The organism is Streptomyces sp. NPDC057445 (genome assembly GCF_042802855.1).
Classification (GTDB): Bacteria; Actinomycetota; Actinomycetes; order Streptomycetales; family Streptomycetaceae; genus Streptomyces.
Window position 1 is genome coordinate 228808 of sequence record NZ_JBHVDH010000008.1, and the last position, 56908, is coordinate 285715.

At 71.2% G+C, this 56908-nt stretch carries 51 protein-coding genes and 1 pseudogene; 18 read left to right on the plus strand and 34 right to left on the minus strand.

Annotated elements, in window-relative coordinates; genetic code table 11:
- Positions 1-2: 2 nt before the first annotated feature.
- The 9 genes and pseudogenes from ACFU5O_RS19865 to ACFU5O_RS19905 form a co-directional block, all read right to left on the minus strand.
- A complete protein-coding gene (locus ACFU5O_RS19865) occupies positions 3-1205 on the minus strand; it encodes an acetylornithine transaminase (protein WP_384242272.1) in 1203 nt (400 codons plus the stop codon).
- 8 nt (positions 1206-1213) lie between these two features.
- The gene (argB, locus tag ACFU5O_RS19870) at positions 1214-2119 is read right to left on the minus strand and encodes an acetylglutamate kinase (RefSeq protein WP_384242114.1); all 906 of its coding nucleotides are present in this window, start codon (positions 2117-2119) and stop codon (positions 1214-1216) included.
- Between the two features lie 21 nt (positions 2120-2140).
- Complete coding sequence (gene argJ, locus ACFU5O_RS19875; RefSeq protein ID WP_384242115.1) at positions 2141-3295, minus strand: bifunctional glutamate N-acetyltransferase/amino-acid acetyltransferase ArgJ; 1155 nt, start codon at positions 3293-3295, stop codon at positions 2141-2143.
- The gene (gene argC, locus ACFU5O_RS19880; protein ID WP_384242117.1) at positions 3292-4320 is read right to left on the minus strand and encodes an N-acetyl-gamma-glutamyl-phosphate reductase; all 1029 of its coding nucleotides are present in this window, start codon (positions 4318-4320) and stop codon (positions 3292-3294) included. Before argC ends, argJ begins: the two co-directional genes overlap by 4 nt.
- A gap of 208 nt (positions 4321-4528) precedes the next feature.
- Positions 4529-5485, minus strand: coding sequence for a hypothetical protein (locus ACFU5O_RS19885; RefSeq protein ID WP_384242119.1), 957 nt, complete (start codon positions 5483-5485; stop codon positions 4529-4531).
- 738 nt (positions 5486-6223) lie between these two features.
- Complete coding sequence (locus tag ACFU5O_RS19890; RefSeq protein WP_384242121.1) at positions 6224-6595, minus strand: hypothetical protein; 372 nt, start codon at positions 6593-6595, stop codon at positions 6224-6226.
- 78 nt (positions 6596-6673) lie between these two features.
- Complete coding sequence (locus tag ACFU5O_RS19895; protein WP_384242274.1) at positions 6674-7390, minus strand: SDR family NAD(P)-dependent oxidoreductase; 717 nt, start codon at positions 7388-7390, stop codon at positions 6674-6676.
- A gap of 613 nt (positions 7391-8003) precedes the next feature.
- Positions 8004-9449 carry a glyceraldehyde-3-phosphate dehydrogenase gene (locus tag ACFU5O_RS19900; protein ID WP_384242124.1) on the minus strand — a complete coding sequence of 482 codons (1446 nt, stop codon included), beginning with the start codon at positions 9447-9449 and terminating at the stop codon, positions 8004-8006.
- Between the two features lie 183 nt (positions 9450-9632).
- Positions 9633-10470 (minus strand): annotated as a pseudogene (locus tag ACFU5O_RS19905) (helix-turn-helix transcriptional regulator).
- Between the two features lie 102 nt (positions 10471-10572).
- Between ACFU5O_RS19905 and ACFU5O_RS19910 the strand changes: the two are divergent.
- The 3 genes from ACFU5O_RS19910 to ACFU5O_RS19920 all read left to right on the plus strand — a co-directional run bounded on the left by ACFU5O_RS19910 (position 10573) and on the right by ACFU5O_RS19920 (position 12956).
- The gene (locus tag ACFU5O_RS19910) at positions 10573-11280 is read left to right on the plus strand and encodes an SDR family NAD(P)-dependent oxidoreductase (RefSeq protein WP_384242126.1); all 708 of its coding nucleotides are present in this window, start codon (positions 10573-10575) and stop codon (positions 11278-11280) included.
- A gap of 124 nt (positions 11281-11404) precedes the next feature.
- A complete protein-coding gene (locus tag ACFU5O_RS19915; RefSeq protein ID WP_384242128.1) occupies positions 11405-11746 on the plus strand; it encodes a DUF5713 family protein in 342 nt (113 codons plus the stop codon).
- Positions 11747-11957: 211 nt separating this feature from the next.
- The gene (locus tag ACFU5O_RS19920) at positions 11958-12956 is read left to right on the plus strand and encodes a pyridoxal-phosphate dependent enzyme (protein ID WP_384242131.1); all 999 of its coding nucleotides are present in this window, start codon (positions 11958-11960) and stop codon (positions 12954-12956) included.
- On the opposite strand, the gene ACFU5O_RS19925 is transcribed toward ACFU5O_RS19920, so the two are convergent.
- The 3 genes from ACFU5O_RS19925 to ACFU5O_RS19935 form a co-directional block, all read right to left on the minus strand.
- Positions 12933-13508 (minus strand): histidine phosphatase family protein, encoded by a 576-nt coding sequence (locus tag ACFU5O_RS19925; protein ID WP_384242132.1) that lies wholly within the window; start codon positions 13506-13508, stop codon positions 12933-12935. The two genes, ACFU5O_RS19920 and ACFU5O_RS19925, sit on opposite strands and share 24 nt — an antisense overlap.
- A gap of 61 nt (positions 13509-13569) precedes the next feature.
- Positions 13570-14010, minus strand: a complete 441-nt coding sequence (locus ACFU5O_RS19930) for a GNAT family N-acetyltransferase (protein WP_384242134.1) — start codon at positions 14008-14010, stop codon at positions 13570-13572.
- Between the two features lie 55 nt (positions 14011-14065).
- Positions 14066-15502, minus strand: coding sequence for a PLP-dependent aminotransferase family protein (locus ACFU5O_RS19935; RefSeq protein WP_384242137.1), 1437 nt, complete (start codon positions 15500-15502; stop codon positions 14066-14068).
- Between ACFU5O_RS19935 and ACFU5O_RS19940 the strand changes: the two genes are divergently transcribed.
- Positions 15501-16592, plus strand: coding sequence for a DMT family transporter (locus ACFU5O_RS19940; RefSeq protein WP_384242139.1), 1092 nt, complete (start codon positions 15501-15503; stop codon positions 16590-16592). The two genes, ACFU5O_RS19935 and ACFU5O_RS19940, sit on opposite strands and share 2 nt — an antisense overlap.
- Before the next feature lie 133 nt (positions 16593-16725).
- Entirely contained in the window at positions 16726-16920 is a 195-nt protein-coding gene (locus ACFU5O_RS19945) for a DUF1918 domain-containing protein (protein ID WP_384242141.1), read from the plus strand.
- Here the strand turns inward: ACFU5O_RS19945 and ACFU5O_RS19950 are convergent.
- The gene (locus ACFU5O_RS19950) at positions 16857-18215 is read right to left on the minus strand and encodes a glycoside hydrolase family 10 protein (RefSeq protein ID WP_384242143.1); all 1359 of its coding nucleotides are present in this window, start codon (positions 18213-18215) and stop codon (positions 16857-16859) included. The two genes, ACFU5O_RS19945 and ACFU5O_RS19950, sit on opposite strands and share 64 nt — an antisense overlap.
- A 190-nt stretch (positions 18216-18405) precedes the next feature.
- Between ACFU5O_RS19950 and ACFU5O_RS19955 the strand changes: the two genes are divergently transcribed.
- Both ACFU5O_RS19955 and ACFU5O_RS19960 read left to right on the plus strand, forming a co-directional pair.
- Positions 18406-19266 carry a 3-hydroxybutyryl-CoA dehydrogenase gene (locus tag ACFU5O_RS19955; protein ID WP_384242276.1) on the plus strand — a complete coding sequence of 287 codons (861 nt, stop codon included), beginning with the start codon at positions 18406-18408 and terminating at the stop codon, positions 19264-19266.
- Positions 19267-19416: 150 nt separating this feature from the next.
- The gene (locus ACFU5O_RS19960) at positions 19417-19674 is read left to right on the plus strand and encodes a hypothetical protein (protein WP_384242146.1); all 258 of its coding nucleotides are present in this window, start codon (positions 19417-19419) and stop codon (positions 19672-19674) included.
- A 193-nt stretch (positions 19675-19867) separates the two neighbouring features.
- Here ACFU5O_RS19960 and ACFU5O_RS19965 read toward each other — a convergent pair whose 3' ends face one another.
- The 11 genes from ACFU5O_RS19965 to ACFU5O_RS20015 form a co-directional block, all read right to left on the minus strand.
- Complete coding sequence (locus ACFU5O_RS19965) at positions 19868-20398, minus strand: NUDIX hydrolase (protein ID WP_384242278.1); 531 nt, start codon at positions 20396-20398, stop codon at positions 19868-19870.
- Between the two features lie 51 nt (positions 20399-20449).
- Positions 20450-21790, minus strand: coding sequence for a transcriptional regulator (locus ACFU5O_RS19970; protein WP_384242148.1), 1341 nt, complete (start codon positions 21788-21790; stop codon positions 20450-20452).
- Between the two features lie 460 nt (positions 21791-22250).
- Positions 22251-24782 carry a phenylalanine--tRNA ligase subunit beta gene (gene pheT / locus ACFU5O_RS19975; RefSeq protein ID WP_384242150.1) on the minus strand — a complete coding sequence of 844 codons (2532 nt, stop codon included), beginning with the start codon at positions 24780-24782 and terminating at the stop codon, positions 22251-22253.
- Positions 24782-25906, minus strand: a complete 1125-nt coding sequence (pheS, locus tag ACFU5O_RS19980; RefSeq protein ID WP_384242153.1) for a phenylalanine--tRNA ligase subunit alpha — start codon at positions 25904-25906, stop codon at positions 24782-24784. Before pheS ends, pheT begins: the two co-directional genes overlap by 1 nt.
- A 135-nt stretch (positions 25907-26041) precedes the next feature.
- Positions 26042-27175 (minus strand): ATP-binding protein, encoded by a 1134-nt coding sequence (locus tag ACFU5O_RS19985; RefSeq protein WP_384242156.1) that lies wholly within the window; start codon positions 27173-27175, stop codon positions 26042-26044.
- Positions 27176-27276: 101 nt separating this feature from the next.
- The gene (locus ACFU5O_RS19990; protein ID WP_384242159.1) at positions 27277-28125 is read right to left on the minus strand and encodes a TrmH family RNA methyltransferase; all 849 of its coding nucleotides are present in this window, start codon (positions 28123-28125) and stop codon (positions 27277-27279) included.
- 651 nt (positions 28126-28776) lie between these two features.
- Positions 28777-29163 carry a 50S ribosomal protein L20 gene (gene rplT / locus ACFU5O_RS19995; RefSeq protein ID WP_066950970.1) on the minus strand — a complete coding sequence of 129 codons (387 nt, stop codon included), beginning with the start codon at positions 29161-29163 and terminating at the stop codon, positions 28777-28779.
- Between the two features lie 105 nt (positions 29164-29268).
- Positions 29269-29463, minus strand: a complete 195-nt coding sequence (rpmI, locus tag ACFU5O_RS20000) for a 50S ribosomal protein L35 (protein ID WP_019884943.1) — start codon at positions 29461-29463, stop codon at positions 29269-29271.
- A 104-nt stretch (positions 29464-29567) separates the two neighbouring features.
- Positions 29568-30269, minus strand: coding sequence for a translation initiation factor IF-3 (gene infC / locus ACFU5O_RS20005; RefSeq protein WP_384242163.1), 702 nt, complete (start codon positions 30267-30269; stop codon positions 29568-29570).
- Positions 30270-30635: 366 nt separating this feature from the next.
- Positions 30636-31013, minus strand: a complete 378-nt coding sequence (locus ACFU5O_RS20010) for a DUF1844 domain-containing protein (protein WP_384242166.1) — start codon at positions 31011-31013, stop codon at positions 30636-30638.
- 24 nt (positions 31014-31037) lie between these two features.
- Positions 31038-31769 (minus strand): SseB family protein, encoded by a 732-nt coding sequence (locus ACFU5O_RS20015; protein WP_384242169.1) that lies wholly within the window; start codon positions 31767-31769, stop codon positions 31038-31040.
- Between the two features lie 325 nt (positions 31770-32094).
- Between ACFU5O_RS20015 and ACFU5O_RS20020 the strand changes: the two genes are divergently transcribed.
- A complete protein-coding gene (locus tag ACFU5O_RS20020) occupies positions 32095-32619 on the plus strand; it encodes an ATP-binding protein (RefSeq protein ID WP_384242280.1) in 525 nt (174 codons plus the stop codon).
- Between the two features lie 169 nt (positions 32620-32788).
- Here ACFU5O_RS20020 and mycP read toward each other — a convergent pair whose 3' ends face one another.
- Both mycP and ACFU5O_RS20030 read right to left on the minus strand, forming a co-directional pair.
- Positions 32789-34051 carry a type VII secretion-associated serine protease mycosin gene (gene mycP / locus ACFU5O_RS20025; protein WP_384242172.1) on the minus strand — a complete coding sequence of 421 codons (1263 nt, stop codon included), beginning with the start codon at positions 34049-34051 and terminating at the stop codon, positions 32789-32791.
- Positions 34048-34968, minus strand: coding sequence for a hypothetical protein (locus tag ACFU5O_RS20030; protein ID WP_384242173.1), 921 nt, complete (start codon positions 34966-34968; stop codon positions 34048-34050). Before ACFU5O_RS20030 ends, mycP begins: the two co-directional genes overlap by 4 nt.
- Before the next feature lie 531 nt (positions 34969-35499).
- Here ACFU5O_RS20030 and ACFU5O_RS20035 point away from each other — a divergent pair.
- Positions 35500-36702, plus strand: a complete 1203-nt coding sequence (locus ACFU5O_RS20035) for an amino acid deaminase/aldolase (protein ID WP_384242176.1) — start codon at positions 35500-35502, stop codon at positions 36700-36702.
- A 189-nt stretch (positions 36703-36891) separates the two neighbouring features.
- On the opposite strand, the gene ACFU5O_RS20040 is transcribed toward ACFU5O_RS20035, so the two are convergent.
- From ACFU5O_RS20040 to ACFU5O_RS20050, 3 genes are read right to left on the minus strand one after another with little or no spacing between them, the layout of a single operon-like run.
- Positions 36892-37677 carry a 3-oxoacyl-ACP reductase gene (locus ACFU5O_RS20040; protein WP_384242179.1) on the minus strand — a complete coding sequence of 262 codons (786 nt, stop codon included), beginning with the start codon at positions 37675-37677 and terminating at the stop codon, positions 36892-36894.
- 5 nt (positions 37678-37682) lie between these two features.
- Complete coding sequence (locus ACFU5O_RS20045) at positions 37683-39053, minus strand: aldehyde dehydrogenase family protein (RefSeq protein WP_384242182.1); 1371 nt, start codon at positions 39051-39053, stop codon at positions 37683-37685.
- Positions 39054-39061: 8 nt separating this feature from the next.
- The gene (locus tag ACFU5O_RS20050; RefSeq protein WP_384242184.1) at positions 39062-40426 is read right to left on the minus strand and encodes a glutamine synthetase family protein; all 1365 of its coding nucleotides are present in this window, start codon (positions 40424-40426) and stop codon (positions 39062-39064) included.
- Positions 40427-40503: 77 nt separating this feature from the next.
- Between ACFU5O_RS20050 and ACFU5O_RS20055 the strand changes: the two genes are divergently transcribed.
- The 3 genes from ACFU5O_RS20055 to ACFU5O_RS20065 all read left to right on the plus strand — a co-directional run bounded on the left by ACFU5O_RS20055 (position 40504) and on the right by ACFU5O_RS20065 (position 43468).
- A complete protein-coding gene (locus ACFU5O_RS20055) occupies positions 40504-41232 on the plus strand; it encodes a FadR/GntR family transcriptional regulator (protein WP_384242187.1) in 729 nt (242 codons plus the stop codon).
- Between the two features lie 101 nt (positions 41233-41333).
- Positions 41334-42773, plus strand: a complete 1440-nt coding sequence (gene eat, locus ACFU5O_RS20060; RefSeq protein ID WP_384242190.1) for an ethanolamine permease — start codon at positions 41334-41336, stop codon at positions 42771-42773.
- Between the two features lie 14 nt (positions 42774-42787).
- Positions 42788-43468 carry a gamma-glutamyl-gamma-aminobutyrate hydrolase family protein gene (locus tag ACFU5O_RS20065; RefSeq protein WP_384242193.1) on the plus strand — a complete coding sequence of 227 codons (681 nt, stop codon included), beginning with the start codon at positions 42788-42790 and terminating at the stop codon, positions 43466-43468.
- A 677-nt stretch (positions 43469-44145) separates the two neighbouring features.
- Here the strand turns inward: ACFU5O_RS20065 and ACFU5O_RS20070 are convergent.
- Positions 44146-45063, minus strand: coding sequence for a LysR family transcriptional regulator (locus ACFU5O_RS20070; protein ID WP_384242196.1), 918 nt, complete (start codon positions 45061-45063; stop codon positions 44146-44148).
- Between the two features lie 70 nt (positions 45064-45133).
- On the opposite strand from ACFU5O_RS20070, the gene ACFU5O_RS20075 reads away from it, so the two are divergent.
- Complete coding sequence (locus ACFU5O_RS20075; RefSeq protein ID WP_384242199.1) at positions 45134-46234, plus strand: TDT family transporter; 1101 nt, start codon at positions 45134-45136, stop codon at positions 46232-46234.
- Here ACFU5O_RS20075 and ACFU5O_RS20080 read toward each other — a convergent pair.
- The 4 genes from ACFU5O_RS20080 to ACFU5O_RS20095 form a co-directional block, all read right to left on the minus strand.
- Positions 46173-46877, minus strand: coding sequence for a helical backbone metal receptor (locus tag ACFU5O_RS20080; RefSeq protein ID WP_384242201.1), 705 nt, complete (start codon positions 46875-46877; stop codon positions 46173-46175). The genes ACFU5O_RS20075 and ACFU5O_RS20080 overlap by 62 nt on opposite strands.
- Positions 46878-46914: 37 nt before the next feature.
- On the minus strand, positions 46915-47457 hold the full coding sequence (locus ACFU5O_RS20085; protein ID WP_384242203.1) for a helix-turn-helix domain-containing protein: 543 nt from the start codon (positions 47455-47457) through the stop codon (positions 46915-46917).
- A 133-nt stretch (positions 47458-47590) separates the two neighbouring features.
- On the minus strand, positions 47591-49387 hold the full coding sequence (locus tag ACFU5O_RS20090) for an ABC transporter permease/substrate binding protein (RefSeq protein WP_384242204.1): 1797 nt from the start codon (positions 49385-49387) through the stop codon (positions 47591-47593).
- Positions 49380-50519 (minus strand): glycine betaine/L-proline ABC transporter ATP-binding protein, encoded by a 1140-nt coding sequence (locus ACFU5O_RS20095; RefSeq protein ID WP_384242207.1) that lies wholly within the window; start codon positions 50517-50519, stop codon positions 49380-49382. Before ACFU5O_RS20095 ends, ACFU5O_RS20090 begins: the two co-directional genes overlap by 8 nt.
- 536 nt (positions 50520-51055) lie before the next feature.
- Between ACFU5O_RS20095 and ACFU5O_RS20100 the strand changes: the two genes are divergently transcribed.
- From ACFU5O_RS20100 to ACFU5O_RS20120, 5 genes are all read left to right on the plus strand, one after another.
- A complete protein-coding gene (locus ACFU5O_RS20100; protein WP_384242282.1) occupies positions 51056-51961 on the plus strand; it encodes a 5'-3' exonuclease H3TH domain-containing protein in 906 nt (301 codons plus the stop codon).
- A 92-nt stretch (positions 51962-52053) separates the two neighbouring features.
- Complete coding sequence (locus ACFU5O_RS20105) at positions 52054-52902, plus strand: siderophore-interacting protein (protein ID WP_384242209.1); 849 nt, start codon at positions 52054-52056, stop codon at positions 52900-52902.
- A 407-nt stretch (positions 52903-53309) separates the two neighbouring features.
- Positions 53310-53894: a sigma-70 family RNA polymerase sigma factor gene (locus ACFU5O_RS20110; RefSeq protein ID WP_384242212.1), complete on the plus strand. Its 585-nt coding sequence runs from the start codon at positions 53310-53312 to the stop codon at positions 53892-53894.
- Positions 53891-54715, plus strand: a complete 825-nt coding sequence (locus tag ACFU5O_RS20115) for an anti-sigma factor domain-containing protein (RefSeq protein WP_384242214.1) — start codon at positions 53891-53893, stop codon at positions 54713-54715. Before ACFU5O_RS20110 ends, ACFU5O_RS20115 begins: the two co-directional genes overlap by 4 nt.
- 135 nt (positions 54716-54850) lie before the next feature.
- Positions 54851-56365, plus strand: a complete 1515-nt coding sequence (locus ACFU5O_RS20120) for an amino acid permease (protein ID WP_384242215.1) — start codon at positions 54851-54853, stop codon at positions 56363-56365.
- The last annotated feature ends 543 nt before the right edge of the window (positions 56366-56908 follow it).

The window sequence follows — 56908 nt, forward strand, 5'->3', positions numbered from 1 at the left end:
TCTCATTCTCCGGATCGTCCGTCCCCGTGCTGCGCCCCGTCGAGGATGCCGGGAAGCGCCTGGAGGAATTCGTCCACCTCCGCGTCGCCGATGATCAGCGGCGGCATGATCCTTACGACGTCGGGGGCGGGCGCGTTGACCAGGAGGCCGGCATCCTGAGCTGCTTGCTGCGCCTGGGGCGCGAGGGGCTCGTTGAGCACGATACCCAGCAGCAGCCCCGCGCCGCGGACATGGGAGACGAGAGGGTGCCTTTGACTCCCGACAGGATTCTCGATTCCGTCCCTGAGGCGCTCGCCGAGCCGCTTCACCTCGTCGAGCGTTCCTTCGAGGGTCTTCAGTACGGCGAGTCCCGCCGCGCAGGCGACGGGGTTGCCCCCGAACGTCGTGCCGTGCTGCCCGGGCCGGAAGAGGTCGGCCGCGGCTCCGAACGCCACGGCCGCGCCGAGGGGCAGGCCGCCGCCGAGGCCCTTGGCCAGGGTGACGATGTCCGGCTCCACACCGTGGGCCTGGTGCTCGAACCAGTGGCCGGTCCGTCCGATGCCGGTCTGCACCTCGTCGAGGACGAGCAGGGTGCCGGTGGCCCGGGTGATCTCACGTGCGGCTTTGAGATATCCGGCGGGCGGGACGACCACGCCGTTCTCGCCCTGGACCGGCTCGATGATCACCAGCGCGGTGTCGGTCGTGACGGCCGCCCGCAGTGCGTCGGCGTCACCGTACGGGACATGTGTGACATCGCCGGGCAGCGGGAGGAACGGCTGCTGCTTGTTCGGCTGGCCGGTGAGCGCGAGCGCGCCCATGGTCCGCCCGTGGAAGCCGCCGTCCGTGGCGACCATGTGCGAACGGCCGGTCAGCCGGCCCAGCTTGAAGGCGGCTTCGTTCGCCTCGGCGCCGGAGTTGCAGAACAGGACCCGGCCGGGGCGCCCGAACAGCTGGAGCAGCCGCTCGGCGAGGGCCACCGGCGGCTCGGCGACGTACAGATTGGAGACATGGCCGAGGGAGGCGATCTGCCGGGACACGGCCTCGACGACCGCCGGGTGGGCGTGGCCGAGCGCGTTCACGGCGATGCCGCCGACGAAGTCGAGGTACGGGGTGCCGTCGGCGTCCCAGACCCTCGCGCCCTCACCGCGGACCAACGACAGCCGCGGCGTGCCGTAGTTGTCCATCATCGAGCCCTGCCAGCGCTGCGACAGTGCCTGGTTGCTCACGTCCTTGGTCACTTGGCTCCCCCTTCGGTCCCGTCGGGCACGACCATCGTGCCGATGCCCTCGTCGGTGAAGATCTCCAGCAGGATGGAGTGCTGCACCCGCCCGTCGATGACCCGGGCCGTGTTGACGCCGTTGCGCACGGCGTACAGACAGCCCTCCATCTTGGGGACCATGCCGCTGGAGAGCTCGGGCAGGAGCTTCTCCAGTTCACGCGCGGTGAGGCGGCTGATCACCTCGTCGCTGCTGGGCCAGTCCTCGTAGAGGCCCTCGACGTCCGTGAGCACCATCAGGGTCTCGGCGCCGAGTGCCGCGGCGAGCGCGGCCGCCGCGGTGTCGGCGTTGACGTTGTAGACGTGGCCGTCGTCGGCGGAGCGTGCGATGGAGGAGACGACCGGGATACGGCCGTCGTCCAGCAGCGCCTTGATGGCGCCGGTGTCGATCGCGGTGATCTCGCCGACCCTGCCGATGTCGACGAGCTCTCCGTCGATGGTGGGCCGGTGCTTGGTCGCGGTGATGGTGTGGGCGTCCTCGCCGGTGAGCCCGACGGCCAGCGGACCGTGCTGGTTGAGCAGGCCGACCAGCTCGCGCTGGACCTGTCCGGCGAGCACCATCCGCACGACGTCCATCGCTTCGGGGGTCGTCACGCGCAGGCCGGCCTTGAACTCGCTGACCAGTCCGTGCCTGTCGAGCTGGGCGCTGATCTGCGGGCCGCCGCCGTGCACGACGACGGGCTTGATGCCGGCCTGCCGAAGGAAGACGACGTCCTGGGCGAAGGCGGCCTTCAGGTCCTCGTCGACCATGGCGTTTCCGCCGAACTTGATCACGACCGTCTTGCCGTGGTGGCGGGTGAGCCACGGCAGCGCCTCGATCAAGATCTGCGCCTTGGGAAGTGCAGTGTGCTTTCGAGTGCTCATCTGTCCCTTGTCCCTGGATTCTCAGGAGGAGTAGGCGCTGTTCTCGTGGACGTAGTCGGCGGTGAGGTCGTTGGCCCAGATGACGGCCGATTCGCCGCCGGCCGCGAGGTCCGCGGTGATCCTCACCTCGCGGTAGCGCATGTCGACGAGGTCGCGGTCCTCGCCCACGGAACCGTTCCTGCACACCCAGACGCCGTTGATGGCGACGTTCAGCCGGTCGGGTTCGAAGGCGGCGCCCGTCGTGCCGATCGCGGACAGTACCCGGCCCCAGTTGGGGTCCTCGCCGTGGATGGCGCACTTGAGGAGGTTGTTGCGGGCGATGGAGCGGCCGACCTCGACGGCGTCGTCCTCGCTCCCGGCGTTGATCACCTCGATACGGATGTCCTTGGAAGCGCCCTCGGCGTCACCGATCAGCTGGCGGGCGAGGTTGTCGCAGACTGCGCGGACAGCCTCGGCGAAGTCGTCGTACTCCGGGGTCACCCCGGCGGCGCCGGACGCGAGCAGCAGCACGGTGTCGTTGGTGGACATGCAGCCGTCGGAGTCGACCCGGTCGAAGGTGAGGCGCGTGGCGTCGCGCAACGCCCTGTCGAGGGTCGCGCTGTCCAGGTCGGCGTCGGTGGTGAGGACGACGAGCATGGTGGCGAGGCCGGGGGCGAGCATGCCCGCGCCCTTGGCCATGCCGCCGACGGTCCAGCCGTCGCCCTGGTGGACCGCCGTCTTGTGCACGGTGTCCGTGGTCTTGATGGCTATGGCTGCCTTCTCGCCCCCGTGCGGGCTCAGCTCGGTGGCCGCCTTCTCGATGCCCGGCAGCAGCCTGTCCATCGGCAGCAGCACGCCGATCAGCCCGGTGGACGCGACCGCGATCTCCCCCGCGCTGTGGCCCTCCAGGACCTGGGCGGCCTTCTCGGCGGTGGCGTGGGTGTCCTGGAAGCCCTTGGGGCCGGTGCACGCGTTGGCGCCGCCGGAGTTGAGGACGACCGCGGAGACTGCGCCGCCCTTGAGGACCTGCTCCGACCAGAGGACGGGAGCGGCCTTGACCCGGTTGGAGGTGAAGACGCCCGCCGCGGCGTGACGCGGCCCGTTGTTGACGACGAGGGCGAGGTCCGGGTTCCCGTTCCCCTTGATCCCGGCGGCGATGCCGGCTGCCGTGAATCCCTGTGCTGCCGTCACCGTCATGGCGCCACTCCGATCGTGGAAAGTCCTGTGGTCTGGTCGATGCCCAGAGCGATGTTCATGCTCTGGACCGCGCCGCCCGCCGTGCCCTTGGTGAGGTTGTCGATGGCGCTGATCGCGATGATCCGGCCGGCGGCTTCGTCATGCGCGACCTGGATCTGAACGGCGTTGGAACCGTGGACGGACGCTGTGGCGGGCCACTGTCCCTCGGGGAGGACGTGGACGAACGGCTCGTCCGCGTAGGCCTTCTCATAGGCCGTCCGTACGGCGTCGGCCGTCGTGCCCGGCCTGGCCTTGGCACTGCAGGTGGCGAGGATGCCGCGGGACATCGGCGCGAGGGTGGGCGTGAACGACACGGTGACCGGCTCCCCCGCCACCGCGCTGAGGTTCTGGATCATTTCCGGCGTGTGCCGGTGGCCGCCGCCGACGCCGTACGGGCTCATGGAGCCCATGACCTCGGACCCCAGCAGATGCGGCTTGAGGGCCCTGCCCGCGCCGGACGTGCCGCTGGCGGCGGTGATCACGGCCTCCGGTTCGGCGAGCCCGTCCGCGTACGCCGGGAAGAGCGCGAGCGAGACCGCGGTCGGATAGCAGCCGGGCACCGCGATGCGCCTGGACCCAGCCAGCGCGGCGCGGGCACCCGGCAGTTCGGGGAGACCGTAGGGCCAGGTGCCGGCGTGCTCCGAACCGTAGAACCTCTCCCAGTCGGCGGAGTCCTTCAGCCGGAAGTCGGCGCCCATGTCGATGACGAGGACGTCGGCACCGAGTTGTTCCGCGACGGCCGCGGACTGCCCGTGCGGCAGGGCGAGGAAGACGACGTCGTGACCGGCGAGGGCCTCGGCCGTGGTGGGCTCGAGGACACGGTCGGCGAGCGGCAGCAGATGCGGCTGCAGGGCTCCGAGCTTCTGCCCGGCGCTGGAGTGACCGGTGAGCGTGCCGATGTCGACCCCGGGGTGCGCGAGGAGCAGACGGAGCAGCTCTCCGCCCGCATAACCACTCGCTCCCGCCACTGCTGCACGTACCGCCATCGGACCTCCTTGGTGATGGCATGACTATACGCACTCCCGCAGATCTATGCAACGAAGGGAGAAGGCCCTGGCATCCAGCTCGGGAATGGAGTGGCCTCCGTGCCCCACCCCCCACCTCCGCCGAAGCGCTCGTATGGAGCGGAATGAACACGAAGAAGCCCGGCCATGCCCGCGCGACTACGCAGAGAGGGCCGGGCCGCAGCGCTACTTACCCGGCGAGGTCGCTCTTGTAGAAGACGGTCGACTGGAACTCGTCAGGACTGACGGCGATCTTGCTGGAGAAGCCGAACGCGAGCCGCGGGCCGCTGGACGACCGCCAGATCGCCATTCCCTGAGGTTCGCGACCGGGCAGCGAGTTACCCGCGGTCGTCGCGAACTTCTCGTTGTACTGCCCCCCGGTCTGGTTCATATCGAGACGAACCAGATAGGACGGCTTGGCCGGATCCGAGGGCTTCGCGGGCGGTCCACCGTAGGAGAGGTATGCGTACTGGCCGTACGAGGTCACGCCCTGGAAGTGGTCGGAGTCACTGAGTCCGAGTTGGGCGTTGGTCGGCAGGGCGCGCTTGGCGAGGGGGCGAGTGTCGTCGTTGATGCCCCGGGCGATGACATCGGAGAGGTTGAACAGCGCGAGGCGCCACGGACTCGTCGTCCCCATGTACCGGACGAGCAACCGGTTCGTGTAGGGATCGATCGAAGGTCTCGGACAGTCCCGGAAATCGGAGAGACCGATCTTGAATTCCGCGACGCCGGGGCTGGTGGGGTAGTCGATCAGACCCCCGTCCTTGTACCTGATGCGGCAGATCGTGTGGCTGTTGGGGGGCGTATCGGGCTTCAGGCTCCGGTAGTCGCCCGCGAGCCAGATGAACGGAGATCCGGACGTGACCGGCTGGATCCCCATCGAAGAGCCGTGGTCGAACTTGTGGAGCGCCATGGCGCCCAGCACGTTGCCGCTCAGGTCGGTCCTGGTCACCCAGAGGTCGCCGGTCTTGCTCCCGACCTTGGTCTGCACGAAGTAGATGTGCCCGTGGACGTGGTCGAAGGCGAAGGACTGCATCGCCCAGTAGGGCTGGTGGAGCGTTCTCCGTACGACGGGATTGCCGCCGTCCCCCTTGAGAACGAAGTACTGCGACGGGTTGACGTCCGCGTGCGCCGTTTCAGCCGTCAACAAGGAAAAGCCGCCGCTCGCGGCGGCGGCGGCCATCCCTGTGCCGGTCCGGAGGAGCGTGCGGCGACTTAAGGCATTCTCTCTACCGCTTTGGGTGGACCCACTCAAGTGCATCACCTTATCTGCTGGTTCGACTGTTTTCGTTGATCACGATCAACCTAGCAACCGGACCCCTGGGTGTCGATATGCCGAACTGAAGGCGAACTGAAGGCGAGATGTGCTCACTTCACCTGCCAGAAGCCATATTCGTACCGGGCGCCGGGGTGTTGTCGGACCGGGCCCGAACGGGGCCCGGCCATGTGTGTGGTGGCGTCCAGCGCGACGTGCAGGCTCCCGGCCCTGCCCGGACCGCGTCAGCCGCCGTCGTCATCGCGCTGGACACGCGGGCGCGGGAGATGGACCGCTGGATGGCCCGCTGAACTGGTGCGGCCAAGACCCCCCGTTGCCGGCCCAGGCCCTCCCCGCCCTCTTCCGCACTGCGTCCCCGGCCCCGTAGCCGGCCGACTGGATGAGCAGGTCGCGCAGCCCTCGGGGCGTCAGCTTCCCAAGCACCACCCCAGGTCAGAGGCTTCCGCAGGCCGATGAACTCGGTTCGGTAGCCGGGCACGTGGGTGATCGGTATGACATCAGGGACTGGCATGGCGGAACCATGAACGCGGGTGCGTGTGCGCAAGCAGCCGGGTCTTGCGCACATGCCTGCCGCACCGGTGGATGCCGATGCCGATGCCGTAGGAAGGATCAGTCGAGGCGAGAGACCTGGTAGTGGCTGATGTACCAGCCGTCGGCCGCGCGCTCCACCAGCGTGCTGAGATGGACGCTGAGCATGGGCCGGTCGGTGAACGAGAAGTCGACGGCCAGGTAGCCGAGCACGAGGTCGTCGGCGAGCCGTCTCGTCTCGAGAATCCGATACGCGGCCGTCATCCCGAGAGGTTGGGAATCGTAGTAGTCGGCGACGCCCTGCCGTCCGACGCTGTAAGGATGCAGTCCCTGGAAGATCGCCTCCTCGGTGAAGAGGGAGGCGACGCGCCGGGGTTCGTGAGCGTCAACGGCTGTTTTCCACCGGTCGAGGACGCCACGCAGAATTGCTTCACTGTCCGTCGTGCTGTTCATCAGGGTTCCCTAGGAAACGGAATCGGGGGCCATCGGTCTCGCGCCGGAAGCCGGTGTCGGCCCCATCGCATGCTCAGCTCAGTGCCCTGCGCTCTGGCCGCCGTCGACGTGCAGGATCTCTCCGGTGACGAACGAGGCGTTCTCGAGGTAGACGATCGCTTCGACGACATCGTCGATCTCTCCCACCCGGCCGATCGGCTGCCGCGCGGCGAGGGCCTCGTACGTCGCGGCCGGGTGCATCGGGGTGCGGACGGTGCCGAGCGCGACGGTGTTGACGCGGATGCCGCGGGCCGCGTACTCGATCGCCAGTGCTTTGGTGACCCCGTTCAGTCCGCCTTTGGTCAACGACGCGAGGGCTGAGGGCTGCTGCGAGTCGGCGTGGTCGACCAGGCTGGTGGAGATGTTCACCAGGTGCCCCCCGCCGTCCCGGGAGAGCATGGCGGCGACGGCGCTGCGCGAGAACTCGAAGAAGCCGCGCAGGTTCACCCCGGCCACGGCGTCGTAGTCTTCGTCGGTGTACTCGGTGAACGGCTTGGCGATGAAGATCCCGGCGTTGTTGACGAGCGTGTCGATCCGGCCGAACCGCTCCAGGGCCGCGTCGACGACACGTGCGCCGACGCCCGGCTCGGCCACGTCGCCCCGCACGGTCAGTACCTCGGGATCGCCGGACTCGCCGATGGAGCGGGAGCTCGCAGCCACCCCGTAGCCGAGCTCGCGGTAGGCGGTGACCAGGGCGGCGCCGATGCCTTGGGACGCGCCGGTGATGACGGCGACCTTCTGCACGGTATTCACCATTAGAGGATCACTTACTTCTGCCTCAGCAGCATGTGCGACCTGGATCGCGGCGCGCGACGGGGCGGTGCGTCGCGCATGTCGCGGCCGGCGCTCGCCGTCGTGGTGGCCGACCACCCGGAGCGGCTGGCACGCCTGCTCGCCTCCGGTGGCCGTACCGCGCTCGCCGAGCGGCTGGTGGTGCGGCTGCGCGGGGAGTGGGGCGACGCCGATGCCGCGCGACTGCTGCCGGCCTGCGCCACCCCCTTCGTCCGCGAGAACGTAGGTGCCGACCCGGAAATCAGGATCCTGCTCCCGGTCGGGACCATCGCTCCGGCCACCCTGGCGCACGGTCGGCAGGTGGGCATCCGCTCCGGCTGTGTGCCCGGGGTCCTGCTGCGCGCCCCGCAGCAGGAGGCCGCAGACCCCGGCACACCCGACAAACGGCCGGGGCCGAAGCCGGCTGTTCCGGCTTCGGCCCCAACGCGTCGAAGCAGGCGGCCTGCTCGGGAAGCATCAGTGCATCCCTACGAGCCGCACCGCTTGGCTGCGGCCACAACGAGCTCCACAGCTTCCTCGGCGCCCGGCCCGGCCGCGGTCTCCCACCCGGACACCGGTTCAGGCAGTCCGCCCGAGGTCAGACCACCGGAACCGGGTAGGTCGGGTACTCCACCCCGGAGACGTGCTGGACGACGCGGATGACCTGGCAGGAGTAGCCGAACTCGTTGTCGTACCACAGGTAGAGGATCGCGTTGTCGCCGTCGACCTTGGTGGCGCCGGCGTCGACGATCGAGGCGTGACGCGAGCCGATGAAGTCGCTGGAGACCGCGTCGGGGGCGCTGATGAAGTCGATCTGGCGCTTGAGCGGCGAGGTCAGCGAGACGTTGCGGAGGTGGTCGAGGACCTCCTCGCGGGTGGTCTCGCGCCCGAGCCGCAGGCTGAGGATCGCGATCGACACGTCCGGCACCGGGACGCGGATCGAGCTGCCGGTGATGGGCGCCTTGAGATCGGGCAGCGCCTTGGCGACGGCGGAGGCGGCACCGGTCTCGGTGATGACCATGTTGAGCGGCGCCGAGCGGCCGCGGCGGTCGGAGCTGTGGTAGTTGTCCAGCAGGTTCTGGTCGTTGGTGAACGAGTGGACGGTCTCCACGTGGCCGCGCAGCACGCCGTACTCGTCCGCCATCGCCTTCAGCGGCGGGACGATCGCGTTGGTGGTGCAGGACGCGCAGGACAGGATCTGCTCGTCCGGCTTGATCATGTCGTGGTTGACGCCATGGACGACGTTGGGGACGTCTCCCTTGCCCGGGGCGGTCAGGACGACCTTGGCGACGCCGGGCCTGAGGTGCTTGGACAGTCCCTCGCGGTCGCGCCACTTGCCCGTGTTGTCGATGAGGATGGCGTCCTTGATGCCGTACGCCGTGTAGTCGACCTCCGACGGGTCGCCGGCGTAGATCACCTTGATCTCGTTGCCGTTGGCGATGATCGTGCTGTTCGCCTCGTCGACGGTGATCGTGCCCTGGAACTGGCCGTGGATGGAGTCGCGCCGCAGCAGCGAGGCGCGCTTGACGATGTCCTGTTCGCCGCCCTGGCGGACGACGATGGCGCGCAGCCGCAGGCCGTTGCCGGAGCCGGCCTTCTCGATGAGCAGGCGGGCGACAAGGCGGCCGATGCGGCCGAACCCGTAGAGGACGACGTCACGCGACTCGCGGCGCTCGATCTTGTTGGCGCCCGTGGCGCCGACGACGGCCTCGGCGGTGAACTCCTCCACCGAGAGACCGCGGTCGTCGGTCCTGTACGTCGCGGCGAGCATGCCGATGTCGATCTGGGAAGGGCCGAGGTCGAGCGCGGTGAGGGCCTGAAGGAACGGCAGCGTCTCGGTGACCGAGAGTTCCTCACCGGCGATCTGCCGGGCGAATCGGTGGGTCTTGAGGATGCTGACCACCGACTTGTTCACCAAGGAGCGGCTGTGAAGCAGGATCGTTACGTCCTGCTCCCGGTGCAGCTTCCCGATGATCGGGATCATCGACTCCGCGGTCTCTTCGCGGTTCTTCCAGTTGGTGAACGAGTCGTCATTGACAGTCACAGGTTTATCTTTCGAGCTAGGCGGCGCTCATATGCTAACCCCCTGCCACTTTGATCGTTCAAACGGTGCCCCCTGAAGGAACCGGGTGGCCCTCAGCGACGCGGCGTTCCCGTACACCTGGCACGGCGACAGAGCCACCGAGGCACGGAGAGCCACCGAGCCACGAGCCACCGAGCGGAACGGCTACCCGACGAGTGTCTGGGTGCCGAGCACGGCGAGCAGTGCGAGCCGTTCGGCGTCCTCGGTGCCGGGCTCGGCCGTGTAGATCATGAGGCGCAGGTACCTGCCCGCCACGGTGAGCACGTCGCAGTCCAGCGTCAGGAGGCCCGCCTGCGGGTGGTCGATGGTCTTGCGCGCGGCCTCGTGGTGGCCGCCGGCACCGGACTCCCACAGCTCGGCGATCCGGTCACTGTTCACGCGCAGTTCCGCGACGAGGCTTCGTAGCCCCGGGTCGGCCGGATAGCGGCCGGCGGCCGCGCGCAGGTCGGCGACCAGCGCAGTCTCGAATCTGCGCAGGGACTGCGGCGTATGCCGGGCCCGGATGCCCGGACCGAGAAAGTGCCGCCACACGGCGTTGCGCCGGCTGCCGCGCCATCCGGACGGATCACCCATCAGTGCCGCGTACGGCGGGTTGGCCACGAGGAGCGTCCAGGACGTCGTAGACCGCGACGGGAGTCCCGGTCAGCCTGTCCAGCAGCCGCTGCACGCTCGGGGTGATGCAGGCGGGTACCGTTTCCGGGCCCGGCGGGGCCAGTCCGGCCAGCCGGAACAGGTGCTCCCGCTCCGTTCCCGACAACCGCAGGGCCCTGGCCAGGGCCTCGACGACCTGCGCCGACGGGTGGGAAGCACGTCCCTGTTCGAGACGGGTGACATGGTCGACGGAGATCCCGGCCAGCAGGGCCAGCTCCTCACGGCGCAGTCCGGCCGCGCGCCGGTGGCCGCCGGCCGGCACCCCGGCGGCGTCCGGCGAGACCCGGTCGCGCCACCGGCGCACCGCCTTGCCGAACTCCGCAGTCGCCACGCCCACCGGTGTGCATCGCCGGCCGCGGACCAGCCTGGTACCGGCAGTCCCAGGAAGACGGGACGTCTGGCCGACCACGCCGGCCGGCCGGATCCTGGCGGTATGACGACAACACTGATCACCGGAGCGAACAAGGGACTCGGCTTCGAGACCGCCCGCCGACTCGTCGCGGCAGGCCACACCGTCTACGTCGGCAGCCGGGACGCCGGACGCGGGCGCCGCGCCGCCGAGCAGCTGGGAGCGCGCATGGTCCTCGTCGATGTCACCGACGACGTGTCCGTCGCCGCCGCGGCGAAAGTCGTCGAGACCGAGGGCGGGCTGGACGTGCTGGTCAACAACGCCGGCGTCGAAGAGCGAGCGCGGGACGGAGGCGTGGTCGGCGCCGCGGAGGTGACCGCAGAGATGATGCGGTCGCTGTTCGAGACGAACGTCTTCGGCGTGGTGCGTGTCACCCACGCGTTCCTGCCGCTGCTTCAGCGGTCCGCCGCCCCCGTCGTGGTCAACGTCAGCAGCGGCCTGGCCTCGATGGCCCGGGTCACCGACCCTGGAACACCTGCGTACGCATACCCGGGGGTCACCTATCCGGCGTCGAAGACCGCGGTCAACATGATCACCGTGCAGTACGCGAAGGCGTTCCCGGCCATGCGGATCAACGCGGTGGAGCCCGGCTACACAGCGACGGACCTGAACAGGCACACGGGGACGCAGACGGTCGAAGAGGGCGCCGAGATCATCGTCCGCATGGCGCAGGTGGGCCCCGAGGGCCCTACCGGCGGCTACTTCGACGCCGCGGGCCCGCTCCCCTGGTAGGAGGGCCGGGGCGACGCTCGGAGAGACCGACCGCCGCATCTCCACCGGGCCATCTCACACGAGGTTGTCAGTGGCGGGGTGCAGGATCAGCACATCGGCTCTTCGAGGGAGATGGGGATTCACCGTGTCGATCACGAACCAGCAGGTGAAGGAGTACGCGTTTCTCCAAGTGCTGTACGCGGACGCATACTTCCCCGATCACGTCCTCGACAAAGGCCGACGCATCCTGCTGGCCCTGTGTGAGCGGATCGAGCGGGAACGGCCGGCGGACCTGACGGCGTTGTACGTGCTCACGGAGGCGGCAACGGAGGAGTTCAACGCGTTGGAGGCCGAGTTCGACGCGGCGGGAAGTGAGATCGAGACCGTCGCACGCGAGGAGATAGCCGAGGACTTCTGGTTCGTGGCGTCGGCCTACGGATTCGGGGATGCGGATGCGGAAGAGCTGATCGCTGCTCGGGAGTGGTGACATGCGATCAAAGGCGTGCGGCACCGGAACGGACGACGCGGGCGCCGGTGACGTCACCGACGCAAGCATCGACCGCACCGCCCGCCGACGCTGACGAACCAGCTCCTGGGTTCACGCCGGACCGGAGGGCGGGGGGCCTGCCGTCATGTGTCCGCCGTGTCGCACCCCCGGGTGCCCGTGATACCCCGGGCCCACCAGGGATCATGGACCCATGGTACGGGCGGACAACGACGGCTGGGCGGCGGAAGCGGTACGTGAGCTGTGCGCGGACGCGCGCCCGACACCGCTGCTCCGGCGGTCGGGGGCTGCCGGGCAGTTCGGAGAGCTCTACGTCAAGGACGAGTCCGCGCACCCGTCGGGCACGCTCAAGCACCGCCTCGTCCGTGCCCTGCTGTGCGAGGCGGTGCTCGACGGTGCGGTACGCGAGGGCGTGCCGGTGGTGATGGGGACGGGCGGTCCCGCGGCCGTGGCCGGCGCCTACTGCGCACGCCGCGCCGGACTGCCCTTCGTCGCGCTCGTGCCGGCCAAGACTCCGCCGCTGGTACGCGAGTCGGTCGAGCGGTACGGGGGCCGATGGCGCATCGCCTCGGTCCCCGCGGACATCCAGGACGAAGCGCGCGGACTCGCGGCGCGTCTCGGCGGACACTTCCTCGACCACTTCGCCGACTCCGAGCGGGCGATCGGGCGCTGCCCGCTGCCGGATCTCGGCGCGGAGCTGTACGGGCAACTGGCCGAGGCGGGGGCCACGGATCCCGCCTGGCTGGTGGCGGGCCTCGGCACGGGTACGACGACGGCGACGCTCGGACGGCACGCGCGTCGCGAACGGGGCGGCCCCGGCGCACGGGTGGCCGGCGTGGACGCCGAGAACTCCGCGTACTTCCCGGCCTGGGCGAGCGGCTGCGACGCCTACACGACCGGGCTGCCCTCCCCCATTCCCGGCATCGGGCGACCGTGTACGGAGCCGGCGTTCCGGCCGGACCTGCTGGATCTGGTCATCCCGGTGACGGAGGACGCGGCGGCGGAGGGGCTGCGCTGGCTGCGTGGGGAGACCGCGTACGGGAACGGGTCAGGGCTTGCGACAGGCGCCATCGGCTGGGCCGCGCGCCATCTGCTCGGGCGGATGAAGGAGTCGGGGACACCGGGGAGCGTGGTGATGGTGACCGGGGAGCGGCCGCGCCGCCCGCGTTCAGCCCCCGGTCTCCAGGCGTAGGTTCCAGCTGCCCGACCGTCCGGTCAGGACGACGGTGGAGAGCGGACGGACGTCGACGTTCCAGTACGTCGACGGATGTGCCTTGAGCGCATACACGAGCGCTGCCCGTACGACGGCGGGTTCCGCGACGGCCAGGACCGAACTGCCGTCGTCCGCGGGGCGGGTGTCGAGCCAGCCGCCTATCCGGGAGATGAAGCCCAGCAGGGGCTCACCCCCGTGCGGCGCGGAGCGGGGATCGGCGAGCCACGCGTCGACCGCGTCCGGCTCCACGGCCGCCACCTCGGCCAGCGTGTAGCCGCGCCACCGGCCCATGTCGCAGTCGCTCAGCGCGGGCTGGGCGAGCGGGGCGAAGCCGAGCGCATCGGCCGTCGCACGGCTCCGGGCGGTCGGCGAGCAGTAGCGCAGCTCGGCCGCGCCGAGCGGTACGAGCGCATGCGCGGCGAGCTGCACCTCGTGCCAGCCGGCCTGGTCCAGCGGCCGGTCGTCGTCGAAGCGCTCGGCCAGCCGTGAGGCGCAGCGCGCGGCGGCGACGAGGGTGACCCGAACACTCATGGCGGGATCGTGAGGCCGCGCGCGCCCCAGGTCAAGAGGGGTTACTGACCGTTAATGAAGTTCACTCCAGACCGAGGTTCAGCCAGTTCTCCGGCTGCGCGAGCGGCGCGAATCCGACCTTCTCGTAGACACCGTGCGCATCGTTGGTGCTGAGCAGGATCCGCCGCAGTCCCAGCGGTGCGAGGTGGTCCCTGACGGCCTCGACGAGGGTGGTGCCCACGCCCCTGCCTCGCGCGGATCTGTCCACGTAGACATCGCACAGCCACGCGAACGTGGCGTGATCGGTGACGACGCGGGCATATGCGATGATTTCGCCCGACGCTTTGTCGTACGCCCCGAAGTTGAGCGATCCCGCGATGGCCCGGTCCTGCTTCTCGCGGCTGCGGCCGAGCGCCCAGTAGGCGTCGGTGGAGAGCCAGTGGTGGACCCGGGCCGGGTCGATGCGGGACGGGTCGGACGAGATCTCGTACGCGCCAGAGGTGATCGTCGTGTCGTTGCTCATCACCGAACCTTCGCAGGTCCGGTGCCGGTTGTCAGTGTCGGGCGCCACGAATCCGTCAGCCCGCGATCTCCTCGCAGGCGGTCTGCAGCCGCCGCACTCCCTCCGCGATCTCCGCCGCTCCGGCCACACCCGCGAAACTCAACCGGATGTGTCCGGCCGGGGGTTCGGCGCTGAAGTAGGGGCGGCCCGGGGCTACGGCGACGCCCGCGCGGAGGGCGGCGGAGACGAGGGCGGATTCGTCGGTGCCGTCGGGGAGGCGGAGCCAGAGGTGATAGCCGCCGGACGGGACGTGCGGCAGGGCGAGTTGAGGGAGACCAAGACGCAGGGCCGCGGTCATCGCATCCCTGCGGCTCCTCAACTCGCCGGATATCGACCGGAGATGGCGGCTCCAGGCCGGGGAGCCGACCAGTTCGAGGGCCGCCTCCTGGAGAGGCCTCGGCACGAAGAAGTTGTCGACGACATGGATGGCGCGCAGGCGTTCCAGCACGGGTCCACGAGCGACGAGAGCCCCGACGCGCAGGCTCGGTGACGTGACCTTCGTCAGCGAGCAGACATGGACGACGACGCCGTCGGGGTCGTCCGCCGCGAGCGGGGGCGGCAGCGGGCCCGCGTCGTCGTGGACGAGGCGGCGGGCGAAGTCGTCCTCGACGACGAAAGCACCGGCGGCGTGGACGATCCGCAGGACCTCGGCGCGTCGCTCGGGGGTGAGCACGGTGCCGGTGGGGTTCTGGAACAGCGGCTGGGTGACGAAGACCCGGGCACCGGTGGCGGCGAAGGCGGCGGCGAGGAGCTCGGGGCGTACACCCTGGGGGTCCCCCGGCACCGGAACGGGCCGCAGTCCCGAGGCGCGGGCGATGGCGAGCATGCCCGGGTAGGTGGGCGATTCGACGAGCACCGGGGCGCCGGGCGGGGCCAGCGCTCGCAGGGCCGTCGTGAGCGCCGACTGGCCGCCCGCGGTGATCAGTACATCGGCTGCGGTGACGCCTGCGCCGATGCCGCGTGCGAACCAGTCGCGCAGTTCGGGCAGTCCGTCCATGGGCGGCCGTCCCCAGGCGCCGGGACGCCGGCCCGCCCTGGCGAGCGCGGCGGCCATCGCCTGCTCCGGCTGGAGCGTGGGGTGCAGATAGCCGCCGTTGAACTCGACGACACCGGGCGGCGGCGCCGCGAGAGTGACCAGTACACCGGACGCGTCCACGGCCCTCGGCACCACCTCGGTCGCCGCGTCCGCGCTGAGCGCGACCTCCTGCCACGAGGTGTCGCCGGCCGGCGGCGGGGCCATGAGGGGCCGCGCACGGAATGTGCCTGCGCCCGGCCGGGTGACGACGAGCCCCTCGGCGGCGAGCTGGGCAAGGGCGCGAGCAACGGTGACCGGTGAGACACGGAAGCGCTCGACCAGGGCCCGACTCGACGGCAGCTTCTCACCGACCGAGTAGCGGTCAAGCTCTCCCTTCAGGCTCTTTACCAGCTCGCCCGTACTGCTACGCTCATGCATGACGGACAAGAGTAGCGCTATCCCCTCCGCTTCGATAGCGGTCACCGGCCCGGCCGGGGGCCGCGCCTCCGCCGGGAGCGCGGCCACGCTCCAGGACTCCGCGGCGCCGGGCGGCGGCGACGCGGACAGCGACGCGAGCGGGTCTCCGGCCGATGCCCGCCCGCACACGTCGCTCGCCCCGGAACGCGACCCGGCATCGGGCCAGGGCGCAGACGGCACCGGGAGTCCGGCCGCGTCGCGCGGCGGCACTCTGCTCGCCTCGCTCGGCGTGGTCGCCTTCTCACTCACCTTCCCCTCCACCGTCTGGGGCCTGGAATCCTTCGGCCCCTGGTCGCTCGTGTGCCTGCGGACCCTTCTGGCGGCCGTCATCGCGGGCGGATTCCTCCTCGCCCTCCGGGTACCTCTCCCGGAGGGGCGCCACCGGATCCCGTTGCTGGTCGTCGCCGGCGGCGTGGTGGTGGGCTTCCCGCTTCTGACGACCCTCGCCCTGCGGACCTCGACCACCTCGCACGCCGCCGTCGTCGTAGGACTGCTGCCGCTCACGACCGCCGTGTTCGCAGCCGTGCGCACCGGGCGCCGCCCCTCCAGGACCTTCTGGTCCTCCGCACTCGCCGGTGCGGCAGTCGTGATCGTCTTCACGCTGCAGCAGAGCGGCGGCGCCCTCTCCACGGGCGACCTCTTTCTGTTCGGCGCCCTGCTGGTGTGCGCCGCGGGCTACACGGAGGGCGGCCGGCTGGCGCGGCTGATGCCGGGCTGGCAGGTGGTCGGCTGGGCGCTGGTCCTGTGCCTGCCGTTCGCTCTGGCGGGCTCGGTCTTCGCTCTGATGGCCGAACCCGTCCGGCTGACTGCTCACGGCGTCGTGGGCCTGCTCTGGGTGGCCGCCGGGTCGACGTTCTCCGGGCTCTATGTCTGGTACCGCGGCATGGCGTCGATCGGCATCGCGAAGGCCAGCCAGCTCCAGCTCGCCCAGCCCCTGCTGACCCTCGTCTGGGCGGTGCTGCTGCTCTCCGAACCGCTCTCCCCCGCCGCCCCGGTCGCGGCGGTCGCCGTGCTCGTCTGCATCGCCGTGACCCAGCGCGCGAAGGCCTGATGACCGGCGACCCTGCGGCCCGGCGTGGTCGCTGCCGGAGGTCCCGGGCCCACGCCCCGAAGGTGACACACGTCACGCCCCGGGACGTAGACTCAGGGATACCGACCGCGCCCCTTCAAGGAGGTCACTCCCGATGCAAGCGAGTGTGGGCGATCAGCTGCTCGTGCACGGCCGGATCGTCGGTCAGCACGACCGTGTCGCCGAAGTCGTCGAGGTACTGGGCACCGACGGAACGCCCCCGTACCGCGTCCGCTTCGAGGACGGTCATGAGTGCCTGATGTCGCCAGGCCCCGATTCCGTCGTACGCCACCACCGCGAAGAGGCCTGACCCAGGAGCTCCCGCGGTGCCCGGACCCGGGTCGGGTAGTGATCGGCCACCACGGTGGACATCGCCCCGATCCGGTCCGTGGCCACCTCTTTGGCCGAGAAGAAGCAATGTCCTCGCACGCTCGCGTACTTGCGGGCGAACGTGAGGTGCCGGGACAGCTCGCGGGGGTCCTGCCAGGCCTTGGACTGCGCCGGGTCCCCCGCCTTGTAGAGCGCCTCGCCGATGTAGAGATCGACACCGCTCCCCCGAACCACCTCGTCCCACCAGGGCACCAGGCGTGCGTAGTCGGCCGCGGCCATGCCGATGTGCCAGTAGAGCTGCGGGACGACGTAGTCGATCCACCCCTCGCGCACCCATGTGCGGGTGTCGGCGTACAGGTCGTCGTACGTCTCCACACCGGCCTGGGTGTCGGAACCGAGCGGGTCGGTGTCGGCGTTGCGCCAGACCCCGAAGGGGCTGATGCCGAAGCGGACCCCGGCGCGGGTCGTCCTGATCCGCGACGCCGTCTCGAGCACCAGCCGGTCGATGTTGTCGCGACGCCACGCGGCTCTGCTCGGGAAGTCCGCGCCGTACTTCCGGTACGCGGCCCCGTCGCCGAACGACTGCCCGCTCACCGGGTACGGATAGAAGTAGTCGTCCCAGTGCACGGCGTCGACGTCGTAACGCGCCACGGCGTCGAGCATCGCGTCCTGGACGAAGGCCCTGACCTCCGGGAGCCCCGGGTTGTAGTACAGCTTCCCGCCGTACGGAACCACCCAGCCGGGATTCCGCCGCGCCGGGTGGTTCCTGGAGAGCCGCGTCGGGTCACTGTGGTTGGCGACCCGGTACGGGTTGAACCAGGCGTGCAGCTCCAGTCCGCGCGCATGTGCCTCCCGCACGGCGGTGCCCAGCGGGTCCCAGCCCGGATCACGGCCCTGGACGCCGGTGAGGCACTGCGACCAGGGCTCGTACGGCGAGGGCCACAGGGCGTCGGCGGCCGGCCTGACCTGGAGGACGACCGTGTTGAGGCGCCGCTGGACCGCCGTGTCGAGCAGGCCGATCAACTCGGCGCGCTGCCGGGCCGCACTGAGCCCGGGCTGCGACGGCCAGTCGCGGTTGGCGATGGTGGCCATCCACATTCCACGGAACTCGCGCCCGCTGCGCAGGGGCGCGACGGCCGACGAGTCCGTACCGCTCGTCCCGGCCACCCCTTCCGAATCGTCGCCGGCGGACGCCGCCGACGCCCTCCCGGCCACCGTGAGCGCGGTGAGCGCCCCGGCCGCCGTGACGAAGCCTCGCCTGGTGATCTGCCCCATGAACCGACCCTTTCCCCTGCCGTGACCAATCCCTCACTCAATGTCACGGCACAGCATGCCGCCCCGGCCCTTCGAGCACACGCACCGGCGGAGTAACGTCGTGGGGTCGAGGCGGGCGCCGGAACCATACGGGGGACCTGCCGCACAAAGACCACTGAAGATCAGCGAAAGGCACGATGTGACCGAGACTGTGGCCGACGTATCCCGTGTCGGAGTGGTGGGCTGTGGCCAGATGGGCGCCGGTATCGCCGAGGTGTGCGCCCGCAGCGGACTCGAGGTCAAGGTCGCCGAGACCACCGGCGAGGCCCTGGAGATCGGCCGTACGCGTCTGTACAACTCCCTCTCCAAGGCCGCCGAACGCGGCAAGATCACAGAGGAGGAGCGCGACGCGACGCTGGCGCGGCTGAGCTTCACGACGGATCTCGGGGAGTTCGCCGACCGCGATCTCGTCATCGAGGCCGTCGTCGAGAACGAGCAGGTCAAGACCGAGATCTTCCAGGTGCTCGACCAGGTGGTGACCCGTCCGGACGCCATTCTCGCGTCGAACACCTCCTCCATCCCGCTGGTCAAGCTGGCCGTGGCGACCTCCCGTCCGGACCAGGTCATCGGCATCCACTTCTTCAACCCGGCCCCGGTGCAGAAGCTCGTCGAGCTGATCCCCGCGCTGACGACGTCCGAGGAGACGATCAAGCGGTCGGAGGCCGTGGTCCAGCAGGTGCTGGACAAGCACGCCATTCGCGCCCAGGACCGGTCGGGCTTCGTGGTGAACGCGCTCCTCATTCCGTATCTGCTCTCCGCCATCCGGATGTTCGAATCCGGTATCGCGAGCCGTGAGGACATCGACAACGGCATGGAGCTGGGCTGTGCCCACCCGATGGGTCCGCTGAAGCTTTCGGACCTGATCGGCCTCGACACGGTCGCGTCGGTCGCCGACTCGATGTACGCCGAGTTCAAGGAGCCGCTGTACGCCGCTCCGCCGCTGCTGCAGCGCATGGTGGACGCGGGCCGGCTGGGCCGCAAGACGGGTTCGGGCTTCTACTCGTACTCCTGATCCCCGATCGGCACGGGTGCTTCGCACGGGGTGTGCGGAGCGTGTCCGCATATGCCGTGCGCACACGCTCCCACCCTGCGACCAGGGCGAGTTGACTCGGGACCGTTCAGCCGAGGGACCACCGGAGACACTGCCCAGGAGGAGCGTTCCGTGACGACCGACCCCGATCACTTAGCCGCCGTCGAGGAGTTCGCCGAGCTGCGCCGCACTCTCGACGTCGGCCTGGCCCGCATCGACGGGCATCTCGCCCTGCTCGCCCAGCGCCACGACCGGATGGACCGGGATCTGAACGATCTCGCCGCACGCGTCGTGGCACTCGAGCACACCAAATGGCCCCTGCCCGCCGTCGCCGCGCTCACCGCGCTGGGCGCACTGGCGGTCGCGGTCTGGCAGGCCGTCGGCGGCTAGGGACTCCGGTTCGGATCCTGCCGGGCTCGCGTGCCCTGGCGCCGCACGTCGCCGCGTTGTCGCAGCTACCGCCGGAAGGTGCCCCCCACCGCGTGGGCTCCTTCCTCCGCCTTGCGGTGCACGCCGCCGGACCCCGCTCACCGATCCGGCCTGATCCGGACGAAAGACCCTGGTGCACGGCACCGCCCGGCCCTCAGCCGAGCCGCAGATGGTGCAGCATCAGCAGCCCGGCCGCCATGTTGGCGGCCGGGACCTCGCCGCGGGCGACCATGTCCGGGACCAGCTTCAGCGGTATCCACTCGCGGCGCGAGGACTCGAAGTCGTCCTCGGGAGGGCCGGTGTACGTCGCGTCCTGCGACCAGTAGAGGTGGTGCCGGGCATCGGTGAGCCCGTTCGAGGGCTCGACGGTCAGCAGATGCCGGAGGGTCCCCGGCCGCCAGCCGGTCTCCTCCTCCATCTCCCGGGCGGCGGCCGTCTCGATGTCCTCGCCGTCCTCGACGACGCCCGCGGCGAGCTCCCAGCCCCAGCTGTCGGTGATGAAGCGATGCCGCCAGAGCATCAGCACCTCGTTGGCCTCGTTGACGGCGGTCGCGACGGCGACCGGGCGCAGGCGGATGAGGAAGTGGTCCAGGTGCCGACCGTCGGGGAGCTCCACATCCGCGAGATTGACCCTGAACCAGCGGTTCTCATAAACGGTTTGCTCGCTTAATTTCGTCCACTGCACTTTTCTGCCACCTTCCGTCAAGTAGATGGCAATATCGCAGCAGGAGCATGCTCACAGGGGAACGCGCAGAGCTCCCTCGATGATTTCGGCCGCCTCTGCCGCGTCCGGGGACCCGTTCGCCACGAGGTGCCGGCGCACCTCACGCAGCCGGTCCCTCAGCCGCTGCGACTCCATTCCCCTTGCCCGCTCGGCCATTTCCGTCGCGGTGCACGCGGCCCGCTCGGGCTCGCCCTGGCGGAGCTCGATCTGGCTGAGCATGGCCAACCGGTGCACGCGGCCCCGGTCGTGCGCGGGTGCAGCGGCGGCCACGGCAGCGTGCTCACGGGCCGCGGTCAGATCCCCGAGACTCAGCAGCGCTTCCGCGACCTGGACGTTCACCAGCCCCGGCTGCACATAGCCGGTCTCGTCCGGCTCATGACCAGGACGGATCCGCTCCGCCTCCGCCTCTGCGCGCCGGATGCAGCCGAGCGCGCTCCCGCCGTCGCCGAGACTGGCGTAGGCCTTCGCCTGCATCGCATGGAGATCGGCGGCCAGTGCGGGTGTGATCTGCCGCCCTGCCGCTCGCAGTGCGGCCTCCGCGAAGGCGACCGCCTGCCGGTGCTCCCCCATGAACAGCGACTGGTTGACCAGCAGCGCTATGACATAGGCACCGAGGCCCCGGTCGCCGCTCGCCTTCGCCAGACGCAGCGCCTGGTGGAAGTAGCGCTGGGCAAGTCCATGCGCGTCGGAGTCGTACGCGCAGATGCCCGCGACGGCCACCAGTCCGCCCGTGGCCCGGTGCAGTTGACGGCCGAGGGCGTCGCTGTACGCGCCGCGCAGCAGTGGAGCGGTCTCGGCGTCGAGGAATCCGACGATGCGGGAACGGGTGGCGATACCGCCGGCCTTCCGGTACATCAGCTCGTAGTGGGCGCGCGCGGCTCGCAGCATCTTGATGTCGGCCATGCTGACGCGGGTCCGGCCGCTGCGGGAGACGTCCGCGTCCTCCGGCGGGTTCTCCCACTCCCAGACGGGCATCACCGCGGGCGTGCCCGTGACCGCCGGTGCGCCGATGATGTGCGGGCGTTGCTGCTCGTCGGAGCGCCACAGCGCGGTGGCACGCTCGACGAACCCGGACAACGGTGAGCCGTGCTGTGCCGCGGCTTCGCCGGGGACGCCGAGGCCGATGTCGTCGAGGGTGACCGTACGGTGCAGCCGGGCCGCGAGCACCTCGCAGATCAGGTCGGGTACCTGACCGCGAGGCCGCTGGCCCTTCAACCAGCGTGCCACGGCCGTGTGTTCGTAACGGAGGGCCAGGCCTCTCGCGCGGCCCGTCTGGTTGACGTGGGCGGCGAGACCGGCATGGGAGATGCCCGCCTCGTCGAGCAGGGCGTCGAGCAGGGTATTGGGCTGCATGGGGCCCTCCGTTGGCTCGGTGTGGCCCAGCGTAGTGGAGCAGGCTTCGCACGGGGTGTGAAACGAGTGCATATATCCGTGCCGCGCGCGCTCTGCCGCCGTGCCTCGGACCCCGGTTGACTGAACTGCCTCTCAAGGAGGCGGCCGGGCCGTCGGCTCCCCCTCGTACAGTGCGACGGCCCGCATCCGCGTCGTCCGTCCTGCTGATCTGCCCGTTACTCCGCGGCAGGGCGGGCGGCGCCGGCCGCGGACGACCCTTCGCCAGCCGCGATTGGAGGGTTCAGGGCGGGTACGGCGCAGGCCCGGTTCTCGGGACTGCGCCGGGACCCGTGTGCGGCTCGCTCCGGTTGTTCCGCGCCTGCGTCCACTCCGGTTCGTCCGCTGTGACCACCGACGCGAAGGGGCGCACCCGGAAACGATTCCGGGTGCGCCCCTTGATGCCTCAGCCGGGCCGGTGTGGTCAGGCCCCGCGCAGCACCGCTCCCACCCGCTCCGCGGCGAGCGCGATCGCGGCGTCTCGGGCGGCCGACGCCTCGTCGACGGTCAGCGTGCGGTCCGGGGCACGGAAGCGCAGCGCGTACGCCAGCGACTTCTTGCCCTCGCCGATCTGCTCACCGGTGAAGACGTCGAACAGCCTGACGGACTCCAGCAGTTCGCCCGCGCCCTCGCGCAGAACCCGCTCGACCTCGGCGGACGGAACGTCGGACGGAACCACCAGGGCGACGTCCTGTGTGGCCACCGGGAAGGTGGAGATCCGCGGCGCCTGGAGGGTGCCCTCGCCGGCCCGCTCCAGCAGATCCAGCTCGACCTCCATGGCGCAGGTGCGCTCCGGCAGCCCGAGCGCCTTGATGACGCGCGGGTGCAGCTCGCCGGCATGGCCTACGAGGGTCTCCTCGCCGCCGACGGTGGCGTACAGCGCCGCGCAGCGGCCCGGATGCCACGGCGCGTGCCGGTCGGCACGGACGACGAGCTCGACACCGGCCTCGCGGGCGACCGTGCGGGCGGACTCGACCGCGTCGGCCCAGTCGGCCGGGCGGCCCGCACCCCACCAGCCGGCCTGCTCGCGCGCGCCCGCAAGGACGGTCGCAGCACGGCGCGGCTGGCGTGGCAGCACCGCGTCCAGCGCGGCGATCTGCTCCTCCGTGGGACGGCGGTCGACGGACAGCCCTGCGGGCAGGGCCGTCTCCTCGCCGGTCGGCCGGAAGACCAGGCCGGTCTCGAACAGGGCCAGGTCGTTCGCACCACGGCCGACGTTGCGGCGCAGTGCGGCAAGCAGTCCGGGCAGCAGCGTGGTGCGCAGCGCCGGCTCCTCGTCCGAGAGCGGGTTGACCAGCTTGACGACGGCGCGCCGCGGGTCCTCCGCGTCGAGTCCGAGCTGGTCGAAGACGCCCTCGCCGATGAACGGGTAGTTCAGCGCCTCGACATGGCCGGCTCCGGCCAGCGCGCGGCCGACCCGGCGGTGCAGCCGCTGCCGCGCGGTGAGGCCGCGGCCCGCCGGCGGCGTGGGCAGGGTGGACGGAAGCTCCTCGTAGCCCTCAAGCCGGATGACCTCTTCTGCGAGGTCGTTCGGCGCGTGCAGGTCGGGCCGCCACGACGGTACGGTGACGACCAGTTCGTCCTGTCCGTAGACGTCACAGCCGACCTCCTGGAGGCGGCGTACGACGGTCTCCCGGCCGTAGTCGACACCCGCCACCCGGTCGGGGTGGTCGGCGGGCATCGTGACCGTGCGCGGCGCGGACGGCGCGATGATCTCGGTGACCCCTGCCTCTGCCGTGCCGCCCGCGAGCAGCACCAGCAGGTCGACCGTGCGCTGCGCGGCAGCCGCCGCGGCCTGCGGGTCGACGCCGCGCTCGAAGCGCTTGGACGCCTCAGACGACAGCTTGTGGCGGCGCGCGGTGCGGGCGATCGAGATCGCGTCGAAGTGCGCGGCCTCGATGACGACCTCGGTCGTACCGCGGACCTCGCCCGTCTCTGGGTCGGTGACCGAGTCGGCGATCTCCGTGTTGGCTCCGCCCATCACACCCGCGAGACCGATGGTCCCGCGGTCGTCGGTGATGACCAGGTCCTCGGCGTCCAGGACGCGCTTGGTGCCGTCGAGGGTGGTGAACTTCTCGCCCTGCTCGGCGCGGCGCACGCCGATCGCACCCTGGATGCGGGTGCGGTCGTAGGCGTGGAGCGGCTGGCCGAGCTCCAGCATCACGTAGTTGGTGATGTCGACGGCGAGCGAGATCGGGCGCATGCCCGCCTTCTGGAGGCGGCGCTGCATCCAGATCGGGGAGCGGGCCTCGGGGTCGAGGCCGACGACGGTGCGCGCGGTGAAACGGTCGCAGCCGACCGGGTCGGCGATCCGCACGGCGTGGCCGAACGAGTTCGGCGCGGGTACGTCGAGCAGCGCAGGGTCGCGCAGCGGCAGGCGGTAGGCGATGGCGGTCTCGCGGGCGACACCGCGCATCGACAGGCAGTAGCCGCGGTCGGGAGTGACGGCGATGTCGAGGACCTCGTCGTACAGCTCCAGGAGTTCCGCGGCGTCGGTGCCGACCTCGATCTCCGGGGGCAGGACGATGATGCCGTGCGATCCGTCGTCGCCCATGCCGAGTTCGTCCCCGGAGCAGATCATGCCGCGGGACATCCGGCCGTACGTCTTGCGCTCGGCGATCTGGAAGTCTCCGGGCAGGACCGCGCCGGGGAGCGCCACGACGACCTTGTCGCCGACGGCGAAGTTCCGGGCACCGCAGATGATCTCCTGCGGCTCGCCCGTCCCGTTGGCCTGGCCGACGTCGACCGTGCAGTAGCGGATCGGCTTCTTGAAATCCGTCAGCTCCTCGACGGTGAGCACCTGGCCGACCACCAGCGGGCCCTTGAGCCCCGCGCCGATCTGCTCGACGGTCTCGACCTCGAGGCCGGCGGCGATGAGCTTGGTCTGTACGTCACGGCCGGTCTCCGTCGCCGGCAGGTCGACGTACTCCCGCAGCCATGAAAGCGGGACCCGCATCAGATCTCCATCCCGAAGGGCCGAGTGAACCTGACGTCACCCTCGACCATGTCTCGCATGTCTTCGACGTTGTGGCGGAACATCAGCATCCGTTCGATGCCGAACCCGAAGGCGAATCCGCTGTACTTCTCGGGGTCCACGCCGCAGGCGACGAGCACCTTCGGGTTGACCATCCCGCAGCCGCCGAGCTCGATCCAGCCCTCGCTGGAGCAGGTGCGGCAGGGCCGGTCCGGGTTGCCGACGGACTCGCCGCGGCACACGTAGCAGACCATGTCCATCTCGGCGGACGGCTCGGTGAAGGGGAAGAAGTTCGGCCGCAGCCGCGTCTTCATGCCCTCACCGCCGAAGAGCGCCTGGACCATGTGGTCGAGGGTGCCCTTGAGGTCGGCCATGGTCAGGCCCTCGTCGACGGCGAGCAGCTCGACCTGGTGGAAGACCGGGGTGTGGGTCGCGTCGAGATCGTCGGTGCGGTAGACGCGGCCGGGGCAGATCACGTACAGCGGGGGCTCGCGGTCCAGCATGGAGCGGACCTGCACGGGCGAGGTGTGCGTGCGCAGCACGACGCCGGAGCCCTGGCCTCCGTCCTGTCCCTGCACGAAAAAGGTGTCGTGCTCGCCGCGGGCGGGGTGGTCGGCCGCGATGTTCAGCGCGTCGAAGTTGAGCCATTCGGACTCGACCTCGGGGCCCTCCGCGACCTCGTACCCCATGGACGTGAAGATGTCCTCGATGCGCTCCGAGAGCGTGGTCAGCGGATGACGGGCGCCGGACGCGGTGCGGTCGTACGGCAGCGTGACGTCCACCGCCTCATCGACCAGCACGCGCGCGTCGCGCTCCGCCTCGAGCTCGGCCTGGCGAGCGGCCAGTGCCTTGTTCACCGCGCCGCGGGCCTGGCCCACGCGCTTGCCTGCGTCGGCCTTGGCGTGCGGCGGCAGGGCGCCGATCTCCCGGTTGGCCAGGGCCAGCGGTGAGGAGGGCCCCGTCTGCGCGATCTTCGCCTCGTGGAGCGCGTCGAGGTCACCGGCGGCGGCGAAGGCGGCGAGCGCCTCGTCCCGCATGCGCTCGATCTCTTCCGGTTTCAGTGCCTCGACCTCGACAGGGTCGTACGACTTGTTCGGTGCCGACATCTCTTCCCGTGCTTCCGATTGGGGTGGCTGGGGCCCCCGCTCGACGACCGAGGACGCAAAGGTGCCAAAGGTCGAGTCTAGCGGGGTCAGGCATACGAAAGAGCCCGTGGGCCGGAGGGCGGGACTCAGCGGGTGTCAGCTGAGATACGCCGGGGCACCGACGGGCAGAATAAATCGGAACTCGGCGCCGCCGCGGGGTCCGCGGCCGACGGTGATCGTCCCGCCGTGCGCCTCGACGATGCCTTTGACGATGTAGAGACCGAGACCGGTGCCACCACGCTTGCTTCCCCGCCAGAAGCGGGTGAAGACACGGCCCATCGACTCCTCGGGGATGCCGGGGCCTTCGTCGCTCACGGTTACGGCCGTTCCCTTCTCGTCGTTCTTTCCGGGCGCTGGTGCCACCTCGATGGTGACGGTTCCCTCGCCGTGGCGCACCGCATTTTCCAGCAGGTTGCCGAGCACCTGGTCGATCTTGTCAGGGTCGGCCCACAGATCGGGGAGCTGCCGCTCGACGCGGACGAAGAACAGGTCCGGGGACTGGCCGCGAGCCGTGTGTGCCTGGATGTGGCGGCCGATGGCGGCGGCTATGTCGACAGGCTGCCGGCGGACCTCGAGGCGTCCGGAGTCGATCCGGGAGATGTCGAGGAGCTCGGCGATGAGGCGGGTGACGCGGTCGGCGTCGGCGTCGACCGTCTCCAGCATCAGGCGCTTCTGGTCGTCCGTGAAGCGCACCCACTTGGCCAGCAGGGTCGCGGTGAATCCCTTGACCGAGGTCAGCGGGGAGCGCAGCTCGTGGGCGACCGTGGCGATGAGTTCGGCATGGCTGCGTTCGGTGCGGCGGCGGGCCTCGGTGCCGCGGAGGCTGACGACGACGCGGCGCACCGGCCCGGTGGGCACCTCGCGGATGTACCGGGCGGAGACCAGCACTTCGCGTCCGCCGGGCAGCAGGAGGTTGCGCTCGGGCTGGCCGACACGGGTGGCCAGGCCTCCGTAGGGATCGGTGAGGGGCCACCAGCGCCGTCCCTTGAGGTCTTCGAGGGGCAGGGCGTGGTCCAGCGGCCTGCCCAGGGCTTCGGCGCCCGGGGTTGCCGTGATCCGTGCGGCCGCCGCGTTGAAGCAGATCACGCGGCCGTTCTCGTCGGCCACGACGATTCCGTCGGGGAGGTCGTCGGGGTCGATCCCGAGGTCGCCGAGGCTCATGACGGCACGCGCGAGGGCGGTCCGCGTCTGCGTATCGGCCTGCGACGGCCTGCTCGTGCCGACAGCCATCCCCGTACCCCACCTCTCGAACCGGTGCAGTGGGCCCCGAATCCGTCACCCTACTAGTGGTCGGTGACAGAGCGACACCCTCCGGGCACACGGGGCCCCGGTCACCGTGCCCGGCAGCCGCCGGGGGTGCGCTGGGCGCGGGCGGAGGCGTAGAGGCATACCGCCGCGGCCGTCGCGAGGTTGAGGCTCTCGGCCTTGCCGTGGATGGGTACGCGGACGACGGCGTCGGCGAGTGCACGGGTCTCCTCGGGCAGCCCCCAGGCCTCGTTGCCGAAGATCCACGCGGTGGGCCCGCTCATGGTGCCCGCGTCGAGCTCGTCGTCCAGGTCGTCGTCCCCGGCCCCGTCGGCGGCGAGGATCCGTACCCCCGCGCCCTTGAGCCCGCTGACGGCCTGTTCGACGGGTACGCCGACGGCGACGGGCAGATGGAACAGCGAACCGACCGACGCCCGCACCGACTTGGGGTTGTACAGGTCCACCGACGCGTCGGTGAGGACCACGGCGTCGGCGCCCGCGGCGTCCGCGCAGCGCAGGACGGTACCGGCGTTCCCCGGGTCGCGCACATGCGCGAGGACGGCGACGAGCCTGGGCCTGGCGGCGAGGATCTCCTCGAACGGCGAGTCGAGGAAGCGGCAGACGCCGACGAGTCCCTGCGGGGTGACGGTCTGCGAGACCTCGGCCAGCACCGTGTCGGGGGCGTAGTGGATCCGGGCGCCGGTGGCGCGGGCCGCGTCGACGATGTCCGCGTAGCGCTCCGCCGCCTCGACCGTGGTGAACAGCTCGATCAGCGTCGCCTCGCCGTCCCCGCCCCGGTGCTCGACGGCCTCGCGGACGGCCTGCGGCCCCTCGGCGATGAAGCGCCGGTCCTTGGACCTGAAGTTGCGCCTGGCCAGCCGCCGCGCGGCGAGGACACGAGGGGATCGCGGAGAGATCAGCTCGGGGGTGCCCATGGGGTGCACTCACTTCTCTTGTGGCGCGCGCGGCGCGTGGTGTGCGGTGTTACGAGCATCAGGCCCGCCGGCCCGGGCGCGTGGGAGCGCCCAGGCTCGGACGCCGGGCGGTGCCCCGGGCCGCTCGCCCGATCGACCCGGAGACCGGTCCGTTGCCGGGCTCCCTGCGATGCCGGGGACCGGCGCGAAGGATTCGTTGTGGTGGGGCGGCCACCTGCCACCGGCCGCGGACGGCATCCGCGGACGGCGCGCCACCGCACGGAGCCGCGCCGGCTGTCCGCGTCGCGCCACGGACCGGCCCCGACACAGGCAGGGCACGGCACGGCACGGCCACGGCGACCACGGGACGGCTGCGGGGCCGCGCCGAGCGCGGTGTCCGTCCGCGCCCATGGGGCCGGCGGCGAGCCGGCCGCGTACAGGCAGGCCGGGGCAGGTCTCGCGCCATCAGCTGGAGCGCGCGGAGGACCGCTCGCCTCCGGTCCACGGTCGTCCCACCGAGGTCGGCGCGAGCCGTGGTTCCCGTCCGCCACCGGACCCGGAAGGGAAGGGAAGGGCGTGGTACGGACCCGGGCGGCACCCCGCCTGCCGGACGCACACGGACCCGCAGGCCAGGGGCCTGCGGGTCCGGGGCAGTCCGGCTGGACGCGAACGTCAGGCCGCGGCCTTCGGGGCGTTGACGTCGCTCGGAAGCGCCTTCTGGGCAACCTCGACGAGCGCGGCGAACGCGCCGGCGTCGTTGACCGCGAGCTCGGCGAGGATCTTGCGGTCCACCTCGACGTTGGCGGCCTTCAGACCCTGGATGAAGCGGTTGTAGGTGATGCCGTTGGCGCGGGCAGCGGCGTTGATGCGCTGGATCCACAGCTGACGGAAGTCGCCCTTACGCTTCTTGCGGTCGTTGTAGTTGTAGACGAGGGAGTGGGTGACCTGCTCCTTCGCCTTGCGGTACAGGCGGGAACGCTGGCCGCGGTAACCGCTGGCCTGCTCGAGGATCGCCCGGCGCTTCTTGTGGGCGTTGACTGCCCGCTTGACGCGTGCCACTTGTTAACTCCTTGTAGCGGGGCCGTGGTTGTCCTCACACGGCCCGGAAACGAATGGGTCCCGGTCTTGCCCGGAGGCCCCCGTCGACCGGGGGCGCGAAATCAATCAGATGCCCAGCATCTTCTTGATCTTGGCGGCGTCACCCGGGGCCATCTCGGCGTTGCCGGTGAGGCGACGCGTCAGCTTGGACGACTTGTGCTCGAGCAGGTGGCGCTTGCCGGCGCGCTCACGGAGCACCTTGCCGGAGCCGGTGATCTTGAAGCGCTTCTTGGCACCGCTGTGCGTCTTGTTCTTCGGCATCGCGCCGTTCTCTCCTCGTCAGTGGCGCTCCCGTCGCCGGTCCGTAAACCGGCAGGCGAAAGCGTCAGATGTATGTGTTGATGTCCAGGACGGTTGCCCCGGAATCAGGCCTCGGCGGGCTCTTCGGCGGAGTCCTCGACGATGTCGTCCGCCTGAGCGGGCTGCCCCTGGCGCTCCGCCTTGCGGGCGGCCTGCGCCTCGCGGGCCTCGGCCATCGCCTCGGTCTTCTTCTTGTGCGGACCGAGAACCATGATCATGTTCCGGCCGTCCTGCTTCGGGTTCGACTCGACGAAACCGAGGTCCTGGACGTCCTCCGCGAGACGCTGCAGCAGTCGGTAGCCGAGCTCCGGCCGGGACTGCTCGCGACCACGGAACATGATCGTGATCTTGACCTTGTCACCCTGCTTGAGGAACCGGACGACGTGACCCTTCTTGGTGTCGTAGTCGTGCGGGTCGATCTTCGGCCGGAGCTTCATTTCCTTGATGACCGTGTGCGCCTGGTTCTTGCGCGCCTCACGGGCCTTCATGGCCGACTCGTACTTGAACTTGCCGTAGTCCATGAGCTTGCAGACCGGCGGTCGTGCAGAGGCCGCGACCTCGACCAGGTCCAGGTCGTACTCCTGCGCAAGCTCCAGCGCCTTGGCAAGCGGAACAATCCCGACCTGCTCGCCGCTGGGACCGACAAGTCGCACCTCGGGAACGCGAATCCGGTCGTTGATGCGGGGCTCGGTGCTGATGGATCCTCCTCGGTAGCACCACGCGGCGGTCTGGCGGACAGCCGCGCAACGTCTGTTTCGTTGGACCAACCGCAGGGGTGCAATGAAAAATGCCCCGACGGGACACAGGCGGGGCTCCTTGAATACCGGAACACCGCCGCGATCTACCGCGGGGCGCTGCTTCGGACGGCTCCATCGTCCGTACGGAACGATGGGCGCCGTCTGACCGGTGACCCGCCGCCCTGCTGGGCGGCCAGGTGGGAGATCGGAGCCTCCACTTGCGGGTCGGGCACATAGGTGTCCGACCGGTCGTTACACAAGGTTAGCAGCTCCGGGCGGAAGGGGCTAACCGGAGGGCGGCACCACGCGCGCGGTACCGCCGGGGCGGCGGACCTCGCAGTGCGCCGCCCGGCGGCCGGCGGACCGGGAACGCGGTCGGCCGGGAGGAGTCGGGACTCAGCCGAAGACGGGACCCGTGTACTTCTCGCCCGGCCCCTGGCCCGGCTCGTCGGGCACGATCGACGCCTCGCGGAACGCCAGCTGCAGCGACTTCAGGCCGTCCCGCAGCGGCGCCGCGTGGAAGGAGCTGATCTCCGTCGCTCCGGCGTCGAGCAGCCCGGCCAGCGCGTGGACCAGCTTGCGGGCCTCGTCCAGGTCCTTGTGCTTGTCGCCGTCCTCGGTCAGGCCGAGCTTCACCGCGGCGGCGCTCATCAGGTTCACCGCGACCGTGACGATCACCTCGACCGCGGGGACCTCCGCGATGTCGCGGGTCATGGCGTCGAAGTCGGGTGACCCATCGCTCGGGGTCTCATTGCTGGGGGTCGCGTCACTCATGCGCCACACGATATGCGGTGGCCGTTACGGCCGTACGTACAGGGGCTCGCCGGGCGGCGTGGCTCCGGGCGGCAGCACGGCCAGGTCGATACCGCGCACCAGACGGGCCCGCAGAGCCTCGTCCGCCGCGAGCGCACGGGCGACCCGCTGCGCCGCCTCGCCTGGCTCCGCGTGCGGAGCCAGGACCAGGGCGAGGGTTCCGTCGGCCCGGCCGGCACCGAGGTGCGCGCGGACCACGGCGGGTTCGGCCGCGACCGCGGCCCGTACCGCCTCGGTCACCGCCGGGTCGGCCAGCGGATCGGTACTCGTGCGGCCCTCGGCGAGAGCGAGCAGCGCCCGGCCGGTGAGCTGGTAAGGCACCGGGCCCGCGAGGTCCAGCACCAGGGTGTCCGCCTTCTCGTGGGCGGCAGCCTGAAGCGCCTGGTGCAGGGGAACGGCGACGGGACGGGCCTCCGGGTCCCAGAGGGCCAGCGAGGCGGTCGAGGTGAACGCGGGCAGGGCCCGCCGGTTCCCGGCGGTCAGGGTGGGCACGGCCATGTCGCTCGTCTTCTCGCGCCGGAGCCCGTTCTCGTCCTCCTCGACCTCACCGAGCACGGCGACGACGGGGACGAGCAGCCGGGCTCCCTTGAGTGCCTCGAGTACGGGTTGCTCGGCGGTCCTGTCCTCGGCCCAGGCCGCGAGCGCCGCCGTCAGGGCGGGGTCGGCGGTGCCGTCGTCGTCGGAGAAGCCGGAGTCGGGAATGTTCTTGAGCGCCACGCGACGAGCCTAATTCCTGGGCGGAGGCTCCGGTGCCGCCAGGGCCGCCCGACCGTCCCCGGAGCGGGTCCGGTAAGGCACCGGTGATCCCAGGTTGAGGCATTTGCGGCGAACTGACCCTTGTCCCCTCCGTGGAACGCCATTAGTGTTCGGCAATGTCGAACCATGGTCCGGTGGATACGTTCACCTCTCCGCTCCGGCGGAACCGATCGACCGGTTCGGACGACGCGCCCGCAAGGGCGCGGCTGAACAGCCGCAGGTAACCCTGCCGAGGCAAGTCCCCCGGGAATCGTCCATGCCAACTACCGTCACGAACCCGTCCGCCATGTGGCCCGCCGGCCGCGCACAGTGCGTCGCGGCCACTCGTCGTGGCCCGGGCAACGCCGTTTCCGTCCACGCCTTCACCGTGCCCGCTGTGCCCGCAGGGGTCCCAGCCGCGAGGAGGAGGACGGCCCGCGTGCTGCGGGACTGGGGGCTGCACCACGAAGGCCTGGACACGGCTTCCCTCGTCATCTCCGAGCTCGTCGGCAATGTCACACAGCACGCCGCCCGGTGTTCGCCGAGGGCGACGGTCACGCTCACCAGGACCGGGACCATGCTGGCGCTGGCCGTGCACGACGAGCATCCCTATCTGCCGCAGCCCCTGCCCGCCGACCCCGGACAGGAATGCGGGCGTGGCCTGCTGATCGTGGACGGTCTCGCCCGCGAGTCCGGGGGCGCGCTGCAGGTGCGCCGCGTGTCCGAGCGCGGCAAGGAGGTCCGGGCGGTGTTCCTCGCCGCCGGCTCGAACGGCGCGGACCTCGCGGCATGTCTTGCCGGCTCATGCCCGGTGATGCACTTCCGGCGGTAGGGCCGCGCCGGTCCGCCCTGCCGGAGGGCGAAAACGGCCGGGGCGGCGGAACCTGCGCGACGCGTGCCCGGACGACGAGGTCTCACTCGCCACCGGGGCCGGCTCGGCCGGGACCGGCTCCTCGCGCGGCGGCACCGTACCGAGGCCGCCCAGGGATCGGGCAGCGGTCTCAGGTGCGCCGTCGGCCGCCGCGCCACAGCAGGACCGAGCACGCGAGCAGCAGTGCGCCGATGCCGCCGGCGACGGGTACGAGCAGGCCCCCCGGCTCATCCGCGGTCGACGCGGCGACAGGGCCGCCGCCGAAGTAGCGGCTGCCGTAACCGGAAGCTGCCGCCGTCTTCCTGTCCCCTGGGCGCAGCTTGCCCCCGGCCTCGATCGCGGCGGCCGGGTCGACGATTCCGTACCCCTTGGCGTCGTCGCGTCCGCCCTTGGGGCCGCTGCGCGCGGTGTCCGTGAGGAGCTTCTTGATCTGGGCGGGGGCCAGCCCCGGATGGGCCGCCCTCACCAGCGCGACGGCTCCGGAGACGAACGCCGAGGCGGCGCTGGTGCCCCAGCCTTCGTAGTACTTCCGGTCCGGGTCGGCGATGACGACATCGACGCCGGGGGCACTGACGGTGGCGTACCAACGGCGCGTGGAGAACGCCGCGTGGGTGCCGAAGCGGTCGACGGCGGCGACGGCGATGACGCCGGGATAGGCCGCGGGGTACGAGATGTGGTCGCCCTTCTCGCCCCCGTTCCCTGACGAGGCGACGACGACGGCACCCTTGGCGAGGGCGTACTGGACGGCGGCGTCCTCGCTCTTCTCCGGGTGGGCGGACTCGCTGTCGTCACCGAGGGAGAGGTTGATGACGTCGGCGCCGTTGTCGGCCGCCCACCGGATGCCGTCGGCGAGCGCGGAGCCCCGGGATTTGCGGGCCCTGGCGCGCGCCGGGTCAGTGCCCTCGAGGATCACCCGGACCGGCAGGATCTTCGCCTCGGGCGCGATACCGAGCACACCGTCCTCGCGGCCGGGCCCATGGCCGCGCCCCGCGATGATCCCCGCCATGGCGGTCCCGTGGCGGGCCCACGCGCGATCACCGCGTCCGGCCCCGAAGCCGATGAGGTCCTTGGTCGGGAGCACCTGGCCCGCCAGGTCGGGGTGCCGGTCGTCGACGCCGGTGTCCAGCACGGCGACCGTGATTCCCTCGCCCTTGGTGGTCCGCCACGCCTCGTCGGTGTGCATGGCGTCGAGGGCCCACTGGCGTGCGCGGATACCGTCGGCATGGGCGGGGGCGGCAGACACGAGGACGAACGCGAGGGCGGTGGCGAGGCCGCCGACGAGACGGCGGCGGGTGCGCGGGTGTGCCGAGACCGCGGGCTGCGCGCCGCCCCGGGTGTCGGGCGTGCCAGGCGCTGCCGGGCGGGGCCAGGGGGACGTGGACGACGCGGTCATTCGGGGCGCTCCTGAGCCGGCGTCGCGAACTTCCGCAGGGCCCGCTCGATACGGTCCGCGATGCCCTTGGCCTCGTGACCGAGACCCGCCTGGGCAGGTGCCGAAGTGGCACCGGAGGCCATCGCCTCATTGGCGGGCTGGGGGTCGGTGACCGTTCGGCCGTCGGCGAAGCCGGAGACCGCGTACACGATGACGGGCGCGTCGCTCAGGACGCCGACCGTCCAGCTCGCCCGCTGCTTGTCGCCGAAGCCCGCGGCGACGGTTCCGGGGACGCCGTAGGCCCGGGGCATGAGGTCGGCGCGCTCGGTCAGGCCCTCGCCCGAGAACCGGCTGCGCAGGGTCGCCATCGCGTTCCGGTCCGCCCGCGTGAAGACCATGCCGACGGTGGTGACACTGCTGCCGGTGGCGTCGGTGTAGGTCGCCCGCAGGGCCCGCACACAGCCGACCGGCCGCAGCGCCCTGGCCAGCAGCGGATCCAGGGCACCCGTGCAGGGCCCGTCGGGGGCGACGGCGATCCGCGTCCACGCCCGGTCCGCGCCCCCGGGTCCCGCGCCGGTGCCCTTGAGGGCCGGCGGGAAGAGGCTGTCGACGGGAACGCTGCGCCAGAGCGTGCGCGTGTCCTCGTAGCCGGCGCGCGCGGCAGGCGCGGCGGACGAGTCCCCGGCGAGCCAGCTTCCGGCGAGTGCGCCCCCGGTGAGACCGAGCCCGAGAACGACGCAGATGAGGGCCGCGGCGGTCCGCGCGGGGTGCCGTGTGCGGATGGGCCGCAGGCGAGTGGTGATCTCGGTGGGGGTCTCGGGAAGGATGTCCGCGTAGGGAAGCGGCGAGCTTCTGAAGTGGGCGGGTGCCGCTGCCGGGCCGCCGGTGCGCGGCACCGAGAGCGGTACGGAACGGCCGGCCACGGGCTGCGGCGGCACGGTCGGACGGGGCGGCAGGGACGGGCGGGGCGGCATTGCACCGGTTACGGGCGGCACGTCCGACGGGTGGGACGGCCGCGGCCCCGGTCTCTCGTTCGCGGGGCGCCGGGTCTGCCCGCCGTCTCCCGCTGCGTCGGCAGTGGCGTTCGTGGGTCGTGCGGCGGGCCGGCGCAGCGGCGCCGCGTTCGCCGGGCCCGCGGCGGGCCGGGGCGGTGGCGTCGAATCCGTGATCGGGCGCAGGCGGGTCGTTGTCTCGGCCGGCGTCGGCGCGGACACCGTCGCGGAGTCGGACTGGACGGGGAGGAGGGCGTCGGTGATACGGGAAGAGCGCGGTGCCTCGGTGCTCATCCGCCCCCCGTTCCCTCGAGTCGTAGCGCTGCCGGATCGCCTTTCGGGGCAGGCCCGTTCGTCACCGTGTGTGCGTCACTCTACGGGGAGAAGCAGGCCGCGCGGGAACGGGTCCGCAGGCCCGGGGCATCTGCCCAGAACGTCCCCCTACCCCCGGGTAATCCGGTCTGGCAAGCTCGCCCCATGACTCCCCGTGCCGCAGACAGGACCCGGTACGACCGGGCCACTGCCCATCTCGACGCGCCGCTCGCCGTCGTCGATCTCGACGCCTTCGACGCGAACGCGGCGGACCTGGTCCGGCGAGCGGGCGGGAAGCCGGTCAGGGTGGCGAGCAAGTCCGTCCGCTGCCGGGCGCTGCTGGAGCGCGTGCTGGCCATGGACGGCTTCCAGGGCATCATGTCGTTCACCCTGGAGGAGTCGGTCTGGCTGACCCGGGCAGGGTTCGACGACGTACTTCTCGCGTATCCGTCCGCCGACCGGGCGGGCTTCGCCGAGCTGGCCGGGGACGCCAAGCTCGCCGCCGCGGTCACGGTGATGATCGACGATCCGGCACAGCTGGAGCTGATCGACCGGGCACGGTCCGGCGGCACGGAGGAGATCCGGGTCTGTCTGGAGCTGGACACCGCGCTGCATCTGCTGGGAGGCCGGATACGGGTCGGGGCGCGCCGCTCGCCGCTCCGCGATCCGGGCCGACTGGCGGAAATGGCCCGGTCGGTCGCCCGCCGGCCCGGCTTCCGGCTGGTGGGGCTGATGGCGTACGAGGGACATGTCGCCGGCGTGGGCGACGCGGTGGCGGGGAGCCCGCTGCGCTCGCGGATGATCAGGCTGATGCAGTCCGCGGCCCGCCGCGAGCTGGCCGCGCGCAGGGCGGCCGCCGTGCGTGCGGTCCGGGCCGTGGTGCCGGACCTGGAGTTCGTGAACGGCGGTGGCACGGGCAGTGTGCAGCACACCGCCGCGGAGGACGTGGTCACCGAGATCGCGGCCGGGTCCGGGCTCTATCTGCCGCGGCTGTTCGACAACTACACGTCCTTCAGCGGGCGGCCCGCGGCGCTCTTCGCCCAGCCGGTGGTGCGCCGTCCGGGCGTGGGGGTGGTGACGGTGCTCGGCGGCGGCTATCCGGCGTCCGGGGCCGCGGGGCGGGACCGGCTGCCGGTTCCGTATCTGCCGGAGGGGCTGCGGTACGACCCGCAGGAGGGGCCCGGCGAGGTCCAGACTCCGCTGCTGGGCACACCGGCCGACGACCTCCTCATCGGCGACAAGGTGTGGTTCCGGCACGCGAAGGCCGGGGAGATGTGCGAGCGGTTCGACGAGCTGCGGCTGATCGAGGGCGACCGGGTGGTGGCGACCGTACCGACGTACCGGGGCGAGGGCCGTACGTTCCTCTGACGACTGACCGGTGACAGCCCACGGCTGACGGCTGACGGATGCCGGTCGGCGGCGACGCCGACCGGCGAGCCCTCCCCCGGTGTCCCGGCCCGGGCAGCGCCGTCCGTCAGTCTTCGACAGCCGCGTTGTCCGGGCCCGGGTACCGGCCGGGCGGGCGGGCGGGGGGGATCCGCCGTGCTCGGCGATGATCTACAGCGGGGTGACGTACGCCCCCGAGATACCGCCGTCGACGAGGAAGTCCGTCGCGTTCACGAACGACGAGTCGTCGCTCGCGAGGAACGCCACGGCCGCCGCGATCTCGTCCGCCTCCGCGAAACGGCCGACGGGGATGTGAACGAGCCTGCGTGCGGCCCGCTCCGGGTCCTTGGCGAACAGCTCCTGGAGCAGCGGGGTGTTGACCGGCCCCGGGCAGAGGGCGTTGACCCGGATGCCCTCGCGGGCGAACTGCACGCCCAGCTCGCGGGACATCGCGAGCACACCGCCCTTGGACGCCGTGTAGGAGATCTGGGAGGTCGCCGCGCCCATCCGCGCCACGAACGACGCGGTGTTGATGATGGAGCCCCTGCCCTGGCGCTGCATATAGGGGATGGCCGCCTTGCAGCACAGGTACACGGACGTGAGGTTGACCTCCTGGACGCGCTTCCAGGCGTCCAGGCCGGTCTCCAGGATGGAGTCGTCGTCGGGCGGTGAGATGCCCGCGTTGTTGAAGGCGATGTCCACGCTGCCGTAGGTGTCGAACGCGGTCCTGAAGAGCGCTTCGACCTGCTCGGCGTCGGTGACGTCCACCTTCACGAACGTCCCGCCGACCTCTTCGGCCGCGGCCTTGCCCGCGATCTCGTCGATGTCGCCGCACACGACGTTCGCGCCTTCGGAGGCGAGACGGCGCGCGGTGGCGAGGCCGATGCCGCTGCCCGCACCGGTGATGACGGCGGTGCGGCCGGCGAGACGGCGGCACACAGGGGATTCGGTGGTCATGTGGTTCAGTCCTCCGTGCTGATGAAGACGTTCTTGGTTTCGGTGAAAGCGGTGAGGGCGTCGGGGCCCAGCTCACGGCCGAGGCCGGACTGCTTGTAGCCGCCGAACGGGGTCCAGTAGCGAACGCTGGAGTGGGAGTTGACGGACAGGTTTCCCGCGGCGACCGCCCCGGAGACGCGCAGGGCGCGGCCGATGTCACGGGTCCAGATGGAGCCGGAGAGGCCGTAGTCCGTCGCGTTGGCCAGCCGTACCGCGTCCTCCTCGTCCTCGAAGGGGAGCACGACGGCGACCGGTCCGAAGACCTCGTCCACGGCGGCCGGGGAGTCGGGCGCGAGTCCGGTGAGGACGGTCGGGGGGAACCAGAAACCGGGGCCCGTGGGTGCGGTGCCGTGGATGCCGGGCAAGCCGTCGGGGACGTAGGAACGCACCCGTTCCAGCTGGGTCTTGGAGATCAGCGGACCCATCTGGGTGCTCTCGTCCGCGGGATCGCCGACCACGACGGACTCGATCGCCGGAGCGAGCAGTTCAAGGAAGCGGTCGTGGACGGAGGACTGGACGAGGATGCGCGTGCGGGCGCAGCAGTCCTGGCCGCTGTTGTCGAGGAACGACATGGGCGCGGCGGCGGCAGCGGCCTCGATGTCGGCGTCGGCGAAGACGATGTTGGGGCTCTTGCCGCCGAGTTCGAGGGTCACGCGCTTCACGCGGTCCGCGCAGAGCGACATGATCTGCTTGCCGACCCGCGTCGAGCCCGTGAACACGATCTTCGCGACTCCCGGATGGCGCACGAGCGCGTCGCCCGCGATGTCGCCTCGGCCGGGCAGCACCTGGAAGAGGTGCTCGGGAAGGCCCGCCTCCAGGGCGAGTTCGGCGAGCCGCAGGGCGGTCAGGGGCGTCGTCTCGGCCGGCTTGAGGATCACGGCGTTCCCCGCGGCGAGCGCCGGAGCCGTGCCCCAGGCGGCGATCGGCATGGGGAAGTTCCACGGCGCGATGACGCCGACGACGCCCAGCGGTTCCAGGATCGTGAGGTCGAGCCCGCCGGCGACGGGGATCTGGCGGCCGGTGAGCCGTTCCACTCCCCCGGCCGCGTAGTCGAGCAGATCGCGGACGTTCCCCGCTTCCCAGCGGGCGTTGCCGATGGTGTGGCCCGCCTCGGCGACCTCGAGCCGCGCCAGTTCCTCGATGTGGCCGTCGACGACGGAGGCGAAGCGGCGCAGCAGCCGTGCGCGGTCCGCGGGCGCCGCGGACGACCAGGCACGCTGAGCGGCCGCGGCTCGTACCACGGCGGCGTCGACGTCCTGCTCGACGGCGCCCGGGACGGTGGCGATGACTTCCTCGGTGGCCGGGTTCAGGACATCGAGTTCGTACAGTTGCGACAAGTGGTGCCTCACATGCGTTCGAAGGAGCGGCGGAGCTCCCAGTCGGTCACCGCGGCGTCGAAGGCTTCCAGCTCGACCCGCGCCATGTTGCGGTAGTGGGCGACGACCTCGTCACCGAAGGCGGCCTTGGCGATGGGGCTGTTCTCCCAGAGCTCGGCGGCCTCCCTCAGGGTCGGGGGAACGTGGGCGTAGTCGGCGGTGTAGGCGTTGCCCGAGCAGACCTCCGGAAGCTCCAGCTGCTGCTCGATGCCGTGGAGCCCCGCGGCGACCATGCCGGCGACGGCAAGATGCGGGTTGACGTCCCCGCCGGGAAGGCGGTTCTCGAACCGCATGGAGCGGCCGTGGCCGACGATGCGCAGGGAACAGGTGCGGTTGTCGTAGCCCCAGGCGACGGCGGTGGGGGCGAAGGATCCGGGCTGGAAGCGCTTGTACGAGTTGATGTTCGGGGCGTACAGCAGCGAGAAGTCGCGCAGGGCGGCCAGCTGGCCCGCCAGGAAGTGCCGCATGACCTGCGACATTCCGTCCGGTCCGTCCCCCGCCATCACATTGCGGCCGTCCGCGTCCTGAAGGGACAGATGGATGTGGCAGGAGTTGCCCTCGCGCTCGTTGTACTTCGCCATGAACGTCAGGGAGACGCCCTCCTGCGAGGCGATCTCCTTGGCACCCGTCTTGTAGACGGCGTGCTGGTCGCAGGTGACGAGGGCCTCGTCGTAGCGGAAGGCGATCTCGTGCTGGCCGGGGTTGCACTCGCCCTTGGCGGACTCGACGGTCAGCCCCGCGCCGGCCATCTCGTTGCGGATGCGGCGCAGCAGTGGCTCGATGCGTCCGGTGCCGAGCACCGAGTAGTCGATGTTGTACTGGTTGGCCGGGACCAGGCCGCGGTAGTTCGCGTCCCAGGCCTGCTCGTAGGAGTCCTTGAAGACGATGAACTCCAGCTCGGTGCCCACATGCGCGGTGTACCCGAGAGCGGCGAGGCGGTCGAGCTGGCGGCGCAGGATCTGGCGGGGCGCGGCCACGACGGGGGCGCCGTCGTTCCAGGCGAGGTCGGCGATCAGCATGGCCGTGCCCTCGTTCCAGGGGACTCGGCGCAGCGTGGTGAGATCGGGGTGCATGGCGAAGTCGCCGTAGCCCCGGTCCCAGGACGACATCTCGTAGCCGTCCACCGTGTTCATCTCGGTGTCGACGGCGAGGAGATAGTTGCAGCCTTCGGTGCCGTGCTCCAGGACCTCGTCGAGGAAGAAGGGCGCGGCGAACCGCTTGCCCTGGAGCCGCCCTTGCATATCGGGGAAGGCCAGGACGACGGTGTCGATCTCACCGCTCGCCACGAGCTCTCTCAGCTCGTCGACGGTCAGCGGGGGTGTGCGGTCTGCCACGGGACTACGCTCCTTCGGTCAGCCGGGAGCCATAAGGTATTACCTAAGACCATTGCCTGGGAAGGGGAAACCGCAAGGTGACGAAGAAGAGCGAGCCGGCGGACCGGCTGACGCATGTGCTGCGGCCGGTGCGGGCGGGCAACGGCTTCGAGGAAGCCCTCGAGCAGATCCTCCAGGTGGTACGGCTCGGACTGGTGCCCGGCGGGGAGCGGCTGCCCGCCGAGCGCGAGCTGGCGGAGCGGATGGGCATAAGCCGCGTCACGCTCCGTGAGGTGCTGAAGGTCCTCCAGGAGCAGGGCCTGGTCGAGAGCCGGCGCGGCCGATACGGGGGAACGTTCGTCCTGCAGCGGGACCGCACCCGGGGCGAGGAGGAGCTACGACGCCGTATCGCCGCCGTCGACGTCGAGGACACCCTGCGCTTTCGTGAGGTACTGGAGGTCGGCGCAGCCGGGCTGTGCGCGGCGCACGGCTTGACCGACGCGGGCGCCGAGCGGCTGCGTACCGCGCTGGCGACGACCCATGACGCACGCCTGGACGACTACCGCCGCTGTGACACGCTGCTTCATCTCACCCTCGCCGAGCTGTCCGGGTCCCCCACCCTGACCGCCCAGTACGCGGCCGTACGGGCGACCCTGAACGATCTGCTCGACTGCATCCCGCTGCTCGTGCGCAATCTGGAGCACTCCCAGCAGCAGCACTCTGCACTGGTGGGGGCGGTCCTGGACGGCGACGCCGACGCGGCGCGCGAGGTGATGCGGGAGCACTGCGGGGGCACGGCGGCACTGCTGCGCGGATTCCTCGCGTAGCCGTGGACGTAACCCGAAAGTAACGCAGGGGTCTTGCATATTCCGGCGCCCACCGCAAAGGTATGGCTCCATTCCATTGGGCCCGACGCGGGAGCTCTGCCATGACGCTGGAAGACACCACCGGGAGCAGCACACCACCACAGGACGACTATCTCGAGCGCCGCACTCTGCGGCGCGGCAGCGCGGGCTGGCTGCTGCTGACCGGCCTCGGCGTCGCCTATGTCGTCTCCGGAGACTTCTCCGGCTGGAACATCGGCCTGTCCAAGGGCGGATTCGGCGGACTCGCCGCGGCCACGGTGCTGATGGGGCTGATGTACGCCTGCCTCGTCTTCGCACTCGCCGAACTCTCGGCGATCCTGCCGACGGCGGGCGGCGGCTACGGCTTCGCGCGCCGGGCGCTCGGCACCTGGGGCGGCTTCCTCACCGGCACGGCGATCCTCATCGAGTACATCCTCGCGCCCGCCGCGATCTCGATCTTCATCGGGGACTACGTCGAATCCCTGGGGCTGTTCGGGCTGACATCCGGCTGGCCGGTGTATCTCGCCTGCTTCGCGATCTTCATCGGCATCCATCTCTGGGGCGTCGGTGAGGCGCTGCGCTTCAGTCTCGTCGTGACGGCGGTCGCGGTGGCCGCGCTGCTGATCTTCGCGATAGGCGCGTTCACGGACTTCCAGGTCAGCGGGCTGAACGACATCCCCGTCGACAAGCAGGCGGTGGGCTCAAGCTCCTGGCTGCCGTTCGGTCTGCTGGGCATATGGGCCGCTTTCCCCTTCGGCATGTGGTTCTTCCTCGGGGTCGAGGGGGTGCCGCTCGCGGCGGAGGAGGCCAAGGACCCGGTCCGCTCCATGCCGAGGGCGCTCGCGCTCTCGATGTCGATCCTCGTCCTGCTCGCCGTGATCACCTTCTTCGTGGCCACCGGGGCCCAAGGCTCGGCGGCGATCCAGGAGGCGGGCAACCCGCTCGTGGTCGCCCTGCAGGGCGACGGCGATCCGACCGCGCTGAGCCGCTTCGTCAACTACGCGGGCCTCGCCGGCCTCGTCGCCTCGTTCTTCTCGCTCATCTACGCCGGTTCGCGGCAGCTCTTCGCCCTCTCCCGGGCCGGGTACCTGCCCCGGTTCCTGTCCCTCACGAGCCGCCGCAAGTCCCCGTACCTCGGCCTGCTGATCCCGGGTGCGATCGGTTTCGCCCTCGCCGCAGGGACGGGCGACGGGGCGCGCATGCTGAACATCGCGGTGTTCGGCGCCACGATCTCGTACGCCCTGATGGCGCTGTCGCACATCGTGCTGCGCCGACGTGAGCCCGAGCTGCCGCGGCCGTACCGCACCCCGGGCGGGGTGGTGACCTCGTCCGTCGCCTTCGTACTCGCCCTCTCCGCACTCGTCGCCACCTTCCTGGTGGACAAGGACGCTGCGCTGATCGCCCTCGCGGTGTACGGCGTCGCCCTCGCGTACTTCGCCTTCTACAGTCGGAAGCGGCTGGTGGCGAAGGCACCGGAGGAGGAGTTCGCGGCGCTGGCCGAGGCCGAGGCCGAACTCAAATGACCGGAGGTTTGCAGGTGACCCAGCCGCTCATCGGCGTCAGCACCTACCTGGAGCGTGCCTCGTGGGGCGTGTGGCAGCTGCCCGCCGCCCTGTTGCCCGAGGGGTATCCGAGGCTCGTCCAGGCGGCGGGCGGCATGGCCGCGATGCTCCCGCCCGACGATCCCGGGCGCGCGGCGGGTGTGGTGGCCCGGCTGGACGGGCTGGTCGTGGCGGGCGGGCCCGATGTCGAACCCGTACGGTACGGGGCCGAACCCCACCCGCGTACGGGGCCGCCGGCAAGGGAGCGCGACGCCTGGGAACTCGCTCTCATCGAAGCGGCGCTGGAGTCGGGTACTCCGCTGCTCGGCATCTGCCGCGGTATGCAGCTCCTGAACGTCGCCCTGGGCGGGACGCTCGTGCAGCACCTGGACGGCCATGTGAAGGAGGTCGGCGTCTTCGGACACCACCCGGTGATCCCGGTGCCGGGGTCCAGGTACGCCTCGTTGGTACCGGAGACGTCGCCGGTGCCGACGTACCACCACCAGTCGGTCGACCGACTGGGCACCGGGCTCCTGGTCTCGGCGCACCACGCGGAGGACGGCACGGTGGAGGCGATCGAACTCCCGCACCCTTCATGGGTCCTGGGCGTCCAGTGGCACCCGGAGATGGGCGGCGACACGCGGGTCATGGCGGGGCTGGTCAACGCGGCGGCGTAACGCGGGTTCGCTGCGCGGGCGGTGCGGGTGGGGTTGTCGTGGTTGGCCGGTGCGGGTCCGCTGCACGGTGCCGGTGTGGTTGTCGTGGTTGGCCTGTGCCGTGTTGGTGGCCGGTGTGTCCGTCCTCAAACGCCGGACGGGCTCAGGTGGTCGGGGTCGGCCGGTACCGGGTCGCGGGCGTTGGGGGCCGTTCCGGGGCTCGCATCCGGGACGGCATGATTTACGGCGCGCTGACCGGCACCACATCGGCGACGCCCGCGCCGCGCCACAAATCACGCTTTAGTGTCCCGGACACGACCCCTCCACGGCCCCCCTCGGGGCGGGAGGTGGTGGGCCGATCGCCGTGTGTCGGCTGAACCACCCGCCGGGGAGCAGTCGGCAACGCGCCAGGGGCGGGGCCGTGCAGGGTCGGCCCCGCAGGGGACGGCGGGACTACTGGCTGCCTGCGAGGTGGGCGGTACGCCGCCGTCCCCGAGGAGTCGAGCCCGGAGGGGCCTCGCCCCCCACCCACCGACAGCAGCCGCCCAAGCCCGTCCGGCGCTTGAGGACGGACACACCGGCCGCGCACCTGGTCCCGGCCAACCCCGACCACCACACCGGCCCCGCGCAACGGACCCGTACCGGCCGACCCGGACAACCTCACCCGAACCGCCCGCGCAGCGACCGCGCAGCAACCGTCACCCCCGGGTCAGCGAGAGCAAATCCCGTGCAGGACCCGCCGGCCGGTGCCCCGCACGCCACACCGCGCGCAGGTCACGCCGCAGCCGGACGCCTTCCACCGGGACGCGGACCAGGCGGCGGGAAGCCAGTTCTTCCGTCACCGCGAGCTCGCTCAGCACCGCGGGCCCCGCGCCGCTCACCGCCGCCGCCTTCACCGCGGTGGTGGAGGCGAGTTCCATCAAGGGCTCGGCCAGCCCTCCGTACGCCGCGAGCGCCGAATCGAGGACCTGGCGCGTACCCGAACCCCTTTCGCGCAGGACCAGTGAGGTCGAGGCCAGCTCGTCCGGGGCGACAGCCGACCGCCGCCGCGCCCACGCATGTCCCGGCGCGGCCACCACCACGAGCCGGTCGTGGCCGATCACCGCCCCGTCGAGGCCCGCCGGGACCGCGAGCCCCTCCACGAAGCCCAGGTCGGCCTCGTCCCCGAGGAGCCGTTCCGCGACCGCCGCGGAGTTGCCCGCGAGCAAGGACACAGCTGTGTCGGGGCGCTGCTGGCGAAGCGCTATGAGCCACACGGGCAGCAGGTACTCGGCGATGGTCATGCTCGCCGCCACCCGCAGCCGCGAGTCCCGCCGGACGCGGAGCGCCTGCGCGCCCACGTCGAAGGCCTCCGCCGCCTCGACGATCCGCCGCGCCCAGTCGGTGACGAGCGCCCCCGCGTCGGTGAGGCGGGAGCCACGCGGTGAGCGGTCGAGGAGGGCGACGCCGAGCTGCCGTTCCATGGAGCGGATGCGGCTGCTCGCGGCCGGCTGTGTGATGCCGAGTTCACGCGCCGCCCGGCCCAGGCTGCCGTGCCGGGCCACGGCCAGCAGCAGCTCCAGCGCACCGAGATCGGGCACCCGGTGGGCCAGCAGCCCGCCTCGCTCTTCGCTCATAAACCCAGCTTATGAGGGCATAGCGAAATGATCCCTGGTGGGAGCGGGAAGGAGCCCGGAGAGTGGCCTCATGGTCATCCCCTCGCTCCGCGATCTCGGCCCGAACTGGTACGCCACGGTCATGGGCACCGCGATCGTCGCCAACGCCGGAGCCGCCCTGCCTGCCCAGCCACCGGGCCTGCGAGCCGCTTGCGCCGCCGTGTGGGCACTGTCCGCGCTGATGCTGGCGGCCCTGCTCACCGCACGCGCCGCCCACTGGATGCACCACCGTGACCAGGCCCTCGCCCACCTGCGCGATCCCGCGGTCGCGCCGTTCTACGGCTGCCTCCCCATGGCGCTCCTCGCGGTCGGCGTGGGCGCCCTGTCGGTCGGCGGCGAGCTCATGGGCGAAGGGACGGCGACCGTGGCGGCCGTCGCGCTGTTCACCGTCGGCACGCTCGCCGCTCTCGCCGTCGCCGTGGCGATCCCGTATCTGATGATCACCCGCCACAGGCTCGCGCCCGGAAGTGCTTCGCCGGTGTGGCTGCTGCCGGTGGTGGCCCCGATGGTGTCCGCCGCGTTCGGTCCGCTGCTGGTGGACCGGCTGCCCGTCGGTCAGTGGCGCGAGGCGATGCTGCTCGCCTGCTACGCGATGTTCGGTCTGAGCCTGCTGGCGGTGCTGGTGATGCTGCCGTCGGTCTTCGCCCGCCTGGTCCACCACGGTCCGCTGCCGCTCCTCCTGACGCCCACGCTGTTCCTCGTCCTGGGCCCGTTGGGTCAGTCCACCACCGCCGTGAACAACCTCGCCGCCGTGGCTCCGGCAGCGGTCCAGGGTCCCTACGCGCGCGGGCTGGAGGTCTTCGCCGTGGTGTACGGGGTTCCGGTGACCGGTTTCGCTCTGCTGTGGCTGGTGCTCGCCGGGGCGCTGGTGGTGCGGGCGGCCCGCCGGGGGATGCCGTTCGGGATGACGTGGTGGGCGTTCACGTTCCCGGTCGGGACCTGCGTCACCGGCGCGGCGGGGCTTGCGGCCCGCACGGGTCTGTCGGCCTTCGGCTGGATGGCCGCCGGGCTGTACGTCGTGCTCGTCGTGGCCTGGCTCGTGGCCGGTGCCCGTACGCTGCGCGGACTGGTCAGCGGAGCGCTGCGCGCAGCGCCGCGGGCGCCGCTGCGAGTGACGGCCCGTACCACGTGAGCATGCGTCCGTCGACGAATGCCGCGGGCAGTCGGGGGAAGGACTCGGGTCCGTCGTCCGCGGTGAAGCGGTAGGGCTCGTCGGGCAGGACGACGAGGTCGGCACCGGCGGTGTTGAGCTCCTCAAGTGCGATACGGGGATACCGGTCCGCATGCCCGGCGTAGACGTTCTCGATGCCGAGCCGGGCCAGGAGGTCACCGGCGAAGGTGTCGCTGCCGAGCACCATCCAGGGCCGCCGCCAGATCGGTACGACCGCGCGTCGCGGCTCGCCCGGTTCGGCCGTGGCCCAGGCGGACTCGGCTTCGTCGAGCCAGCGCGGGCGGCCCGTACCGCAGGCGCGCAGGACGCGCTCCAGTTCGCTGAAGGCCTGCGGCAGCGTCCGCACCGTCGTGACCAGGACTTCGAGGCCGGCGGCGCGCAGGGCGGCGAGGTCGGGGGCCCTGTTCTCCTCCTCGTTGGCGATGACGAGGTCGGGCCCAAGGGCAGTGATCGCCTCGATGTCGGGGTTCTTGGTGCCCCCGACGCGGACGGCGTCGAGGTCCTTCGGGTGACTGCACCAGTCGGTGACCGCGGCCAGCACTCCAGGGGCGCTGACCGCGACGGCCTCGGTGAGGGAGGGAACGAGCGACACGACCCGTCTCATGGCGCGGCTCCGATGCGCTCGCCTACGCCGGACACGGTCATTGACCGTCCGCGACGTGTCCGCCCACGGTGACGACGAGCAGGCGGGTGCCGGGCCGGGTGGCGCGCCAGCGGTGACGTACGCCGCCGGACAGGAACAGGGTGTCGCCCTTCTCCAGTCGGTACGCCCGGCCCTCGGCCTCGACCTCGGCGGCCCCGTCCGCGACGTACATCAGCTCGTCGTTGCGGTGCTGGTACTCGCGACCGGCGTCCTGTTCCCCGCTGAACTCGAAGGCGCGCAGCTGGTGATGACCGCGCACCAGGGGACGCACGCCAGGGCCGTCGGCCTCGTCGTCCGCCCGTACGACATCGACCACGCGCGCGGAGTCCGCGGCGGCCAGCAGTTCCGCGGCCGTGGTCTCGAGCGCCTCGGCGACCCGGTCGAGGGAGCGCCTGCTGGGCCGGGCCCGTTCGTTCTCGATCTGGCTGAGGAAGGGCACGGAGAGTCCGCTGCGTTCGGCCACGGCGGCAAGCGTGAGGTCCAGGGCCCTGCGCCGTCTTCGGACGGCGGAGCCCACTCGGAGCGTTTCCTTGTCTGCCATCGCTCGTTCCCTCCCTCCCTCTCAGTACCTTACGCAGATTCCCGGCTCGGAATCGCACAGTTGTCACAGGCGCAACGGTGAGGGCCCCGCCACTGTATGTGACGGGGCCCTACCTGTGGGGGGAGAGGATGGTCTACTGCGGAGCCAGCCGGTCCTCGATGCCCGGGTTCTCCTTGAGCCAGGCGCGGACGGCTTCCTGTTCCTTGCCCTTGCCGGTCTCCTGGATCCTCGCCTCGAGTCCGGTGAGCTGCTCCTCGGTCATGCTGAAGTTCTTGAGCCACTTGCCGACCTGCGGGTTGTCCGCGGAGAACCCCTTGCGGGCGAGCGTGTGGACCCCGTCGCCCTTGCCCCAGGTGCCCTTGGGGTCCTTGAGCTTCTTCAGGTCGTACGTGCTGTACGCCCAGTGCGGCGACCACAGGGTGGTGACGATGGGCTCCTTCTTGTCGTAGGCGCGCTTCAGCTCGGCGAGCATGCCGGGTGTGGAGCCGTCGACGACTTCGTACTCACCCTCGAGGCCGTATTCCTTGAGGACCTTGTCCTTGAGGATGCCCATCATTCCGGCGCTCGGCTCGATGCCGACGATGCGGTCCTTGAACCGGCCCGACTTGCCCTTCAGGTCATCGAGGGAGTCGACGCCCTTCACGTAGGACGGGACGGACAGCTCCAGCGACGTGGACCCGTACCAGGAACCCAGGTCCTCCAGCTCGTTCTTGTACTTGTCCCAGTACTGGGCGTGGGTCACCGGCAGCCAGGAGTCGGTCTGGAAGTCGATCTGGCCACCGGCGAGACCGGTGTACAGCGCTCCGGCCTCCAGCTGCCTGGCGTCGACCTCGAAGCCGCGCTTCTCCAGCAGTTCCTTCCAGAGGAAGGTGGAGGCGATGCCTTCGTCCCAGGGGATGTAGCCGAGCGAGATCTTCTTGCCCTGGCCGATGGCCCCGGGGCCGGACGCGTCGGCGGACTTGGTGCCCCCGAAGATCCCCATGCCGCCCGCGACGAGCGCGAGGATCACGACACCGACGACGGCGACGACCGGCTGGGGGCGGTAGTTCCAGATCTTCGGCCCGCCGGTCATGCTCTTCGCCTTGGCGAGGGCGCGACGGCCGAGCGGCGAAACCTGGTGGCCCAGTGCTCCGGTGATCCGGTCCAGGTACATGGCCAGGATGACGATGGAGACACCAGCCTCGAAACCGAGGCCGATGTCGACATTGCCGATGGCGCGGTACACGGCGCCGCCGAGACCGCCGCCGCCGACCATGCCCGCGATGACGACCATGGAGAGGCCGAGCATGATGACCTGGTTGATACCGGCCATGATCGTGGGCAGCGCGAGCGGCAGCTGGACGCGCAGCAGGGTGTTGCGCGGGGTCGTGCCGAACGCCTCCGCGGCCTCGACGAGTTCCTTGTCGACCTGGCGGATGCCGAGCTCGGTCATCCGTACGCCGGGCGGCAGGGCGAAGACGATCGTCGCGATGATGCCGGGGACCACGCCCACGCCGAAGAAGATGATGCCGGGGATCAGATAGACCATGGCCGGCATGGTCTGCATGAAGTCCAGGACCGGCCGGAGCACGGCGCTGACGGCCTTCGAGCGGGACGCCCAGATGCCGAGCGGCACCGCGATCACGAGGGTGACGATCGTGGCGACGAGGACGAGTGAAAGGGTCGACATGGCGTCGTCCCACAACTCGATGGAGTCGATCAGGGCGAACCCGGCGAACGCCAGGACACCCGCGAGCAGACCGCGCAGCCACCACGCGACGACGGCGAGAACGCCGGCGAAGAGAAGCGGCTCGGGCGCGGAGAGCGCGGCGTCGATGCCGTCGTACATACCGGTCACGACGGACGTGATGGCGTCGAAGAGCCAGGAGAGGTGGGACTGCAGCCAGTCGACACCGCTGTCGACCCACTGGCCGAGATGGAGCCTAGGCATTGGCCACCGCCTTGCCGACGGGGGCGGTGTCCTCGGCGGCGGCGCCCTGAACCGGTGGCTCCGGCTTCATCGGCTCGCCCAGGACGGCGAGCAGCCGGGCGCGCGGGACGACACCGATGAGCTCGCCGTCGGCATCGGTGACGGCGACCGCGACCCCGCTGGTGGAGCAGGGGGTGAACAGCTCGATGATCGGGGTGTCGGCTGCGACGGTGGCGGGGGCGGCGTCGAGCACGTCCTGTGCGGTACGCAGTTCCTCACCGGTGTCGGTCGTGGTCCCGTACGCGGTCCCGGGGTCGGCCATGATCGCCCCTGCCGTGAGCACACGGGTCCGGTCGACGTCCTGGGTGAAGGAGGCGACGTAGTCGTTGGCGGGGGTGACGAGGATGTCCTCCGCGGTGCCGAGCTGGACGATCCGGCCGTCGCGCATCACCGCGATCCGGTCGCCGAGGCGCATGGCCTCGTTGAGGTCATGGGTGATGAAGACGATCGTCTTCTTGAGCCGCTTCTGCAGCTCCAGCAGCTGGTCCTGCATGTCGCGGCGGATCAGCGGGTCGAGGGCGCTGAAGGACTCGTCCATCAGCAGCAGATCGGCGTCGGTGGCCAGCGCGCGGGCGAGGCCGACACGCTGCTGCATACCGCCGGAGAGCTCGTCGGGCCAGGACTTCTCCCAGCCTGCGAGACCGGCCAGCTCCAGGGCCTCTGTCGCGCGGCGCTCCCGCTCCGCGCGCGGGACGCCCTGCACCTCGAGGCCGTAGGCGGCGTTCTCCAGCACGCTGCGGTGCGGGAAGAGCGCGAAGTGCTGGAAGACCATGCTGATCCTGGTGGAGCGCACGGCGCGGAGTTCACGGGCGCTCAGGGTGGTCAGGTCCTGGCCGTCGAAGAGCACACGTCCGGCTGTCGGCTCCAGCAGTCCGTTGAGCATGCGCAGCAGCGTGGACTTGCCGGATCCGGAGAGACCCATGACGACGAAGATCTGCCCGGGCTCGACGGTGAAGGAGGCATCGATCACCGCTGCGGTCGTTCCGTCGGCACGGAGCTCGTCACGGCCTGCGCCGCTTTCGAGCTTCCTCACCGCATCGTCGGGTCGTTTACCGAACACCTTGTACAAGTGCTCGGCCTGCAGCCTGGACACATACACCTCACGCGTTGAACCTGAAAGCGGCCCGCGTCCCCCTCGCCGCCGGGCCGTGGAGCGGGCGGGTTCGGCCCGCGTGCCCGGATGGCGCCGACCACAGCCGTTACGGCTGGTCGAGGGCGCAGGGGGGTCCGCTCCGGCGTCCCGCCTGCCCGGGTCCGACGGGGGCAAACGCCAGAGTGATCCAGTTCACGTGGCGGTCGCCGTTCCGCGCTGTCGCGGAGTGCGGGGAGTGCGGGGAGTGCGGGGAGTGCGGGGAGTGCGGGGAGTGCGGGGAGTGCGGGGAGTGCGGGGAGTGCGGGGGGGGCGGTAGGGCGGCCCGCGGCCGACATCGCGTGCGCGGGGCCTTCGAGGAGCCCGGCGGACGGCTGCCCGGGGCCCGGGGGTGCGGGCTCTCCGAGGTCCCGGCGCTCTTGCCCGCACGGCACTGCCCCCGCGGCTCCCCTGCGAGGGCCGTCCCCGGCTGTGCGGGCGCCGTCACGGCGGCGATGTCGGTGGGGTGCGGCATCATCGGGGCTGTGACGCGACGCCTGATGCTCCTCGACACCGCTTCCCTCTACTTCCGCGCCTATTTCGGGGTCCCGGACTCCGTGCGAGCGCCCGACGGCACGCCGGTCAACGCGGTGCGCGGGCTGCTCGAATTCATCACCAGGCTGGTCCAGGACCACCACCCCGACGAGCTGGTGGCGTGCATGGACGCCGACTGGCGCCCCCATTGGCGGGTGGAGCTGATCCCGTCGTACAAGGCACACAGGGTGGCGGTGGAGACCGAGACGGGTCCTGACGAGGAAGAGATCCCGGACACGCTGTCCCCGCAGGTGCCGATCATCGAGGACGTGCTGGACGCGCTCGGCATCGCACGTGTCGGTGTCGCGGGGTACGAGGCGGACGACGTGATCGGGACACTCGCCGGGCACGCCGCGGGGCCGGTGGACATCGTGACCGGCGACCGGGATCTGTACCAGCTGGTGGATGACGCGCGGGGTGTGCGAGTGCTGTATCCGCTGAAGGGCGTCGGGATGATGCAGGCGACCGACGAGGCGGTGCTGCGGGAGAAGTACGGGGTGGACGGGCCGGGGTACGCCGATCTGGCACTGCTGCGCGGGGACCCCAGCGACGGGCTTCCGGGCGTGCCCGGGATCGGCGAGAAGACGGCGGCGAAGCTGCTGGACGCGTTCGGGGACCTCGCCGGGATCATGGCGGCGGTCGACGACCCCACGTCGAAGCTGACTCCGTCACAGCGGAAGCGCCTGGACGAGTCCCGGCCGTATCTGGCCGTCGCGCCGAAGGTGGTGCAGGTCGCGGGGGACGTGCCGCTGCCCGTCTTCGACCCGGCCCTGCCGAAGGAGCCGCGCGATCCGCAGCGACTGGAGGAACTCGCGGCTCGCTGGGGCCTGGGACGGGTGGTGCACCGGCTGCTGGTGGAACTGCGGGCGTGAAGCCGTGCGTCCGGGAGGATGCGCGAGGCGGCCTTTGCCGCGGAGTGCTAGCTTAGGCTTGCCTAACCACCGTTACGAGCGAGGGAGACCCCGTGGCAGAGATGTCCGCGCGCAAGGCACCGCAGACCCACGAGGCGCGGGTGGTGCGTGCGGAACGGCTCACCCCGCACATGGTCCGCGTCGTGCTCGGTGGGGAAGGACTGGCCTCGTTCGGCACGGACGGGTCGACCGACGCCTACGTCAAGCTGCTCTTCGCGGCGCCGGGCGTGACGTACCCCGAGCCCTTCGACCTTGGCCGGATCCGCGAGGAGTTCCCCCGCGACCAGTGGCCGAGCACCCGCACGTACACGGTGCGGGGCTGGGATCCGGTGCACCGCGAGCTGACGATCGACTTCGTGGTCCACGGCGACGAGGGCCTGGCAGGCCCCTGGGCCGCGGGGGTGCGACCAGGTGAAACGATGCATCTCCAGGGACCGGGCGGGGGTTACGCACCCGACGCGGCGGCGGACTGGCACCTGCTGGTGGGCGACGAAAGCGCGCTGCCGGCGATCGCGGCAGCGCTGGAGGGGATGCCGGCCGGTGCGGTCGTGCAAGCGTTCGTGGAGGTGTCGGGCCCCGAGGACGAGCAGAAGATCGCGACCCCGGACGGGGTCACGGTTACCTGGCTGCACCGGGGCGACAGCGCGGTGGGCGAGCCACTGATCGCGGCGGTGCGGCAGCTGGACTTCCCGGCCGGCGACGTGCACGCCTTCGTCCACGGCGAGGCCGGCGCGGTGAAGGAACTCCGCCGCCACCTCCGCCTGGAGCGCGGCATTCCCGCGGCACGGCTCTCCATCTCCGGCTACTGGCGGCTGGGCAAGTCGGACGAGGCATGGCGTGCGATCAAGCGCGACTGGAACGCCCAGGTCGAGCGCGAGCAGGAGCGCACGCCCACGGCATAGCACCGAGCCCGCGGACGCGCCCCGGAGCGGGTCGTCCCCCAGGTCGGTCACCTCTGCGATGCGTCCGACGCGCGTGGGCCGCAGGACGGTTTCGCGTCGCGGCCGGCGCCCAGCCACGTGGCCGCCGGGCGCCGCCGGCGCTCAACGGCCCGCGAGAGAACCGCACTTGCTTCCTCACCCGCCACGGCGCGGCGGGCGCGCCTGTACGACCCGGCCGGCTCCGGCCGCGACGAGGCCCGGGCGGCTGCCCGGGCCTCGTCGCGTCGTCCAAGGCCCGGAGCGCGAGGACCGGCGGGCACCGATCTTGCAACAACGGCGTATCACCTGGGAAAAAGTCCTGCCGAACGGCAGTCAAGACGCGTTCCGGCTCCGTATATGAGAGGGAAGTCAGTGCGAGGGGAGAGCGCGTGAAGGAAGCCGTACGCATCACAGGGGCACCACCGGCCGGACCGGGGCTCGATGCGCTGCTCGTACGGGTGGCCCGCGGGGACCAGGAGGCCTTCGCCCAGGTGTACGACGCGCTCTGCGGGCCCGTGCTCGGCATAGTCCGCAGTGTGCTGCGCGATCCGGCCCAGTCGGAGGAGGTGACGCAGGAGGTGATGGTCGAGCTGTGGCGCACGGCCGCGCGCTTCCAGCCGTCCCGTGGCTCCGCGCTGACCTGGACACTCACCCTCGCGCACCGCCGCGCGGTGGACCGGGTCCGGTCCGCCCAGGCAGCGGCGGAGCGTGAACAGAAGGCGGCGAGGCTCGGCGGGACGCCGGCCTTCGACGATGTGGTCGAGCAGGTCGAGGCCCGGCTGGAGCGGGAGCAGGTACGCCGCTGTCTGCGCACGCTGACCGAGTTGCAGCGCCAGTCCGTGACCCTGGCCTACTACCGAGGGCTCGCCTACCGCGAGGTGGCGGAGCTGCTGGCCGTGCCACTGGGCACGGTCAAGACGCGTATGCGCGACGGGCTCATCCGCCTGCGCGACTGTCTGGGGGTGAACGCATGAGCGCGGTGGGACGAGGTTCGGCGCGGGATGCCGAACTGCACACACTGACGGGCGCGTACGCCCTGCACGCCCTCGGTGAGCGCGAACGTGTGCGGTTCGAGCGGCACCTGGAGGCCTGTGCGGTGTGCACCCAGGAGGTGCGCGAACTCAGCGCGACGGCGGGACGGCTCGGGCTCGCCGTCACAGAGACGCCGCCGCCCGCGATGAAGACCCATGTGCTGTCGCGGATCGCGACGGTACGTCAGGAACCGCCGCTGGTCGGCGGGCCGGCCCCGAATCACACCAACAGCGCGCATCTCCCGGTGCGGCGGGTCCGGCAGAGCGGGCGGCGCAGGCTGTCCCGCCTCGTGCTCGCGGCGTGTGTGGCGGGCGTCGCCTCGTTCGGCGGCTATGCGGTGTGGCAGCAGCGGGCGGCCGAGGACGCGCTGGTCGAGGCCCGGGGCACGGTGCGCCAGGCCCAGCGGCAGGCGGAAGCGCTGGCTCAAGTGCTGACGGCACCGGACGTACGGACCAGCACGGCGGCACTCGGCAGCGGCGGCGCGAGCGGCACGGTGGCCGTCTCGCGCGAGCGGGACCGTGCCGTGTTCCTCGCGTCAGGGCTCCCCCGGCCGGGCGGAGGCAAGGTGTACCAGCTGTGGTTCGCCGACCGGGGCACGATGCGGCCGGCCGGACTGCTGCACTCGACAGGGTTGCCGGAGACGCTGCTCATGGACGGGCAGGTGGGCGAGGCCACGGCCATGGGCGTCACGGTGGAACCCGCCGGAGGCTCGCCCGCTCCGACGTCCGAGCCGCTCGCCCTGCTGAACTTCCCGACGGCTTAGGCGGCTTCGCTGTACGCGCGGTGAGGGGCGAGGCCGTGAGGAGATCGGCCCTGCCCCGTTTCAGCCGCGACACGCGGCCGAAACAGCCCCTCCCTAATTTCTGTCGCCTGACAGGAATCAGCGACAGGGGCTGCCATGACCGTGACCGCACCCAGCTCCACCCCGGGCTCCGCCCGCACACCCGACGAGTCCGCGCTTGCGGACTTCGGCTACCAGCAGGAACTACGGCGGCGAATGGGCAGGTACGCGTCCTTCGCCGCCGGATTCTCCTTCATCTCCGTCCTGACGACGGTGTTCCAGTTCTTCGCGCTGGGCTACTCCTTCGGCGGGCCGGCCTTCTTCTGGACCTGGCCCGTCGTCCTCGCGGGCCAGCTCCTGGTGGCTGCCTGCTTCGCCGAACTCGCCGCCCGTTACCCGCTCGCCGGCGCCGTCTACCAATGGTCGACGCGCCTGAGCACACCCGCCTTCGGCTGGTACGCGGGCTGGCTCATGGTGATCGGACGCGTGGTCGTGGTCGGCGCGGCCGCCCTGGCGCTTCAGGCCGTACTGCCCGCGATCTGGCCCGGCTTCCAGCTCATCGGCGACGACCCGGCGCCCACGTCGGCGAGCGGCGCGGCGAACGCGGCGCTCCTCGGGCTGATCCTGCTCACCCTCACGACCGTCGTGAACGTCCTGGACAACCGGATCCTGACGGCGGTCAACACCATCGGTGTCACCGCCGAGATCATCGGAGTCGCGCTCATCGTGACATTGCTCCTCACCCACTCGGACCGCGACCCGGGCATCGTCATGGAGACGGGTGGCGCGGGCGGAGCGATCGGCGCGCTGCTGATCGGCTCGTTCACGGCCGCGTACGTCCTCATCGGCTTCGAGAGTGCGAGCGAGATGAGCGAGGAGACGGTCAACCCCCGGCGCACCGCGCCCCGCACGACCTTCTCCGCACTCACCACCTCCGGCGTCTGCGGCGGCCTGCTCCTCCTCGGCGGCCTTCTCGCGGCACCGAGCCTGGCCGACGGGCGCCTGGCGACCGAGGGCCTCTCCTACGTCCTCACCAGCACGCTGGGCGACGGCCTCGGCAAGGTGCTTCTCGCGGACGTCGTCGTCGCGATCTGCGCCGCGACCCTCGCCATCCAGACATCGGCGACCCGGATGCTCTACTCCATGGCCCGCGACCGTCAACTCCCGCTGTCGGCCACCCTCTCCAAGGTCCCGGCCCGCACCGGCATGCCCGCCGCCGCCGCGGTCGCGGTCGGCCTCCTCGCCGCGCTCCTGCTGCTTCTCAACTTCCTCTCGCCCGAGGCCCTCCTGGCCATCGGCACCACCTGCATCGCCATGGTGTACCTGGCCTACGCCATGGTCACGGGCCCGATGCTCGTCCGCCGCCTGCGCGGCCGGTGGGCCCCGCCCGGCCCCGACGAGCGGGACGAGACGGGCCGCCCGCTCTTCTCCCTCGGCCGCTGGGGAGTTCCCGTCAACGCCCTGGCCCTGGTGTACGGCCTCACCATGACCTTGAATCTCGCCTGGCCCCGCGCCGAGGTCTACGACCCGACGGGCGGCCACTGGTACTTCCAGTGGTTCACGCTGCTGTTCGTGGGAGGCTCGGTGGCAGCGGGAGCGGCGTACCGGGCCTGGCGGCGCCGCGGGGCGTGACGTGGGGCGTGGTCGTGGTGGCCGGTGCCGCGTTGTTGGCCGGTGTGTCCGTCCTCAATCTCCCCCAGACTTCGTCCGGGGGGACCCCCAACGGGCTCAGGTGGTCGGGGTCGGCCCGGACCGGGTCGCGGGCGTTGGGGGCCGTTCCGGGGCTCGCATCCGGGACGGCATGATTTACGGCGCGCTGACCGGTACCACATCGGCCACGCCTGCGCCGCGCCACAAATCACGCTTTAGTGTCCCGGACACGACCCCTCCACGGCCCCCTCGGGGCCGGGGTGGTGGGCCGATCGCCGTGTCTGTTGCCCACCCACCGGGGAGCAGTCGGCAACGCTGCCGGGGCGGGGCCGTGCAGGGTCGGCCCCGCAGGGGACGGCGGGACTGCTGGTTGCCTGCGAGGTGGGCGGTACGCCGCCGTCCCCGAGGAGTCGAGCCCGGAGGGGCCCCGCCCCCCACCCACAGCCTGTTGGAGGTCCCCCCGGACGAAGTCTGGGGGAGATTGAGGACGGACACCCCGGTTGCCGCCACGGTCCCGGCCAACCC

Coding starts and splice junctions, on each gene's coding strand:
- pheS (WP_384242153.1), bottom strand. CDS start 25,906: ATGTCGGCACCGAACAAGTCGTACGACCCTGTCGAGGTCGAGGCACTG.
- pheT (WP_384242150.1), bottom strand. CDS start 24,782: ATGCGGGTCCCGCTTTCATGGCTGCGGGAGTACGTCGACCTGCCGGCG.
- ACFU5O_RS20100 (WP_384242282.1), top strand. CDS start 51,056: ATGCTCCTCGACACCGCTTCCCTCTACTTCCGCGCCTATTTCGGGGTC.
- ACFU5O_RS19935 (WP_384242137.1), bottom strand. CDS start 15,502: ATGCATGAGCGTAGCAGTACGGGCGAGCTGGTAAAGAGCCTGAAGGGA.
- argB (WP_384242114.1), bottom strand. CDS start 2,119: ATGAGCACTCGAAAGCACACTGCACTTCCCAAGGCGCAGATCTTGATC.
- rpmI (WP_019884943.1), bottom strand. CDS start 29,463: ATGCCGAAGAACAAGACGCACAGCGGTGCCAAGAAGCGCTTCAAGATC.
- ACFU5O_RS20040 (WP_384242179.1), bottom strand. CDS start 37,677: ATGACCACCGAATCCCCTGTGTGCCGCCGTCTCGCCGGCCGCACCGCC.
- ACFU5O_RS20010 (WP_384242166.1), bottom strand. CDS start 31,013: ATGAGTGACGCGACCCCCAGCAATGAGACCCCGAGCGATGGGTCACCC.
- argJ (WP_384242115.1), bottom strand. CDS start 3,295: ATGACGGTGACGGCAGCACAGGGATTCACGGCAGCCGGCATCGCCGCC.
- ACFU5O_RS20080 (WP_384242201.1), bottom strand. CDS start 46,877: ATGAGACGGGTCGTGTCGCTCGTTCCCTCCCTCACCGAGGCCGTCGCG.
- ACFU5O_RS19930 (WP_384242134.1), bottom strand. CDS start 14,010: ATGAGCAACGACACGACGATCACCTCTGGCGCGTACGAGATCTCGTCC.
- ACFU5O_RS20090 (WP_384242204.1), bottom strand. CDS start 49,387: ATGCCTAGGCTCCATCTCGGCCAGTGGGTCGACAGCGGTGTCGACTGG.
- ACFU5O_RS19910 (WP_384242126.1), top strand. CDS start 10,573: ATGACGACAACACTGATCACCGGAGCGAACAAGGGACTCGGCTTCGAG.
- ACFU5O_RS19970 (WP_384242148.1), bottom strand. CDS start 21,790: ATGCAGCCCAATACCCTGCTCGACGCCCTGCTCGACGAGGCGGGCATC.
- ACFU5O_RS19990 (WP_384242159.1), bottom strand. CDS start 28,125: ATGGGCACCCCCGAGCTGATCTCTCCGCGATCCCCTCGTGTCCTCGCC.
- argC (WP_384242117.1), bottom strand. CDS start 4,320: ATGGCGGTACGTGCAGCAGTGGCGGGAGCGAGTGGTTATGCGGGCGGA.
- ACFU5O_RS19950 (WP_384242143.1), bottom strand. CDS start 18,215: ATGGGGCAGATCACCAGGCGAGGCTTCGTCACGGCGGCCGGGGCGCTC.
- ACFU5O_RS19895 (WP_384242274.1), bottom strand. CDS start 7,390: ATGGTGAATACCGTGCAGAAGGTCGCCGTCATCACCGGCGCGTCCCAA.
- ACFU5O_RS19945 (WP_384242141.1), top strand. CDS start 16,726: ATGCAAGCGAGTGTGGGCGATCAGCTGCTCGTGCACGGCCGGATCGTC.
- ACFU5O_RS20020 (WP_384242280.1), top strand. CDS start 32,095: ATGTGGCCCGCCGGCCGCGCACAGTGCGTCGCGGCCACTCGTCGTGGC.
- ACFU5O_RS19920 (WP_384242131.1), top strand. CDS start 11,958: ATGGTACGGGCGGACAACGACGGCTGGGCGGCGGAAGCGGTACGTGAG.
- ACFU5O_RS19985 (WP_384242156.1), bottom strand. CDS start 27,175: ATGGCTGTCGGCACGAGCAGGCCGTCGCAGGCCGATACGCAGACGCGG.
- ACFU5O_RS19925 (WP_384242132.1), bottom strand. CDS start 13,508: ATGAGTGTTCGGGTCACCCTCGTCGCCGCCGCGCGCTGCGCCTCACGG.
- ACFU5O_RS19890 (WP_384242121.1), bottom strand. CDS start 6,595: ATGAACAGCACGACGGACAGTGAAGCAATTCTGCGTGGCGTCCTCGAC.
- ACFU5O_RS20070 (WP_384242196.1), bottom strand. CDS start 45,063: ATGAGCGAAGAGCGAGGCGGGCTGCTGGCCCACCGGGTGCCCGATCTC.
- ACFU5O_RS20085 (WP_384242203.1), bottom strand. CDS start 47,457: ATGGCAGACAAGGAAACGCTCCGAGTGGGCTCCGCCGTCCGAAGACGG.
- ACFU5O_RS20120 (WP_384242215.1), top strand. CDS start 54,851: ATGACCGTGACCGCACCCAGCTCCACCCCGGGCTCCGCCCGCACACCC.
- eat (WP_384242190.1), top strand. CDS start 41,334: ATGACGCTGGAAGACACCACCGGGAGCAGCACACCACCACAGGACGAC.
- mycP (WP_384242172.1), bottom strand. CDS start 34,051: ATGACCGCGTCGTCCACGTCCCCCTGGCCCCGCCCGGCAGCGCCTGGC.
- ACFU5O_RS20035 (WP_384242176.1), top strand. CDS start 35,500: ATGACTCCCCGTGCCGCAGACAGGACCCGGTACGACCGGGCCACTGCC.
- ACFU5O_RS20115 (WP_384242214.1), top strand. CDS start 53,891: ATGAGCGCGGTGGGACGAGGTTCGGCGCGGGATGCCGAACTGCACACA.
- ACFU5O_RS19940 (WP_384242139.1), top strand. CDS start 15,501: ATGACGGACAAGAGTAGCGCTATCCCCTCCGCTTCGATAGCGGTCACC.
- ACFU5O_RS20075 (WP_384242199.1), top strand. CDS start 45,134: ATGGTCATCCCCTCGCTCCGCGATCTCGGCCCGAACTGGTACGCCACG.